The sequence below is a fragment of the Pseudomonas brassicacearum genome, assembly GCF_003732175.1.
GTDB lineage: Bacteria > Pseudomonadota > Gammaproteobacteria > Pseudomonadales > Pseudomonadaceae > Aquipseudomonas > Aquipseudomonas brassicacearum_G.
Genome location: NZ_MOBI01000022.1, coordinates 169339 through 225172 on the forward strand (window position 1 = coordinate 169339; position 55834 = coordinate 225172).

The window sequence follows — 55834 nt, forward strand, 5'->3', positions numbered from 1 at the left end:
AAGGGCTGGGCGTCGATCGCGCCGACGGTGCACGGCTGATTTCGTTATTCGCCTACGAGAATGCCGGATTGGCCGATTGGCTGGACGTCATGGCGAGTGACATTCATGCCACTCATCTGCTGGTGCCCGAGGGCCGGATTCTGGGCGACGTCGAGCGCTGGTTGGGCGTTGAAGGGCTTGGTGTCGGCGCATTGCAGGTGCGAGGGGCGTTGACCGTGCAGGTGTTGCCGTTCGTCCGACAGGATCAATATGACCTGCTGCTGTGGTGTTGTGATTTCAACGCGGTGCGTGGAGAGGACTCGTTCGTCCGTGCGCAATGGGCGGCCCGGCCAATGCTGTGGCATATTTATCAACAGGAAGAAGATGTCCACCTGGACAAACTCGAAGCCTTTCTGACGCTTTACACCGCAGGCCTTTCACCGGCGGCAAAAGCCGCGCTCGTCGGGTTATGGCGAGCCTGGAATACGGGCGCTGGAATGGCTCAGGCATGGGTTGCGACACAGGAACACTGGCCAGAACTGCAAAAGCACGCCCAGGCATGGTGTCTGGAACAGGCTTTGCAGGCCGATCTTGCTTCGGCGCTGGTGCAGTTTTACCTAAATTGGATATGATACGCGGCCTAGATTTTTGTAAATCCCATCCAAATTCGGATATTCGCAATGAAAACTGGTAAAGAACTGAAACCCGGTACGGTGATCCGTCTCGAAAACGACCCTTGGCTGGTTCAGAAAGCTGAATTCACCAAGTCCGGTCGTAACAGCGCGATCATGAAGACCAAGCTGAAAAACCTGCTGACCGGTTACAAGACCGAGATCGTTTACAGCGCTGACGACAAACTGGACGACGTAATCCTCGACCGCAAAGAAGCGACCCTGTCGTTCATCAGCGGCGACACCTACACGTTCATGGACACCACTGACTACACCATGTACGAGCTGAACGCTGAAGACATCGAAGCTGTTCTGCCTTTCGTTGAAGAAGGCATGACCGATGTTTGCGAAGCGATCTTCTTCGAAGAACGTCTGGTTTCCGTAGAGCTGCCGACCACTATCGTGCGTCAGGTTGACTACACCGAAGGTTCCGCTCGCGGTGACACTTCCGGCAAGGTGATGAAGCCTGCCAAACTGAAGAACGGTACCGAGCTGTCGGTTGCCGACTTCATCGAAATCGGCGACATGATCGAGATCGATACCCGCGAAGGCGGTTCTTACAAAGGCCGTGCTAAATAAGCGCAGTTTTTGCAGGAAAGAAAAAGCCCGACCATCGAGTCGGGCTTTTTTGTGCGCGTCTATCGGGTACGAACACTCAGACAGTGACGTGCAGGCGAACGTCTACATTGCCGCGCGTGGCGTTGGAGTACGGGCAGACCTGGTGCGCGGCGTCGACCAGCGATTGCGCGTCGGCCTGTTCCAGGCCTGGCAGGCTGACGTGCAGGTCGATGTCCAGACCGAAACCACCTGGAATCTGGCCAATGCCGACGTGAGCGGTGATCGAGGCATCATCAGGGATTTTGCGCTTGGTCTGGCTGGCGACGAATTTCAGCGCGCCGATGAAGCACGCGGAGTATCCGGCCGCGAACAGTTGCTCAGGGTTGGTCGCTGCGCCGCCGGCACCGCCGAGTTCTTTTGGCGTGGCGAGCTTGACGTCGAGGATGTTGTCGCTAGAAACGGCGCGACCATCACGGCCACCGGTAGCGGTTGCAACTGCGGTATAGAGAGTTTGCATGGTGTGAGCCTCGTTCGGATTTGATTTTTGCGCTAAAGGTTTGCGCGCTAAGTAAGTGCGAAATAAATGTAGCTCGCCAATGTTTTGCGCGCAAGATAAATTTTTAAAAATTTTGCCTCGCAAAAAAACGTGGGAGCGAGCCTGCTCGCGAAAGCGGACTCACATTCAACATTGATGTTGGCTGACAGACCGTATTCGCGAGCAGGCTCGCTCCCACAGGGGATGTTTGATGGTTTGAGGGTTAGAGGCTGTCTTGCAAATGACTGCGCAGGTTCTGCAGATCGGCCTGCAGCTTGCGCATCTGTTCCAGGGTCTGGCCGCTGGCGCCGAGGATGCACGGCGGAATCTCTCGGGCTTTATCTTGCAGGGCGCGACCTTGTTCGGTCAGTTCGACAATCACCACGCGTTCATCTTCGCGGCTGCGGGTACGGCTCAGCAGGCCTTCGGCTTCCAGGCGTTTAAGCAGCGGCGTCAGGGAGCCGGGATCGGTCAGCAGGCGCGTGCTGATTTCGCCGACGGTCAGCCCGCCGCGTTCCCACAGCACCATCATTGCCAGGTACTGCGGATAGGTCAGGCCCAGCGCTTGCAGCAAGGGTTTGTAGACCTTGGTCATCAGCAGTGACGTTGAGTGCAGGGCAAAGCACAGCTGGTTATCCAGCAGCAGGTTGTCGCAGTTGTCCGGGGTGTTGCGTTGGGTGCTCATGTCTAAACCTTGATCATTCATCGTCATGAATTTAGCGGTCGAGTCTTTAATGCGCCAGATAATTTTCGGTTATTGCCGGCCGATGACGCATGCGGCAGGGTTTCGACGTTACTGCGCGTTTCCCTGCGTGTGCCGACTGCGTAGGATGCGAGGCCTGATGTGAAGGGGAGTCGTCAGTGATTGAGTTAGTAATGTATCTGGTGCTCGGCGCTGCGCTGGGCACTGTAGGCGGTGTATTCGGGATTGGTGGTGGTTTGATCGCGATTCCCGCGTTGGGCGTGTTGTTCGGTCTGGACCAGCAAATTGCTCAGGGCACAGCGCTGGTAATGGTGGTGCCCAACGTGATGCTGGCGCTGTGGCGCTATCACCAGCGTAATCGCATCGAACTGCGCCACGCATTGCCATTGGCCTCGATGGGTTTCTGCTTTGCCTGGATCGGCTCGATCTGGGCGGTGGGCATTGACGCACAGCTGATGCGCATCGGTTTCGTGGCGTTCCTGATCGCCTTGTCGGCCTACAACCTGCTGCGCATGTTCATGGCCACTGCGCCGGCTACTTCGCAGATGCGTTACTCGTGGCCTTGGCTGGGGGTGTTGGGCGCTGCATCGGGGACCATGGGCGGGTTGTTCGGCGTGGGCGGTGCGGTGGTGGCGACGCCGGTGCTCACCAGCCTGTTCGGCACCACGCAAGTGGTGGCTCAAGGGTTGTCACTGGCGCTGGCCTTGCCCAGCACCGGCGTCACGTTGGTGACTTACGCGCTCCATCATCAGGTGAACTGGAGCATCGGACTGCCGATGGCGGTCGGCGGGCTGCTCAGCATCAGCTGGGGCGTGAAGATTGCTCACGCCATGCCGGAGCGTTTGTTGCGCGGGTTGTTCTGCGCCTTTCTGGTGCTCTGCGCGGTGATGCTCGCCTTTAAAGTTTGAAGCCTTCGACAATGTGCTCCGCCAGGCATTCGGTGATGGGCGAAGGGTTGTTCAGGTTGCGCACCAGCATGATGCTGGCTTCGGGCAGCAAGGGCAGCCCTTCAGCCTCGCCCAGGATGCGCATGTCCTGGGTGATCAGGCTTTCCAGTTGCGCGGTGACCGCCAGCCCGGCGCTGACCACCGCCATGATCGCCGACAGGCTCGAGCTGTTGTAGGCGATCCGGTACTCGCGGCCGGAAGCGTCCAGCGCATTGCAGGCCCAGATCCTGCAAAAACAATCACTGTTGAACATCGCCAGGGGTAACGGCGTCTGCTCGTTGGGGCTGAAGCACTGCGCCTGCGCCCAGACAAATCGCTCCTTGCGCAGCAACTGGCCGATTTCGCTGCCGGGTTCGCGGGTGACGATCGACAGGTCCAGGTCCTGGCGCAGCAGTAATTGTTTGGACGACTCGCAATGGACCTCGATCTGGATCAGCGGGTAGGCCTGGGCAAAGCGCGAGAGGATGCCCGGCAGGAAGCGCATGACATAGTCATCCGGGGTGCCGATGCGCACCGTGCCGACCATGTGCGGCTCACGCAGGGTGTTGAACACTTCGCTGTGGAGTTTCAGGATCCGCCGGGCATAACCGAGCAGCACCTGACCCTCGGCGGTCAGCTTCACCTGACGGCCGTCGCGCTGAAACAACTGGCGTTGCAGCACGTCCTCTTCCAGCCGTTTCATCTGCATGCTCACCGCCGATTGCGTGCGATTCACCAACTCGCCAGCGCGGGTGAAACCACCTTGGTCGGCAATGGCAACGAAGGTGCGCAGGACTTCCGTATCGATACTCGGGTAGTGGCTCAATTCATCAATCTCCGAGATGTATTGCATAAGAAACATTCGTTGGATTGATCTTAGTTCCGGCGCGAGACTTCAGTCATCTACAACGGAGGGCAAGATGATGAAAGGTCAAAAAGGTTATGTGCTGGTTGGAAAGTTTCACGGGTTTTCTTTGAGCCATTGGCTGGAAAAAATCGTCCGCTGGCATGAACTACACCGTGAGCGCGCTTTGCTGGCCAGCATGAGTGACGAAGCGCTCAAGGATATCGGTATCAGCCGCGCCGATGTCGAGCATGAACTCGTCCGGCCATTCTGGGATGACCCGATGCACAAATGAGTACCGAACCGCTACACAAGAAGCTTCACACTGAGGTAGTTTGCGAGCAGACAAGGAGATGCACATGCCCGCAGAACTGTCCTTATCCCTCAAACAGGCTCGGCGTCTGGCGCTGACCGCCCAGGGTTTCACCGGGCGCCAGCCGCCAGCGGCGATCAAGCCCGTTCAGCTCAACCGCCTGATAGAACGCTTGGGCATTCTGCAAATCGATTCGGTCAACGCACTGGTGCGCTCGCACTATCTGCCACTGTTCTCGCGTCTTGGCAATTACTCCTCCGACTTGCTTGATCAGGCCGCCTGGGGCCAGGGCCGGCGGCGTACATTGTTCGAGTATTGGGGGCATGAAGCGTCGTTGTTGCCGCTGTCGATGTATCCCTTGATGCGTTGGCGCATGCAGCGCGCGGCGCAAGGCGAGGGGATCTATCAGCAACTGGCGCGTTTCGGTCGCGAACAGCAAGAGACCATTCGCCGCGTCCTGGCTTCGGTCCAGGAGCTGGGTGCCCTCGGCGCCGGCAGTTTGTCGACGCGTCAGGAACGGGCCGGTCCATGGTGGGATTGGAGCGCTGAAAAGCATGCGCTGGAATGGTTGTTCGCTGCCGGCGAAGTGACGGTGGCGGGGCGTCGCGGCTTCGAGCGTCTTTACGATTTGCCGGAGCGGGTGATTCCCGAATCGATTCTCAAGCAACCGCTGCTCGGCGAAACCGAGGCGCAACGCGGATTGCTGTTGCATGCAGCCAAAGCGTTGGGTGTCGGCACGGAAAAGGATCTGCGCGACTATTTTCGCTTGAGCCTGACTGAGTGCCGCAACGGCCTGGCCGAGCTGGTTGAAAATGGCCAGTTGCTGGTGTGTGAAGTGCAGGGCTGGAAACAACCGGCGTACTGCCTGCCGGAGCCAAAAGTGTCGCGCAAGGTCGAGGCCAGTGCGTTGCTTTCACCCTTTGATTCGTTGATCTGGGAGCGTAGTCGAACCGAGCGGTTGTTCGATTTCCGGTATCGGCTGGAAATCTACACGCCGCCAGGCAAACGGGTTTACGGCTATTACGTGCTGCCGTTTTTGCACAACGAGCGGATTGCCGCGCGGGTTGATCTTCGAGCGGAGCGGGCGTTGGGTCGGTTGGCGGTACATGCGGTGCACGAAGAGGAACAAGGTTTGGATGAGCGGGGGATGCAGGCGTTGGCGGCGAATCTTCGGCAGATGGCCGATTGGTTGGGGTTGGAAAAGATTCAGCTCAATTGCCCGCGGGCCAGTGCGGCGCGGTTGCGGGTGGCGTTGGCGCAGTCGACCTGAATGATCGTGATGATCGTTCCCACGCTCCCGCGTGGGAATGCAGCCCGTGACGCTCTGCGTCACTGGACGCGGAGCGTCCCTAGAGGCATTCCCACGCAGAGCGTGGGAACGATCACTCTCGTCCTCTAACGACGAACCTGCTTCAGGGTCTCGGCAATCAAAAACGCCAGCTCCAGCGACTGGTCGGCATTCATCCGAGGGTCGCAGTGGGTGTGGTAACGGTCCGACAAACCATCTTCGGTAATCGGCCGTGCACCGCCGATGCATTCGGTGACATTCTGCCCGGTCATCTCGATATGAATGCCGCCGGCATAGGTGCCTTCAGCTTCGTGAACCTGGAAGAACTGCTTCACCTCGCCGAGGATCTGCGCAAAATCCCGGGTCTTGTAGCCGCTGCTGGCCTTGATGGTGTTGCCGTGCATCGGGTCGCAACTCCAGAGCACTTGCTTGCCTTCGCGTTCCACCGCACGAATCAGTTGTGGCAGATGGTCGCCGACCTTGTTCGCGCCCATCCGCGCGATCAGGTTCAGGCGGCCCGGATCGTTGTCGGGGTTGAGCACATCGATCAGGCGAATCAGTTCTTCGGTGTTCATGGACGGGCCGACCTTGACCCCGATCGGGTTGTTCACCCCGCGCAGAAACTCGACATGAGCACCGTCGAGCTGACGCGTACGATCGCCGATCCACAGCATGTGCGCCGAGCAATCGTAGTAATCGTTGGTCAGGCTGTCACGGCGCACGAAGGCTTCTTCGTAGTTCAACAGGAGCGCCTCGTGGGCGGTGAAGAAACTGGTTTCGCGCAATTGCGGCGAGCTGTCCATGCCGCAGGCGCGCATGAACGCCAGGGTTTCATCGATACGGTCGGCCAGGTGGCTGTACTTTTCGGCCAGCGCCGAGTTGGCGATGAAGTCCAGGTTCCATTTATGCACTTGATGCAAGTCGGCAAAACCGCCCTGGGCAAAGGCCCGCAGCAGGTTCAGGGTCGCGGTGGACTGGTGATAGGACTGCAACAGGCGATCCGGGTCCGGTACGCGGCTTTTTTCGTCGAAACCGATACCGTTGACGATGTCTCCGCGGTAGGCCGGCAGGGTCACGCCGTTGATGGTTTCGTCATTGGCCGAACGCGGCTTGGCGAATTGCCCGGCCATGCGCCCGACTTTTACCACCGGACAGCCGGCGGCGAAGGTCATGACGATCGCCATTTGCAGCAGGACTTTGAAGGTGTCGCGGATTTTTGCTGCCGAGAACTCGGCGAAGCTTTCCGCGCAATCGCCACCTTGCAGCAGAAACGCCCGGCCCTGGGTCACCTCGGCAAACTGACGGCGCAACTCCCGGGCCTCACCGGCAAACACCAATGGCGGATAACTGGCCAGGCTTTGCTCGACTGCGCGTAAATGTGCAGCGTCAGGGTAATGGGGTTGTTGCTGGATCGGCAGGGCGCGCCAGCTGTCAGGGCTCCAGGGTTGGCTCATCATGGACTCTAGTGTTTTACGGTCGGACGTTCATGTTATCAGCAATTAGTGCGTGACCTGTTCCCGAAGCTTGGCGGACAATCGCGCCTTTGCCGCGCCAAGCGGAACGAATGATTGCGTTGCCGGGGATCAGCCCGGCAACGACCAGGAGACGAAATGACTGAGGAGCGCGTCGAGCATCTGCTCGCCGAGGTGCACGATGAATTCGGCATGATCCGGGTGCTGGAAGTGGCGGATTACCGTTTTCTCGAATTTGGCGACGCCATCGAGCAGAGCTGCGTGTTCACTGCCGACCCGAGCTGGCTCGAGTACGACTACACCCGCGCGATGCTGATTGGTGCGCTGTGCCATGAGCAGCCGGACAGCGCGCTGTTTCTCGGTCTGGGGGCGGGCACCCTGACTCAGGCGTGCCTGAAGTTCCTGCCGCTGGAAGACGTCGAAGCGATCGAGTTGCGCCCGGACGTACCGCGTCTGGCCATCGAGTACCTGGGGCTGGACGACGATCCTCGTCTGTATATCCGCATCGGCGATGCCCTTGAGTTGCTCGAGACGGCTGAGTCGGCGGATCTGATTTTTGTCGACCTTTATACCGATGTCGGTCCGGGTGTCGGTCATTTGGCCTGGGGCTTTCTGGAAAACTGTCAGAAACGCCTGAATCAGGGCGGCTGGCTGGTGATCAATCAATGGGCGACCGATGACGGCAAGCCGCTGGGTGCGGCATTACTGCGAGGTCTCTATCACCGACATTATTGGGAGCTGCCGGTGAAAGAGGGCAACGTGATCCTGATCGTGCCATCCGACCTTGACCAGGAACTGGACATGCAAGGGTTGACCGCCCGCGCCGAAGCGCTGGCGCCGCGATTGGGGTATTCGCTGCAATCGCTGATCAAGGCGATTCGCCCCGCGACCTGAGTCGTCTGTCAGATCGCCATCGCGAGCAGGCTCGCTCCCACAGTGTATTTTCGGTGTTCAAAAAAACCTGTGGGAGCGAGCCTGCTCGCGATAGCTTTCTTGTTGCCAACACACTTTTAAACCCCTTTGAAGACTCCGGGGCGTTTCTCGATCAATGACCGCACACCTTCCTTGGCGTCTTCACTGTTGAGCAACTTCTTCACCTGCAGTGGCAAAGCCAATGCCGCCGCTGTTTCGCCCTCCAGATGAGCCTGGCGCGCGGACTGCAAGGTCGCCTGACCCCCCAGCGGCGCCTGCCGGGCAATGCGTTCTGCCAACTCAAGCGCACGAGGTAAGAGGTCTTCGCTGGCCATCACCTCCTGCACCAGTCCCAGACGCAGCGCTTCGTGGGCATCGAACTCATCGCCGGTCAGCAGCCAGCGCATGGCGTTGCCCCAGCCGGCTATCTGATGCAGGCGCAAGGTTGCACCGCCAAAGGGAAAGATGCCGCGCTGTACTTCCATTTGCGCAAAGCGGATGTTGCTGGCGCAGAGATTGATATCGGCGGCCAACATCAGCTCGATGCCAATGGTCAGGCAATAGCCTTGGGCCGCAACTATCACCGGTTTACTGACCCTGGGGCCAACGAACACCCCCCACGGATCGCAACCGCCGGCCGGGGCTTGCCAGCCTTGGGCCAGCGCAGCGCTGACACTCGCCAGGTCCAGCCCGGCAGTAAAGTGCTCGCCATGACCGAACACCACCGCGACGCGGGCCTCGCTGTCGGCTTCGAACTCGCCATAGGCCAGGCTCAGCGCGTTGAGCAGATCGAGGTCAAACGCATTGCGCTTGGCCACCCGATCCAGCCCGATCAACAGGACATGACCGCGTCGTTCACGGCTGACGCGACTGCAATCTGCTTGATTCATGGGGTCTATCCTCGGGCGGGGAAGGGGGGCTCGGACCAAAGGTCATGGCCTGAAAGATGAACCGTTTAAGTATCACGACCAACAGGGCCGGGCCTTTGAAAAATAGACCGTCGCGCGATTATCCGCAAAGCCTGTGACACAACGGTGTATGCCGGGTTTTTCCGACAAATAAAGCTCCCTTTTTTGGTGAATTCCGGTATAGTGCGCGCCGGTCTTTAGCCAGGCCGCGTTTAGGTAGCGCAATTCCCCGAAGTCAGCTTCGGCTGCACGTCCGCACAGCGGACTCTTCCTTGACGAATCTTTTTCATTCATTCGTTTTCGCAAATCCCCGCCGACAAAGCAGCCAGGGCGACTCTTGAGTCTTACACGGCATGCGCAGCTTTGGAGCATGGGTCTTTGCGGATGCACTTAGAGGCAGACCCATGACCCAGGAAACCGGCGGCTTCGCCGCTTTTAACCTTAATCCGAATATTCTTGCAGCCGTCATCGCGACTGGCTACGAAGAGCCTTCGGCTATTCAGCAGCAATCGATCCCGATCATCATGGCCGGTCACGACATGATTGGTCAGGCGCAAACCGGTACGGGTAAAACCGCTGCGTTCGCCCTGCCGATCCTGCATCGCATCGATCCTGCTAAGCGCGAGCCGCAAGCCCTGATCCTGGCGCCAACCCGTGAGTTGGCGCTGCAAGTAGCAACCGCTTTCGAAACCTACGCCAAGCAAATGCCGGGCGTTACCGTTGTGGCCGTTTACGGCGGCGCGCCGATGGGCCCGCAACTGAAAGCAATCCGTAATGGCGCACAGATCGTTGTCGCCACTCCGGGCCGTCTGTGCGACCACCTGCGTCGTGACGAAAAAGTATTGGCGACCGTGAACCACCTGGTTCTCGACGAAGCTGACGAAATGCTCAAGCTGGGCTTCATGGACGACCTGGAAGTTATCTTCAAGGCCTTGCCGGCAACCCGTCAGACCGTATTGTTCTCGGCTACCCTGCCGCAGTCGATCCGTGCCATCGCCGAGCGCCATCTGCGTGATCCGCAGCATGTGAAGATCCAGACCAAGACTCAGACCGTTACCGCGATCGAACAGGCTCACCTGTTGGTTCACGCTGACCAGAAGACCTCGGCTGTATTGAGCCTGCTGGAAGTTGAAGACTTCGACGCGCTGATCATGTTCGTGCGTACCAAGCAAGCCACCCTGGACCTGGCCAGTGCCCTGGAAGCCAAAGGCTATAAAGCCGCTGCGCTGAACGGTGACATTGCTCAGAACCAGCGTGAGCGCGTGATCGAATCCCTCAAGGATGGCCGTCTGGACATCGTTGTGGCGACCGACGTTGCTGCTCGTGGTCTGGACGTTCCACGTATCACTCACGTTTTCAACGTTGATATGCCGTACGATCCAGAGTCCTACGTTCACCGTATCGGCCGTACTGGCCGTGCCGGTCGCGAAGGTCGTGCACTGCTGCTGGTGACTCCACGTGAGCGCCGCATGCTGCAAGTGATCGAGCGTGTAACCGGTCAAAAGGTTGCTGAAGTTCGCCTGCCAGACGCTCAAGCTGTTCTCGATGCACGCATCAAGAAACTGACCAACAGCCTGTCGCCGCTGGTGGCCGATGCCGAATCGACTCACGGTGATCTGCTGGATCGCCTGACTGCCGACATCGGTTGCACCCCGCGTGCACTGGCCGCTGCTCTGCTGCGCAAGGCTACCAACGCTCAGGCATTGACCCTGGCTGCCATCGAGAAAGAACGTCCATTGGTGCCGAACAACGCACCGCGTGGCGATCGTCCAGAGCGTACCGGTGATCGTCCGGACCGTGGTGACCGCGAGCGTCGTGCTCCGATCCCATTGGCCGAAGGCCGTGCTCGTTGCCGTACCGCGCTGGGTGCGCGTGATGGTATCGCTGCCAAGAACCTGCTGGGCGCCATCCTCAACGAAGGTGGTCTGGCTCGTGAAGCAATCGGTCGTATCCAGGTGCGTGACAGCTTCAGCCTGGTCGAGTTGCCGGAAGATGGTCTGGAGCGTCTGCTGACCAAACTGAAGGATACTCGCGTTGCCGGTAAGCAGCTGAAACTGCGTCGCTATCGCGAAGATTGATCCGCTCTCGGGCTGATTGATCGCACATAAAAAATCCCCGACTGGTTCGGGGATTTTTTTTGCCTGCTGTTTGCGCTTGGCCTGGCGAGCGGCGTCGTCCCCATCGCGAGCACGCTCGCTCCCACAGGTGCTGCAGATCAAATGTGGGAGCGGGCTTGCCCGCGAATGGAGCGACTCGGTGTTTCGGTCAGCCGAAACGATAGATGTCCATTCCCAGCGCACCCATGGTGAAACCCTGGTGAGCGATGCTGAAATCGCCACCGGCGCCGCGGGCGAAGTAAAGCGGTAGCAAGTGTTCGTCGCTGGGATGGCTGCGCACGGCATTCGGGGCTTGCCGACGATAGTCGTGCAGGGCGGCTTCGTCGTTTGCGGCGAGCTTTTCGATCATCCAGTCGCGAAAGGCCTTGGCCCAGGGCTCGACGCTTTCCGGGCCGGCATGCCAGTCCAGCTCGCGCAGGTTGTGGGTGATGCTGCCGGAACCAATCAACAGCACGCCTTGCTCGCGCAGAGTGGACAGCGCGTGACCGACGCGGGTTTGCAGGGCCGGGCCGAGATGGCTTGGCATTGACACTTGCACCACCGGAATGTCGGCCCGGGGATACATCAGAGACAGTGGCACCCAAACACCATGATCGAACGGGCGTTGGTTATCGAGCTGTGCCGGTAAACCCTCCGCGTTGAGTAATCCTGCGACCTGTTCCGCGAGTTCCGGCTGGCCGGGTGCCGGGTATTGCACCGCGAACAGCGCGGCGGGAAATCCGCCGAAGTCGTGCCAGGTTTCCGGTTGCTCAGCGCTGCCGACGCGCAGGTCCTGGCTTTCCCAGTGTGCGGAAACGATCACGATTGCCTTGGGTTTCGGCAGCTCGCTGGCCAGGCGGGCCAGCGCCGGGCCGCTGGCGCCGGGCTCCAGTGCAAGCATGGGTGAACCGTGAGAGATAAACAGGCTGGGGAACATGAATAAGGTCCTGAGCGTTAAGATGGGAGCATCTTCATTCAGATCATTGATCTAAATCTAATATAAGTTTTAGGGCATATAGATCGAATTATCAGGGGGATTTATGCAGCCGGAGTTTTGGCAGAAGCGTTGGGAGCTCAATCAGATCGGTTTCCATCAGTCAGAGGTTAATCCTTATTTGCAGCAATACTGGCCGCAATTGAAGCTGACAAAGGGCTCGCAGGTGCTGGTACCGCTCTGTGGGAAAAGTCTTGATCTCGTGTGGCTGGCAGGGCAGGGACATCGGGTGCTGGGTGTTGAGTTATCGGAAAAAGCCGTTGAGGAGTTTTTTCGTGAGCAGCAACTGACACCGCAGATTACTGAGCAAGGTGCGTTCAAGGTCTACCAGGCGGGTCCCCTGGCGTTGTGGTGCGGAGATTTTTTCGGCCTGACCGCAGGAGATGTGGCTGATTGTGCGGCTGTCTATGATCGGGCAGCGCTGATTGCCTTGCCGCCGCCCATGCGCGAACAGTACGCCGCGCACCTGAGCCGGATTTTACCGTCAGCTTGTGAAGGCTTGTTGATTACGATGGACTACGATCAGGCGCAGATGGACGGGCCGCCCTTTGCCGTGACGGATGAAAACGTGCAGACGTTGCTGGGTGGTCGCTGGCAGCTTGATTTCTGTGAGGTGCGGGACATTCTGGGGGAGAGCTGGAAGTTCCTCCAGGCGGGCGTTACGCGCCTTGAAGAGCGGGTATATAGATTGATCGCTCGCTAAACAGCAACAAGAAAGGGGCGATCAGATCGCCCCTTTCGTATTACCGCAGAACTTCTCAGCCGCGACGACGCAATGCGTCGATCCGCTCTTCCAGTGGCGGGTGGCTCATGAACATGCGAGCGAACCCTTGCTTGATGCCACCGTTGATGCCGAAGGCATTCAGGGTGTCCGGCATGTGCACCGGCAGGCCCTGTTCCGAGCGCAGGCGCTGCAGGGCGCCGATCATGGCGCTGGTGCCGGCCAATTGGGCGCCGGCTGCGTCTGCACGGAATTCGCGTTTGCGCGAGAACCACATGACGATCGCGCTGGCCAGGATACCCAGTACCAGTTCGGCGAAGATGGTCGCGACATAGTAGGCGATGCCTTGGCCCTCTTCGTTTTTGAAGATCACCTTGTCGACGAAATTACCGATGATCCGCGCGAAGAACATCACGAAGGTGTTCACCACGCCCTGAATCAGCGCCAGCGTCACCATGTCGCCATTGGCTACGTGGCCAATTTCGTGGGCCAGAACGGCTTTCACTTCATCGGGCGAGAAACGCTCGAGCAAGCCCTGGCTGACCGCGACCAGCGCGTCGTTCTTGTTCCAGCCGGTGGCGAAGGCGTTGGCCTCGTAGGCCGGGAAAATCCCGACTTCGGGCATCTTGATTCCGGCTTCACGAGACAGCTGCTCGACGGTTTGCAGCAGCCATTGTTCATGGCGAGTGCGCGGCTGGCTGATGATTTGGGTGCTGGTGCTCATCTTCGCCATCCACTTGGAGATGAACAGCGAGAACAGCGAGCCGGCGAAACCAAAGACCGCACAGAAAATCAGCAGCTGATTGAGGTTGAGATCAACCCCGTTGGCCGCCATGAACCCGTTGAAGCCGAAAAGGCTCAGGGTGATGCTGGCAATCAGCACGACCGCCAGGTTAGTGGCCAAAAACAGCAGGATGCGCATCATGGTTGTAGAAATCTCCTCGTGCTAAATATGTAGCGTACTGCGGGGTATATAAGGTGCCGCACCAGGCTATTCAACTGGGTGACTATTTCAAACTGTGTCCTACAGCTGGATTCTAGATGCTTGCAGGGCATTTCTGACGTCACCTGAATAGATATTTGGCTGGATTTTGCTTTCACAAGTCCCGCCTCCATTGGGCGTAGCTGGCAGCCGCGTAAATCCGCCAGCACTCAAGGCACTGTCGCAGTCGAAGAATAGAGATATGTTGCTGAATTAATCGCCGAGGGCCTTTTTGAGGCCCTCGGCGTTATCGCGCTTACTGGCGATAGGACTTGAGGAAGTTGCCGATCCGACCGATAGCCATGTCCAGGTCGTCCACCCGTGGCAGGGTCACGACGCGGAAGTGATCCGGCCACGGCCAGTTGAAGGCTGTGCCCTGGACCACCAGCAGTTTTTCCGAGAGCAGCAAGTCGAGGACGAACTTTTCATCGTTGTGGATCGGGCAGACTTTTGGGTCGATCCGCGGGAACGCGTAGAGCGCGCCCATCGGTTTGACACAGCTGACGCCCGGGATGTCGTTGAGCAGCTCCCAGGTGCGGTTGCGCTGTTCAAGCAGGCGCCCTTGCGGCAGCACCAGATCATTGATGCTCTGATAACCGCCCAATGCAGTCTGGATTGCATGCTGGCTTGGCACGTTGGCGCACAGGCGCATGTTGGCCAGCATGTCGATGCCTTCGATGTAGCTTTGGGCGTGATGCTTGGGACCGGAAATGGCGATCCAGCCGGAGCGGAAACCGGCAACCCGATAGGACTTGGACAGACCGTTGAAGGTCAGGCACAGCAGGTCCGGCGCCAGGGATGCGGTGCAGATGTGCACGGCATCGTCGTACAGGATCTTGTCGTAGATCTCGTCGGAGAACACCACCAGGTTGTGCTGGCGAGCCAGTTCCAGCATGCCCAGCAGGACTTCTTTGGAGTACACCGCACCGGTCGGGTTGTTCGGGTTGATGATGACCAATGCCTTGGTGTTCGGGGTGATCTTGGCCTTGATGTCGGCCAGGTCCGGCCACCAGTTGGCTTGCTCGTCGCACAGGTAGTGCACCGGATTGCCACCCGCCAGGCTGACCGCCGCGGTCCACAGCGGATAGTCGGGAGCCGGGACCAGCACTTCGTCACCGTTGTTGAGCAGGGCTTGCATCGACATCACGATCAGTTCGGAAACGCCGTTGCCCAGATAGATGTCTTCGATGCCGACACCTTCTACCTGTTTCTGCTGGTAATACTGCATGACAGCCTTGCGCGCACTGAACAGGCCTTTGGAGTCGCTGTAGCCCTGGGCGGTCGGCAGATTGCGGATCACGTCCTGGAGGATTTCATCGGGCGCTTCGAAACCAAAAGGCGCCGGGTTGCCAATGTTCAGCTTGAGGATGCGATGGCCTTCCTCTTCCAGGCGTTTGGCGTGCTTGAGCACTGGTCCGCGAATGTCGTAGCAGACGTTGGCGAGCTTGTTCGATTTGCTGACCTGCATGGCGATGTGTTCCCGAAAATGAGCGATCCAGACGCTGTTTGAACTACCGTACTGGGAATCCTGCGTTTTCACACGGGTCCGGTGGCTGGGGTCACCGCACCAAAATGTTTGAATGCGGGTAACTCGGCTGCCAGACTGGCATTTAACGAGGCGCAATCATACGTGCCGCCTGATCCGTGGAAAAGATACAGATCAGGCTTTTTCAGATGCAGAGGTATGACAATGGAAAAGTTGGAAAAAACCCTGGATGAATGGCGTGCGATGCTCGACCCGGAGCAATACAACGTTTGCCGTCTGAAGGGCACCGAGCGGCCGTTCTCGGGTAAGTACAACGGCACCAGGACGGATGGTGTCTATCACTGCATCTGCTGCAACGAGCCGTTGTTCGATTCAAAAGCCAAGTTCGATTCAGGCTGTGGCTGGCCGAGTTTCTATGAGCCTCTCGGCGAGAGTGCCATGGTCGAGATCCGCGATATCAGCCACGGCATGATTCGTACTGAAGTGGTCTGCGCCAAGTGCGACGCGCACCTGGGGCATGTATTCCCGGACGGCCCGCCACCGACCGGCTTGCGTTACTGCATCAACTCGGTGTGCCTGGACCTGGTGCCGCGCGAATAATCCGAGCCTGTAGGAACTGGCGCAGGCTGCGATCTTTTTGCTCAAACCAATTGAGTCCAAAGCGAAAGATCAAAAGATCGCAGCCTGCGGCAGCTCCCGACGAGCGGTGATTATTGATTTATTAAATTGTACGCAATCTAATTGCTCGCTATGTTTAAGCCTTTCCCCATCTTCCACCGGAGCATGTGCGATGACCGACACCCTGCTGAGTATTCCCTGCACCACCATCAACGGTGAGCAAAAGACCCTGGCCGATTACGCCGGCAAAGCGGTATTGGTGGTCAACACCGCCAGTAAATGTGGCTTTACCCCGCAGTACAAAGGACTGGAAGAACTGTGGCGGACCTACAAGGATCGAGGCCTGGTGGTGCTCGGTTTTCCGTGCAACCAGTTCGGCAAACAGGAACCGGGCAATGAAGGGGCGATTTCCGAGTTCTGCGAATTGAACTTCGGTGTGAGTTTTCCACTGTTCAAGAAAATCGACGTCAATGGTAGCGACGCCCACCCGCTGTTTGTTCAGCTGAAAAAACGTGCGCCGGGTGTACTGGGCTCCCAGGGCATCAAGTGGAATTTCACCAAGTTTCTGATCGGCCAGGATGGCAAGCTGGTCAAGCGTTTTGCGCCGGCGACCAAGCCGCAGGACCTGACCCGCGAGATTGAAGCCCTGCTCAAATGAACGATGTGTCAGCTGATTCGCTGCTGCTCGACAGTCAGCTCTGCTTCAAACTGTACGCCGCGTCCCGAGCAGTGATCCGCGGTTATAAGCCGATGCTCGATCAACTGGGCCTGACGTATCCGCAATATCTGGTGATGCTGGTGCTATGGGAGTGGCAGCAGAGTGCACCCGAGCAGCCAACAGTCAAAGCCCTTGGCGAGCGATTGTCGCTGGATTCCGGGACGCTCACGCCGTTGCTCAAGCGTCTTGAGCAGTTACACCTGGTCCAGCGTCAACGCTCGGCGCGCGATGAGCGAGAAGTGCACTTGAGCCTGTCGCCGGCAGGGGTTGCCCTGCGCGAACAAGTCGGGCCGCTCAAGGCACGCCTGTTGTGCGAGAGCGGTGTCGACCTTGAGCGCTTGGGCGAATTGCGTGACGGCCTTGATCAACTGCTGGGGCAGATCAGGGCGCTACCGTAGCCGGCACCCACTGCTCAAGCAGGGCGGCCAGCTCCTCGCGACGGAACGGTTTCGCCAGATAATCGCTCATGCCTGCCGCGCGGCAGCGTTCGCGCTCCTCGGGCATGGCGTTGGCGGTCAGGGCAACGATCGGCAGATCCGGCCAGCGCCCACTCTGACGGATCTGGCGGCTGGCCTCGTAGCCGTCCATCACCGGCATGTTGCAGTCCATCAGCACCATATCAAACTGCTTGAGCTCCAGCTGGTCGAGCGCTTCGGCGCCGTGGGAGGCGACAACCACCTTGCAGCCCAACTTGCTGAGCATGCCTTTGGCCACGAGCTGATTGACCGGGTTGTCTTCCACCAGAAGGATTCTCGCCCGCCGCTGGGGCATGATGCTTGACTCTTGAGTCTCGGTCACGAGAGCGACTTCGTCGGCCTGCAAGGTGCGTCGTAGTGTCTGGTAGAGTGCGTTGCGGGCCAGTGGGCGGGCTTGTTGTTGCAGAGGGGCGAGGGCAGCCGCTTCTTCGCTGGGCATGAAACTGCCATAGGCGGTCACCAGCAGAATCGGTGCGGTCATGCCCGGGCGTAATCCGAACAGACACTCCGGGCAGTCGGTGATCAGCACATCGGGCGATAAGCCGATCATTGAGTCGTCGATGGTGCGCTGCTGGTACTCCAGCCCCCAACCGGGCAACAGATTACCTAACAGTTCGGCCAGACCGCTGCTGGCGGCGGTGATCGCCAATACCTTGCCTTGCAGGGACGCGGGAACGATTGCCGGCGTGTGGGCGGGCAACGGCAGATCAGCGCAGAACTGGCTGCCGAAACCAGGCTCCGAGCTGATGCCGAGTCGGCCCTGCATGGCTTCGCACAGGTTGAAGGTCAGGGCCAGCCCCAGCCCGGTACCACCGAACTGACGAGTGATGCCGGCACCTGCTTGGGTAAACGGCTGGAAGATTTTGACCTGATCATCCTGCGCAATGCCGATACCGGTGTCGCAGACTTCGATTCTGACGCCGTCTTCGTGGGTGCTCAGGCGCACGTCCACCCGTCCAAAACGGGTAAATTTAAGGGCGTTGGAGAGCAGGTTGCTGACAATCTGCCGAACCCGCATCGGGTCGCCAAGTACCAGCGACGGGAACTGCGGATCAATCAGGCACGTCAGTTCGACGCTGGGCGCGGCGTTCTGTGACAGCAGGTTGGCGGTGTCTTCGATCAGTGAGCCGAGGTCGAACGGAATACGCTCCAGCTCAAGCTGGCCAGCGTCGAACTTCGACAGGTCGAGAATATCGTTGAGCAGCTCCACGAGCACTTTGCCGGAGTCGTGTGCAATCGACAGTTGCTGGCGTTGTTCGGCATTCAGCGGGCTGTCCAGCGAGAGGGCGATCATCCCCAGCAAACCATTGAGTGGTGTGCGGATTTCATGGCTCATGTTGGCCAGAAACACAGAGCGCGCCTGGGCCATGTCCAGGGCGGTCTGGCGCGCGATTTCCAGTTCTTCGTTCGATACCGTCAATCGGCTATTGATTGCTTTCAGTTCACCGGTACGCGCCGAGACAATATTTTCCAGTTGCCCGAGGTAGTCGGTCAGGCGGTTTTCGGCATTGCGGCGTTGCTGGATTTCAGTGGTCATGCTTTCGAATTGCTGGTTGGCCACCGTGACCAGAACGCCGATCTCATCGTTTTCGTGCGCTACCGGACACTCCAGCGGTGGCTGTTCCGAACTGCTCGGGTCACGTGCGCTCAGTTCGCGGATCACGCGCACCAGCGGTTTGGTGAGCATCACGTAGAACAGCGCCAGTAAAATCCCGGTCAGTATCAGGCTACGGACAAAACCGTTGATCAGAGTGACTTCGGCCCGACGCAGAAAGCGGCTGCCAAACGTGTAGGTGTCAATGTCCAGTTGCAAGGTGCCGAGGGACTCATCGGGCAGGTGGTCGAGGAACAGGCGGTCCTTGAACTGTCGATTGGCGCCGAACAGAAAGTCGCTGATCACCCGATAGCCGCCGTTTTTCAGGTCCGGGCGTTTGACGCTGGCGAGGATCGTATTGTTGTTATCGCTCAGTTGCGCACTGATGACCGCGGGCGAGCGCAGCAGGCCGAGGGTCAGTTCCTGGGCCAGTTCGGCATCGATGTTGTAGGCGATCCGCGAAGCCGGGTTATGACTGATTTCCAGCAGCGAGTGTATTTCCCGGTTGATGGAGGCGTCTTCGCTGGCATAATCGATGCCTATTTGCACCAGACTGAGCAAGGTTCCCAGAATGAAACCGACCAGCACCGTAAGCCTGGCTTGCTTGTAAGACAGGCGGTTGGTGAACTTGATATCCATGGTGTGCTGAACCACTTTCGTTTCCCTTCTGGGCGAAGCATAGCCGATCATCAGTGGATTTCGGCATGACTGACGGGTGAGCCATTATTGCGATAATCCCGGCATTACGCGCTACGTTTGGTTTTCTTTCCCCCATCATTACTGTGAACGTGCCTGAGGAGAAGTCGTGGATTCCCGATTGAATGCATTTCTTGAGCGCGCCGATGCGGTTCTGGCTCGTATCGAGCCGTTACTGCCCGCGCAACGCACGGCCATCGACTGGACGCAGTGCCTGGCGGCACGCTGGCAGCGCGAGGGTCGCAGTGGATTTCTGTTGCCGCTTGAGGTCAGCCTGGACATGCGTCTGTCCGACCTGATCGGGGTCGACAAGCAGTTGGAACAGTTGGGGCGAAACACCCGGCAGTTTCTCGACGGCATGCCTGCCAACCACGCGCTGCTCTGGGGTTCGCGCGGCACCGGTAAATCGTCGCTGGTGCGGGCCTTGCTGGCCGAGCACGCCAAGGGCGGTTTGCGTCTGATCGAGATCGAGCGCGATCACCTGGCGGACCTGCCACGCGTCGTCGAGCAAATCGCCAAGCTGCCTCAGCGCTTTGTGCTGTTTTGCGATGATCTGTCGTTTGAGGCCGGCGAGGGCGATTACCGGGTGCTCAAAAGCGTGCTCGATGGCTCGCTGGAACAGGCACCGGATAACGTACTGCTGTATGCCACCTCCAACCGTCGTCACCTGGTTCCGGAAAAAGAAAGCGATAACGAAAACTGGAAAATGGTCGACGGCGAGCTTCATCCCAACGAGGCGGTCGAAGACAAGATCGCACTGTCGGATCGATTTGGCCTGTGGCTGTCGTTTTATCCTTTTACCCAGGAGCACTTCCTCAATGTGGTCGAGCATTGGGTGGGAGCGTTGGCGGGCAAGGCCGGCCTTGAGTGGAAGCGTGATGAAGAACTCGAGATTCTTGCGGTTCGCTGGGCTACCGGACGCGGTAATCGCAACGGCCGTTGCGCGTATCAATTTGCCCGGTATTGGGTCGGACTGAAGTTGTTGGAGCACAAGGCATGATCGATTTGCAAAAGAGCGGCGCAGGACTTGAGGGCTATGGCCTGCTCTGCGCGCAGTTGGAGTCGCTGCTGGCGGATGAGCGCGACTTTATCGCCAACGCCGCGCAGTTTTCGGCGTTCTTGTTCAATCAGCTCGATGACCTGAATTGGGCCGGTTTTTACCTCAATCGCAACGAGGAACTGGTGCTCGGACCGTTCCAGGGGCAGATCGCCTGTGTGCGCATTCCGTTCGGTCGTGGCGTTTGCGGCGCAGCGGCCGCAACCCTTCGCACTCAACGGGTTGAAGATGTGCATGCGTTCGCCGGGCATATAGCCTGCGACAGTGCCTCGAACAGTGAACTGGTGGTGCCACTGGTCAAGGACGGTCGGTTGATTGGCGTGCTGGATCTGGACAGTCCTTTGCTGGCGCGTTTCACCGTTGATGATCAGGCCGGTATTGAGCGGTTGGCGGCGATTTTCCTGCGTTTGACCGAGTGCTGATCAAACCCGTAGCCGCTACCGAAGGCGGCTGCTACGGGTTGCTTCAGGGTAGGTTTTACACGTTGGCGTGATGATGGATCTGTCGTTGTAGCGCCTGCTCCAACTCAAGCATGGCGTGTTCTATGCCTTTGCAGCGGGCCTCGAGCTGGTCCGGACAGAAGTTCTCATGACATACGCGCTCAAGCGCTTCGCAACCGTCGATAAGCCTTGAGGCCTGAACAATACGGGCCGCACCTTTGATTTTGTGCGCCATATCGATGAAGGCTTGCGGCCCGCTTGCAGGAGGCAGTGCGAGGAGTTCCTGGCGGTCGAGGCGATTGCTGTTGAACAGTTCGGCGAGCAAGCGCTGAACCAGTTGTGGATCGCCGCCGGTGAGTAACTGCAAGCCGTCCAGGTGAAAGGCTTGATCTTCAATGATCGGCTTGAGTGCTTCCAGTCGTTGGCCCAGCGTAGTCAGGCTGATGGGTTTGAACAGGCAATCGTTCATGCCAGCCTGTCGGCATCGGTGTTTTTCCTCCGGTTGAGCATTGGCGGTGAAGCCAAGCACCGTGCAGGGCGGGCGCAGCTCATCGTGCTCGATCTGGCGGATGGAACGGGAGAGTTCGTAGCCATTCATCAGTGGCATATTGCAGTCTGCTATCACCAGGTCGAAATGGCCCTCTTTCCACGCCTGAATACCTTCCTCACCGTTGTTGGCCGTGACGGATCGATGCCCCAGAAAACCGAGTTGCTGGCACATGAGCAATCGATTCGCGGGGTGGTCGTCGACCACCAGCACGTTCAGGGTGGCCGAGGCGTTCGCGATGACCGGTTGCGGGGTGTCCAGCACCACGGCGTCTGGCAGCGCGGCCATCGGCAATGAAATCCTGACCTGAGTGCCGACCCCGGGCGAACTGGTCAGTTGCACGCAACCGCCCATCATTTCGCACAGGTTGCGACTGATCACCAATCCCAATCCAGCGCCGCTTCTGGCCAAATGCCCGGTGTTATCTGCCTGAGTGAAAGGCTCGAACAAGCGTCGCTGATCGTCCTCGCCGATGCCAATTCCGGTGTCATTGACCCACAACTCCATCTGGAGACGGTCGGACTCCGAGGCTGATTGCAGATTGACCTTGATCCTCACCTGGCCGTGCTCGGTAAACTTGATGGCATTGCTGATCAGGTTCGACAGTATCTGCTTGAAGCGCAGGGGGTCTATCAATACATCGGGCTGTTCAGCGCTGGTGGGGAACTCCAACACCAGACAGAGGTTTTTTTGTCGGGCCAATCCATCGAAGACCCGCACGACCGATTCAATCGTGTCGCCAAGGTTCACCCGCTCTGGCGCCAGGCTCAAATGGCCAGACTCGATTCGGGCAATATCGAGTATGTCGCCAATCAACTCCAGCATGTCGTTGGCCGAACTATGGGCCACTTCGATGGCCGGCCGATCCAGGTGGCCCTGGTCGGCCCGTTTCAATGCCAATTCGAGCATGCCGATCACCGCATTCATCGGTGTGCGAATTTCATGACTCATAGTAGCCAGGAAGGTGCTCTTGGCGCGATTGGCCTTGTCCGCCTGTTCCTTGGCTGACCTGAGCTCATCAAAAAGCTGCCGTCGTTCGCTGATATCGATCCAGCCTCCTATGATCCCCTGGACCTCACCCGTCGAGTCTCGATAGGGAAGAATCCAGTGATAGATCGTCAGCCTTTTCCGGCCAATGTGCAGGGGGCGGTCGAGAATCAACGGGACACCTTCAGCCACCACTCGCTGGTAGTCGGCCAGGTATTCCCTGGCCTCGAACTCGTTGCTCATGGCGCCCTGCATGAGGCTTTTGCCAATCACGTCCTCGCGTTTGGCACAAAAGGCCTCCAGATAGCTGTCGTTACAACTTTGCAGCAGTCCTTCACGGTCCCGTACGTAAATGGGGTGAGGCGTACCGTTGACCAGCGTGCGCATGAATTCGAACTGGTCGTTGAGTGCGCGTTCTGCTCTCTGGCGTTGCTTGATCTGCCTGCGCATGTGGGCATTCCAGGCCAGCGAAATCAGCAACAAAAGACCGCTGCCAATGACCAGCTGATAAAACAGGCGATGGTAGTTGCGCCAGGTGCTATTGGCGGTGCCCGTGTAGCCGCGCCAGCGGCTGTTGATTATTCCCAGTTCGTCCGGCGCAATGCTGAGCAGGGCTTTGTCGAGGATGGAGTGCAGTTCCGTAGCATCGCGCGCGGTCGCCAGTGAAAACGCGGCTTGCTGCGTCCCGACAGTCGCGCTGATTTGCAATGCGTCCTCGAACACTTGCGATGAAATGAAGTAGTTGGCAATCACCAATGAATTGACTGCACCCTCGACCTGACCTTTGGCGAGTAACTCCACCGCGCTGAAACTGTCAGGCGTTTCAACCAGCTGGATCGTCGGGTATGCGCGGTGCAGATAGTCGAGGAGCGGATTGCCTTGAGTGATGGCAAGGCTCTTTCCATTCAATTGCTCAAGACTGATTGGGCTGGAGTTGCTCTTTCGGGTCAGTAGTACAAATGAGTTTTCCAGGTAGGGGCGAGTGAAGCTCAGTTGCGCCTCGCGTTCTGCGCTGGGAATCATCGCGGCAATCAGGTCGGCCTGGTTCCCTTTGACCTGGCTGATCATCTCGCTGTCACTTTGGCTGCGGTGAATCTCGAAGCGTAAACCGGTTCGAAGCCTGATCAGTTCGAGCAAGTCGGCGGTGATTCCCCGAAAGCTCTCATCGGCGTCAAAGAATGTCAGTGGGGCGAAGGCATCATTGACGACCACGCGAACGATGGGGTGCTGCGCAAGCCAGCGTTCCTCGCGGTTGGTCAATTGCAGTTTGTGGTCGGTCAGAAGGATGTCACTGCCCGCGCTCCAGCGCTTGGCAATGTTTTCCCGCTCGCTCGCAGGCACTTCCTTGAGTACCGCGTTGATAACTGCCAGCAGGTCTGGATTGTCCTTGCTGACTGCGAAGCTGAAGCCATAGGCCTCATGTTTGCCAAAGTTGGCCATCCGTACATTTTTCAGATAGCCCTTGTTGATCATGAAATGGGTGGAAATGGTATCGCCAAGGAATACGTCTGCCTGGTCGAAGGCGACGGCATTGATCGCGTTCTGGTAGGACGGGTAAGAGGTGATGATGGCCTTGGGATATTGCGCCTTCACCTCTTCCAGCGGCAGATAGTGATAGACCATGCTCAATCGCATGTCGGCGAGACCTTCGGTCAATGATCGGTTTTCGGCGTTCCGGGTGACCAGAACCGGCTGATCTATGGCGTAGGGGGCAGACAGTACGATGCTGGAACGTCGTCCTTCAAAGCTATTGGCCGTTCCGAGCAGGTCGACGTCGCCATTTTCGAGTGCTTCGATGGCGGTCTCTCGGGAGAGGTAACGACGGACCTTGATCGGCAGGCCCAGGGATTGTGCAAGAACCCCGGCGTAATCAGCCGTGAAACCCTCATAGTCGTGACCGCTGATCGTTAAATCGAAAGGAGGGTAGTCAGGCGCGGAGGTCCCCAGGATCAGTTCGCGCTTGTTTTGCAGCCACAACCGTTGTGATTTATCCAGTTGGACGTCCATGTAACCTGCCGTTGAGCGGCTGAGCAGCGCGTAATTTCCGACTCCGCTGTCTGCTCCTGACACAGAGGTGCTCAGACATAAACCTGCACTCAAATACAATAAATAGTCCTTTAAACACCTGGGCATCCTGTCTCTCACACTAGCGCGTTACGTTTTGCCATCTCGATAAGTTCTACCAGGGATTTGGCCTTGAGTTTTTGCATGAGTCTTTTTTTGTAGGTGCTGACGGTCTTGTTACTGAGGAACATGCCCTTGGCGATTTCCTTATTGGTACGCCCCTGGGCGAACAGTTGCAGGACCATCAGTTCGCGATCGTTGACGGACTTGAACAAGTCCAGTTCAGCGCAGAGCGCTTCATCCCCGCGAACCGGGTTCAAGGCCTGGCTGGGGAAGTAGTTGTAACCGGACAGCACGGCTTTGATGGCACTGAGCAGCTCGCTGAGATCTTCCTGCTTGCAGACATAACCGGAGGCCCCGGACTGCATGCAGCGGATGGCGAACAGTGTTGGGCTCTGGGCCGTCAGCACCAGTGTTTTCAGCGGGGTGCTCATTGCATTGAAGCGGGAGAGAACTTCCAGTCCGTCGAGTTTAGGAATGCTGATATCAAGAATGATCAGGTCGGGCATGCATTCGCGAACCATCTGCATCGCATCGACGCCGTTGTCGGCTTCACCGACTACTTTGTAACCTTCATGTTCCAGCAACATACGAACCGCAAGGCGAATGACGGGGTGATCGTCAACAATAAAAACCGAGTTCATAATCATGTCCCATACGTGCGCAAATAAAGCGAGCACCTTAGCTCAGATAAGTGCGTTGACGCATGAACTGACGAGGCTATAGGTGCAATATAGGACATGTCCTACATTAAAAGAGGCACCGGACTACGCGTGAACTAGGTTTGTGAGGAAGAGCGAGAATGTTAGTCGGGCATGTAGGCGCGTTTATTCAGGGTCGGTATGTGCTTTTACAATACATGCCGAATCACAGTTTTCTGATGCGTAATGGTACTGAGGGTTTTCTGTTTGTCTTGAGGTATCTGAGGGGTTTCATTAATTGTGTTTATTTATGAAGGTCCGGAAGGGTCAACAGGTTTATAAATTCAGATTGTTTCAGTGGTTTTGCCAAATAACCAAGTAATGGCAGTCGTTGTTCATGTGCATTTTTTTTCAAGGTGTCCAGTTCGGTTGAGTCAAGGCTGCTCAGGATGATTGCCTGTCGTATCAGGCCCTGGTGGCTGGCAATACCGATCAAGTCAAGGCCGCAGAGGTCTGGCAGGCATTGATCGCACAGCAGTATTTCGTAGGGGGGCTGCACGTGTCTCAACGTTTGTAATGCATTTTCGGCATTATCTACGGCGGTGACTTGAGTAAAACCGTAACTTTCAAGCAGGTATTGGGTTGCTTTCAGCTGAAAAGGATGGTCCTCCACCAGCATGATGCGCAGATCGTAGTTGAACATATAGCTTTCCATGTGGAGGGTCGAACTGCGGTGGGTGGCGGAAACAACGTTGTCGGTTTAATCAGTACTGTCTAGTTTGCCGTTGCTGGAGTTCTATCGGCTGTAAGGCCCCCAATTCTATTGTTCAGGATAGAGTGATTATTTCGTGTGTATACAGAGCAAACGATCAGTTTGCTCTGTATACGATGTAGGGAGATTCTCCCGGTACTACAAAGTGTGGGGGGATCAGCCGTCACGGAATATTTCGGGGCGACTGATCGATTGATTTTTAGTGGTGACTGGAGCGTCCGGTCATTTCCAGTGCCATTTCGCTGGCATAGCTGTCGGTCATTCCGGCGATGAAGTCGATCATGCGTAAAAACGAGTTATGCAAAGGACCGTGCGGGTCGGGTGCATTATTACCCAGCAGATCGAGTATGCGGCGATTCTTGAATGAAGCCGTACGACCGCCGTGCTGTTCCAGTGCCGCTCCACAAAAGCCATTCAGCAGAATTTCCAGCGTGGTGTAAGCGCCGATTTCATGCAGGGTTTTGCGCTTGTCCTGGAAGATTTTTTTACGCGCCATGTCCTTGGCATTCAGTACGCAACGCTTGGCGGGCCCGTGCATGTGTTCCACCAGATCGCCGTGAAGGGTGCCGGCCAATAGCGCGTCCTGTTGCTCGACGAATGCCTGTGCCGCAGCGTTGGTAAGGTGCTCGATGGCTTTGCCGCGAAGAATCGCCAGTTTGCGGCGACGCGAGTCATCGGGGCCGAGTAGACGGTAGGTTTCCGGCAGATCATCGCCGACCAGGCCGAGTAACAGGGACTCCACCTCGGCGTACTCCAGAAGCTCCATCTCCAGGCCATCTTCAAGGTCGATCAAGGCGTAGCAGATGTCGTCGGCGGCTTCCATCAGGTAGACCAGAGGATGTCGGGCCCAGCGCTGTTCCTCGAGTTGAGGCAGGCCGAGTTTCTGCGCAATCTGCTCCAGCAGGGGCAGTTCGCTCTGATAGCAACCGAACTTGTGTTTTTTGTAACCCAGCGAATCGGCATGGCGCGCGGTCCACGGGTATTTCAGATAAGTGCCCAGCGTTGCGTAAGTCAGCCGTGTACCGCCGTCAAACTGGTGGTATTCCAGCTGGGTCAGAACTCGGAAGCCTTGGGCATTGCCTTCGAAGTTGAGGAAATCGTTGCGTTCGACTTCGCTCATGGCGTCCAGCCAGCCTTTGCCCGCGGCTTGCTGGAACCAGTAGCGGATGGCGTCTTCACCCGAGTGGCCGAAGGGTGGGTTGCCAATGTCGTGGGCCAGGCACGCTGACTGCACCACCATGCCCAGATCGCTAGGCTCGCACCAGTCGGGCAGGGCGCTGCGGATGGTTTCACCGACGCGCATGCCCAATGAGCGCCCCACGCAACTGACTTCCAGTGAGTGGGTCAGGCGCGTGTGGATATGGTCATTGCTGGACACCGGGTGGACCTGGGTCTTGCGCCCAAGACGACGGAAGGCGCCGGAGAAAATGACCCGGTCGTGGTCTTTATGGAAGGGGCTGCGACCGAGCTCTTCCGGGCTGTGTAGCGGTTTTCCGAGGCGTTCACGATTAAGCAGGGTATGCCAATCCAAGGCAGGTTCTCCGTCAGGTGACTGATTGGGGTCTGTTGGTCTACGGGTCTTTGCGCGAGGAGCCTTGCAGCACCAGCTTGATCAGCGGCAACAGGCTGGTGCCGAGCTGGACTAACCGAGTGATTCTGCTGATTCCACCGCCCTTGGTGCCCTTGGCGGTGAGGAAGCCCAGCAAGGTTACGGCAGCGATGCCCCAGAGTGGCGCGTGCTTGATGCCCAGCCCCTCCTGAAAACTTTGCGTCATCCCACGTACGCGTTGCAAGGGCTCCAACAACTGCCGGGACTCGTGGCGAATTTCCTGGCGATGCATTTCCATGCGCAAGCGTATCAATGCCTTGCGCATCTCTTGTCGGGAACTGTTTTTGGGGATTTCAGGCAGGTTCATGGCAGCAGGCGCTCCCTGTCGTTCGCCAGCTCTTGAAGGGTGGCGTTGAAAGGTGATGTTTCATCGAAGATCGCCGCTTTCAAGCACATGCCACAAAAGAGTGCCGCGAGGGCATAGAAAACGCACAGGCCGATGATCCCCGCCAGGCGATAAGTGTCCCACAGCAGAATCAACACCAGCGCCGAAAGCCCGATCAACAGCAGTAAAGCGAAAACCAGTGCCAGCCCTGCGAACAGCAACAGGCTTACGGTACGGGCTTTTTGCTCCTGCAATTCGATGCCGAACAACTCGACATGGCTGTGCAGCAACCCGAGAAAAGCGGCACCCAAGCGTCGCGATGAAGACCCCGTACCTGTTTCGGACGAGCCGGATTCACCGATAGCCATATCAGCGCCGCGTCGTCAGCAGGCCAATCAGAAAGCCTACGCCGGCCGCGATGCCAACCGCTTGCCAAGGGTTGGCCTGAACATAGTCTTCGGTGGCGGTGACGGCTTCCTGGCCGCGTTGGCGCAAGGAGTCTTCGGTCAGTTTCAGGGTTTCGCGAGCCCGCTGCAGGCTTTCGTGAATCTGGCTACGTAACTCATCGGCTTGATCACCGGCCAGTGTCGCAGTGTGTTCCAGCAACCGTTCGGTGTCGCTGACCAATGTCTGAAAATCTTCCATCAGGATTTCTTGAGCAGTCTTTTCCGTTTTTCTGGCCATGATGATCTCCATTATTGACGTGTTAAATGTTCGAGTATGAGCCTTGTTCGAAGGTTCAGTGCAAATGCCTGGTACAGCTTTTGCTACGTCGTGGTGCGTCAAGCAGTGCTGTTGTGCTGAAACTGGGCGTGCTTCGCGAAAACCTTAACCTAAATAATAGAAACTCGCGCAAACACCCGAGCAACGATCGACCTCAATGAGTTTTTTGCGCCAAAACGGTTCGTCGGAATAAGGATGGACGCCAAGTCTGGTGTCAACTTGGTGCGTAAATTGTCTCGGTGAACCGCTTTGGTGCTTTTGCGACTTTAAGGTCTGCCAACTCCATGGAAAATTTGCAAAGTGCTGTGGACAGCCTGGTCCATAGCTCCAATACGCTGTTCATTCTGATCGGCGCTGTCATGGTTCTGGCCATGCACGCTGGTTTCGCATTTCTGGAAGTCGGCACGGTTCGGCAAAAAAACCAAGTCAACGCGTTATCGAAGATCCTCAGTGACTTTGCCATTTCAACGCTGGCTTACTTCTTTATAGGCTACTGGATTTCCTACGGTGTCACTTTCATGCAACCGGCCGCGGTAATCAGTGCTGATCACGGCTATGGGTTGGTGAAGTTTTTCTTCCTGTTGACCTTTGCTGCCGCCATTCCGGCAATCATTTCCGGGGGGATTGCCGAGCGCGCCCGATTCGTTCCGCAGTTGTGCGCAACGGCGCTGATTGTGGCATTCATCTATCCGTTTTTTGAAGGCGTGGTCTGGAACGGAAACTTTGGTCTGCAGGCCTGGTTGTTGGCACGCTTTGGTGCCAGCTTCCATGATTTCGCAGGTTCCGTGGTAGTGCATGCCATGGGTGGTTGGCTGGCGTTGGCGGCGGTATTGTTGCTCGGTCCGCGAAATGGCCGGTATCGCGACGGACGTCTGGTGGCGTTTGCGCCGTCGAGCATTCCGTTCCTGGCATTGGGTTCGTGGATTCTCATCGTCGGCTGGTTTGGCTTTAACGTGATGAGCGCACAAACCCTGCAAGGCGTCAGTGGTCTGGTGGCCGTCAACTCGTTGATGGCGATGGTCGGCGGCACGGTAGCAGCATTGATTGTCGGTCGTAACGACCCGGGGTTCCTGCACAACGGTCCACTGGCCGGGCTGGTGGCAATCTGCGCTGGCTCCGACCTGATGCATCCAGTGGGTGCACTGGTGACCGGAGCCATTGCCGGTGCCTTGTTTGTCTGGTGTTTCATCGCGGCGCAAAGCCAATGGAAGATCGACGATGTGCTCGGCGTCTGGCCGCTGCATGGTCTTTGTGGCGTTTGGGGTGGAGTTGCCTGCGGGATTTTCGGTCAGAGCGCCTTGGGCGGGCTCGGTGGGGTGAGCCTGATCAGCCAGTTGATCGGCACTGCACTCGGGGTGGCTGTGGCATTGATCGGAGGCTTTGCGGTGTATGGCACGATCAAGCTGTTGCATGGGCTGCGCCTGAGCCAGGAAGAGGAGTATTACGGGGCGGATCTGTCGATCCACAAGATCGGTGCAGTCAGCCAGGATTGATTGTCTTCAGCTAATTGGCCGGGCTCGCGCAGGATATTTTCCAGTTCTGCGCGAGCAACGCGGCCACGCCTCATTACCCCGCCAACAGCCGTGCTTCACAGGCCTCGATGGCAGACAAGGTGCCTGACATCAACACCCGATCGCCCGCCAGCAAGCAGGTGGCGCCCTCAACTGCCAAATCAGCGCCATTGCGCTGAATGGCTTGAACGTCCACCCCCAATGCTTCAAGTGCCAGCTCATTCAAGGGCCGGCCGCATGCATGGGCATCCATTGTCAGATTGACGGCATACATCAATACTTTCGGCTGCCCACGACTGTCTAACAGGTTGCTTTGCGCTCCGTGATAGAAACCGTGCAGCAGGCGATAGCGCCCATGTCGCACTTCGTCGACACGCTCCTGGACCTGCGGATGGGGCAAACCCAGCATGAGCAACGCGTGGGAAGCAAGCATCAGACTCGATTCCAGCAGTTCCGGGACAACCTCATTGGCTCCTGCCGCCTTCAGTTCGGCCAATTTACTGTCGTCACGGGTTCGAACCAGTATCGGGACCTGAGCGTTTAGCTGCCGTGCTGCCTTGAGTACGGTCATGGCTATATCGGTTTTGTCCACAGCGATCACCAGCAGTCGTGCGCGTTCAAGACCTACGGCACCCAGCAGTTCCATGCGACGGGAATCGCCATAGTGCACGCAGCTTTCACCCGCCGCGGCTTGATGAACACGAACCGGGTCATCGTCCAGCGCAACGAAAGGCTGACCTTCGCGACGCAGAAAACGCCCTATCGACTGACCCACCCGACCGTAGCCGCAAATCACTACATGTCCGTGCAGCTCGGCGTTCAATGCAGCGACCTGATCGAGTTGCGCTTCCTTATCGGGTTTGCGATGCAAGCGTGCGGCAATGCCCGGTGCTGCGCGCAGCAACAGTGGTGTCAGCAGCATCGAGCAAAACGTCGCGGCCAGTAACAGACCGCTGAGTTCGGCCGGTATCAGTTTGTTCTGTTGCATCTGTGCCATCAGCGCAAAGCAGAATTCACCGCCTTGCGCCAATGCCAGGCCGCTGCGCCAGGCAGTTTCGCCGTTGCTGCCGCGCCATTTGACCAGCGCTGCGACAATGCTGCCCTTGATCAGCAGTAACCCCAATGTCAGGCCGAGAATCAACAGGCCATGGTTGGCGAACAGCTGCAGATCGATCAGCATGCCGATACTGACGAAAAACAGCCCGAGCAGAATGTCGCGGAACGGGCGAATATCGGCTTCGATCTGATGCCGGTAATGGCTTTCGCCCAGCAACATGCCGGCAAGGAAGGCACCGAGGGCGGGGGAGAGCCCGAGCAGATGAGTCAGCCAGGCAGTCAGCAAGACGATGACCAGGGCCAGCAGGACGAACAGCTCGGCGGAGCGCGAGGTGGCGACTTCGTGGAACAGTCGTGGCAGTAACCAGCGACTGGTCAGCAACAGACCGACAAACAACAGCAGGGTTTTGCCCAGTGTTATCGGCAGCGCCCAGTACCCGCTTTGATCACTGCTACCGGCGAACACCGGGACCAGCGTCAGCAACAGCACCGCAACTACATCCTGAAACAACAGCACGCCAATCGCATTCTGGCCGTGACGGCTGAAGATCTCGCCGAGGCTGCTCAGCTCTTTGCTGACAATTGCCGTGGACGATAGCGCCAGACCGGTGCCGAGCAACATGGCCGGGGCGGCGGGCATGCCGAGTAACATCAGCAAGCCGCCCAGCAGCACCCCCGAGCACAGCACTTGCAGGCTGCCGAGACCAAATACCACGCGCCGCAGCGCAAGCATTTTCGACAGGGAAAACTCCAGCCCCAGGGAGAACAGCAGAAACACCACGCCCAACTCGGCAAGGTCAGGTAGATCCTGGTTGTCATTCACCCAGCCGAATGCGCCGGGCCCAACCAGCAGTCCCACGCACAGGTAGCCCAGCACGGGAGGCAGCTGAAGACGCCGAAACAGCGCAATCACCACCAATGACGAGGCGAGGATGATCAACAAATTGGCAAACACAACACTCTCCGTTTCGGTGCCGGGACGTACCCAGCGTAGAGGCAAAAAAAGCCGTGAGTATTGCGCAGTTGGAGCCGAGGCCGAATGATTTGCATCAGGGTTATACCAGGCAGCTAAAATTGGCTGTCGTCACGGGGGGCGTTGCTCGACGACTTTTCATCCCGGGCCTAGAATAGTCACCCAATCCTCGTTGGTCTGTTTGTCATGACTCCTGAATGCCAGTTGTTCAGCACCCTTGGTTGCCATCTCTGTGAACTCGCAGAAGCAGAACTGATGCCGCTGGTCGAGCATGGGTTGCTGGTGGAACTGGTCGACATTGCCGACAGTGAAGCGTTGTTTGAAGCCTATGGTTTACGCATTCCGGTGCTGCGCCGTGTTGATACAGGGGCTGAGCTGGGTTGGCCCTTCGACGCCGAACAGGTCGTGGCATTCCTGCGCTAAACCCCTTCTCGTTTTCAGCGACAGCCGTTCCGCCTGTCGCGCTCCTCAGGTAATGCGTTGGCGTAACCCCGATTATTCGTTTACTGTATGTGCATACAGTTATTCGCGTTAGAGGGAAGTGCATGGTCAATGTCGAACAATTGAAAGCCAGCGTGAATCGCATGTCGGCTGATGTGGTCCATGAGGCGGTGCTGGAGTTACGCCTGGATGGCCTGGTTACGGAAGGGAAAACACCATTCAACAAATTGCACTTCAATACGTGCTTCGCTGAAATCGAAGCCTTGTTTCAGCGTGCGGGTTACCACCGTCAACTGGATGTCGTGGGTTATCAAGGGTTGTTGTATGCGCTTTATGATCCCGGCCGTTGGGAGGCTGTCGATGTATTGCGCTGGCTGAAGGAGTTTACCGAAGCGGCGGCGCAGCGAGTGTCGCTGACCGCGTGATAATCATGAGGGAGACCCGCACGGAATCTGTCCTAGGATCGCCCGGGTCCTTGTTGGATAATGCCCACCTGCAATAGGGCCAGAGCTTTCGTATGTCCACCTCATCTTTTTCCGCGGCACAGAATCAGGCCTGCACGCTGTACCTGCCGCCAGGCGCCTGGTTGACCGTTCTCGATTGTCTGTGCGAACACTTCAGCGCCATTGGTCGCGAACAATGGCTGGACAGGATTGCCCGTGGCCGTGTCCTGGATGGCCACGGTCATGCGATTGCCGTCGATCTGCCTTACAAGGAAGGGCTGCGGATTCACTATTTCCGGGAAGTCCCCGACGAAAAGACAATCCCGGTGCTCGAGACGATTCTGTATGCCGACGAGCATCTGGTGGTCGCGGACAAACCACACTTTCTGCCGGTTACCCCGGCAGGCGAGTACGTCGAGCAGACGCTGCTGCGGCGCTTGATCCGTCGGCTGGATAACCCGCACCTGGTCCCGTTGCACCGCATAGATCGACACACGGCTGGGCTGGTGCTGTTTTCGGCCAATCCCCAGAGTCGCTCGGCTTATCAGTCATTGTTTCCGACTCGAAAGATCGAAAAGCGCTACGAGGCAATTGCCCGCGCCTTGCCTGAGTTGTCGTTTCCACGGGTGCACAAAAGCCGTTTGATTGATGGCGACCCCTTCTTTCGTATGCAAGAAGGTCCGGGGGCGAGCAATACCGAGACAGCGATTGAAGTCGTAGAAAAAAATGCCGATCTCTGGCGTTATGCGTTGTATCCGGTGACTGGCAAAAAGCACCAGTTAAGGGTCCACATGACGGCGTTGGGGGCGAGTATCTGCAATGACCCGTTTTATCCCGACGCATTGAAAGACGTTGAGGATGATTACGCCAATCCGTTGAAGTTGCTGGCCAAAGGGTTGCGCTTTATCGATCCGGTGACCGGGCTGGAACGAAGTTTTGAAAGCGAGATCACCCTGCAGTGGTGAGTGCCCTACGGTGGTGATTGCGCAGCTCAAGCGCGATACTCAGTGAGTGACTTGGTCTGAGCAAGGCCTGCTTTTGCCAGAAACGATAAAGCCCGCACACTGACGGGCTTTATATGTACCAGGCTGTCGCCGTGAGGCTTACAGGTCTTTAACGGTACGAATCTGATCTTTGTTGATGCGGGTTTGCTTGCCATCCAGTTGCTCGAATTCGTAAAAGCCCGACTTGGAATCGAATTGGGGGGTGTCGACCGACTGGATCTCGCGACCGTCATTCAAGGTGATTACCGCGGGCGATGAGCAACCAGCGAGGGTAGCGAGGCCCAGTGCGAGCATGAGAGTGGCGAGAGTCCGATGAGTCATGTGATTTCTCCGAATATGAATTCTTTTGATTGCTGAAGTTCAGACGTATGCCTGGTGTGCAAGTTCCTTGGTTGGCCTCATTCTGGCACGCTACCGTGCAGGCTTAACAGCTCCGGTGTATTCAGGTTGGCCAGGCGTCGATCGTTTTCGGGGCATTGCAGTGCAATGGCACCCAGGTTGCGCATGATGCGTCCGGGGCTGCGTTCACCCTCGTTCCAGGCGGTTTCAAACTCGCCTGCCAGCGCTACAGGGATAATGCACAGCAACGGTTCCCAATGCTCGCCCTGGCGTAGCATCAAGGGTTTGTCCGGCTGTTGGCAGGCGGCTTCTCGCATGGCCGTGAGCAGTTCGGCGTCAATGCGCGGCACGTCGCAGGGCAGTACCATCAGATGGGGATGTCGCGCGACCGCCAACCCGGCGCGAATACCAGCCAATGGTCCCGGAAAGTCGCTATTGTCGTCATGCACCAACTGGTCGGCATACAGCGCGTATTTTTCCAGATTGCGGTTGCAGGAAATGATCAGGTCATCGCTCAAGCCTCGAGTCAGGTGATGCAGATGAGCAATCAGAGGCAGGCCTTGCCACACCAGTAGCCCCTTGTCCTGACCGCCCATGCGCTGGCCACGTCCTCCCGCCAGAAGCAGGATGGAGCAGGGCGGCAACTGGAAGTTCGAGGTCATGCTGCATCTCCATCGGTGCGGTGAAAAAATGAGGCGCTGTGATATAACACCGGGCTGTTTCTCCTACAACTGGACGAGCCTATGAAAGCCAAGGCTGATGTACCTTTCGCCCCGCTGAACATTGCGGTGCTGACTGTCAGTGATACCCGCACGCTGGAAACCGATACCTCGGGACAGGTCTTCGTTGACCGCCTCAGTGCTGCCGGGCATAACCTGGCCGCCCGTATTCTGCTTAAAGATGACCTCTACAAAATTCGTGCGCAAGTCGCGACCTGGATCGCTGACGACGTCGTGCAAGTGGTGCTGATTACAGGCGGTACGGGTTTTACCGGTCGTGACAGTACACCGGAAGCTGTCAGTTGCCTGCTGGATAAGCAGGTCGACGGATTTGGCGAGCTGTTTCGGCAGATCTCGGTTGCGGACATCGGCACCTCGACGGTGCAATCGCGTGCATTGGCAGGGTTGGCCAATGGCACGCTGGTCTGCTGTCTGCCGGGTTCTACCAATGCGGTGCGAACCGGTTGGGACGGGATTCTCGCGGAGCAACTGGATTCGCGGCATCGTCCGTGTAACTTCGTCGCTCACTTGAAACAGGCGGCACCCTGTGAATCCCGTGGGTAAGCCGGGCAAGACCGGCAGCTTGATGCCCGTCGAAGTGGCGCTGGCACGCTTGCTGGAAATGGCTGAGGCGTCGCCAATCCTCGAGCGTGAACGATTGCCGTTGGCCGCGATTCAGGGCCGCGTTCTTGCCGAGGACCTGGTATCGACCCTTGATCTGCCGCCATGGCCCAACAGCGCCATGGATGGTTATGCCCTGCGCCTGGCCGATTGGACTGGCGAGCCACTGGTGGTCAGCCAGAAGATTTTTGCCGGGCAAGCCCCGGAGCCATTGGCACCCGGTACATGTGCACGGATCTTCACCGGTGCCCCGGTGCCAGTGGGTGCAGACTGCGTTGAAATGCAGGAAAACGCCGAGGTCCAGGCGGACCAACGGGTACGTTTTACCGAGCCGATGCGCGCAGGGCAAAACATTCGCCCACAAGGTCAGGAAACCACAGTAGGTGAACAGATATTGACCGCCGGTACGCGCCTGGGGCCCATCGAGCAAGGTTTGGCAGCGTCACTGGGGTGTGCAGAACTTGAAGTCGTGCGCAAGGTACGGGTTGCGGTGCTGTCCACCGGAGACGAGTTGGTCGAGCCTGGGCAAGCCCTCGGCCCGGGTCAGATCTATAACAGCAATCGGGTATTGCTGTGCAGTTGGTTGCAGCGTTTAGGCTGCGAAGTGATCGATGCGGGGATTCTGCCGGATGATTTACAGGCCACTCGCAATCGGCTCGCCGAACTGGGGGATGTCGACCTGATCCTTTCTACGGGCGGTGTATCGGTAGGCGAGGCGGATTTTCTGGGTATTGCGCTGCGCGAAGAGGGCGAACTGGCATTGTGGAAATTGGCCATCAAGCCGGGGAAACCTCTGACGTTCGGGCATTTTCGAGGCGTGCCGGTTATTGGGTTGCCTGGCAATCCTGCGTCGACACTGGTGACCTTCGCCTTGTTGGCACGCCCTTATCTGTTACGTCGCCAAGGCGTGAGAGAGGTTCGGCCTTTGCAGTTTCAGGTTCCGGCAGGATTTGTCTGGTCCAAGGCCGGCAATCGCCGGGAATACCTGCGCGGTCGTCTGGAGCAAGGGCGGGCAATTATCTACAAGAATCAGAGCTCGGGTGTTTTGCGCAGTGCCGCCTGGGCCGAAGGGCTGGTTGAAGTGCTGGAAGATCGCACGTTGGTCGAGGGTGATTGGGTGAACTTCATCCCTCTGAGTGAAGTGCTGGGCTAGGTCTTTGCGCACTACAGCCTCGCCAGCACCAGGCCCGGTATGGATCACGTCGGGCCTGGTGTTTCGTGGTGCAGGTTATGCGTTAAGTAGCGTCACGAGTTGATCGAAGCGGCTGTTGGCAATCCAGCCGAGCAGGCTGATGATCACCGCCGCAGCGCCTGCCGAGTAGACAAGCCTGTACTTGATGGATTTGACGTCGTTTCGGACCTCTTCCATATCTCTGCGGATGTACTTGAGGTGGGTCTCCAGCTCTACAACGCGCGGTTCCATGTCGTTCCCTCCAGGTGTGTTGATGGTGCAATTGCATTCAGTCGGGTGAGCGGTGTGGCCGGTGTTTGGAGGCGCACCGCGGTTCGCTGGAAATCGGAAGTCATGGCTTTGCATTAAGTGCATGGCTCCCTGCTTGATAGACCCTGGTCATATTGCGTGCACATCCTTGTGGGTTTTTTGCCGTTGCCTGATAACTGCAGTCACAAGGTGTACCAATACCAAATGACCGTCAATTGGGCATATTCATCATGACTTGTAAGAAAAAAGTCGGCATGTAGGACGCTTCTGAAAACACGTCAATGGCCGGAGTTGCGCTAACGCCTGAGCTTGCCTTGAGAGGGCGCGAGCTGAATTAATTCAAATCTTTGCGGCTATATCGGCTGCTTGTGGGGTCAACATTCCCCAGAGGTCTTCGATCAACGGGAGTGATGACGATGAATGAACGCAAGGCACTGTTGATTTTGCATAGCAAGCAGGCACTCAACGCAGAGGTCCGGTCAGCGGTCGAGAGCAAGCGTCAGCAAGGCTGGGAGTTAGCTGTGCGACTGACCTGGGAGGCTGGCGATGCACAACGCCTGGTCGATGAAGCGCTGGCTGCCGGTTATACACAGTTGATTGCCGGTGGCGGCGACGGTACGTTGCGCGACATCGCCGAGGCGCTGGCTTTGAATCCTAACGATGCCAGTCTGGTGCTTCTGCCCTTGGGCACGGCCAATGATTTTGCCCGTGCCGCCGGGGTGTCATTGGTCCCGGGAGAGGCGTTGGATCTGTTGGAGGTGCCTGCACGGGCCATCGACCTGGGCGAAGTGGGAGGGCAGTTATTTCTCAATATGGCCACCGGCGGATTCGGCAGTCAGGTGACAGCGAATACCTCCGAAGACCTGAAGAATATTCTCGGCAGCGCGGCTTGTTTGACGCGGTTCAACGAATTGCATGCCGCCTATGGTGAATTGCAAGGCCCCGGCTTTCACTGGCATGGCGACCTTCTGGCGCTGGGGATCGGCAATGGTCGGCAAGCGGGGGGCGGCCATGTACTGTGCCCGCAGGCGTTGGCCGATGATGGCTTGTTGGATATCAGCATTCTGCCGGCACCGCAGGAGGTGGTCGCAACCCTGCGCGATCTTTTGGCTGATGGTTGGGGCATCGACAATATGTTCGTGCGTGTGCGCTTGCCGTGGGTCGAGATCAAGGTTTCGGAGGGGCTGTACATCAACCTGGATGGCGAGCCCCTGCAAGGCGACAGCTTGCGCTTTTCGACGCGTCCTGGCGCGTTGCGCGTACATCTGCCCGAGGGATCGGCGCTACTGGGGCGTTGAATCTGGTCTAGTCGTCGAGACTGATGATTTGCTCGCGCACGGCAAACAGTACCAGGCCCGCGACATCGAAGATCTGCAAGCGCTTCATGATCTGAGAGCGGTGGGTTTCCACCGTTTTGATGCTCAGGCCCAACCCATTGGCAATCTCGCGAGTGGATTTGCCACGCACGATCAAGCGCAGAATCTCTAGCTGACGAGCCGTCAGATTATGGGTGTCGACGGGGTCTGGCTGGCTTTTCTGGGCACGCACCAGCGCCTGGTTGATCACGGTGTGAGCGATGGCCGGGCTCAGGTAGCGTTCGTTGTTGCGCAAGGCTTCGAGCGCGTGTTCCAGCTCCGTGGCGGTGGTGTCCTTGAGCAGATAACCGTGAGCGCCTGACTCCAGGGCTTGCATGATCAGCGTCGGGTCGGTGTGCATCGACAGGATAAGTACTTTGCTTTGTGGGCGTACGGCCTTGAGTCTTTGCAGAGCCTCGAGCCCGCCGGTTTCCTTCATGGATATATCCAGCAGGATGATGTCGGGGCTTAGCTTCTCGACCATTTCGAGCAGTTGTGCACCATCATTGGCTTCACCAATGACGGCGTAACCGGGAATATCCAGAACCAGCGCACGCACGCCGGCTCTGATCAGCGAGTGGTCATCCACCAGAAGCAAGTTACAAGTCAATGTTGAACCTTATTCGTACTGGCTCGTTCGAGCGCGCGGGGCGCCCAGGGGAAAAGTGCTTCGATCTGCGTACCCTTGCCGGGCTCGCTGATGACGCTCAGGGTGCCGCCCAGTTGTTCGACCCGCTCCGACATGCCGGCCATTCCGCGTTGCCCTTCACGGCCGGGATGGGTGGCTGGAGAAAAGCCCAGTCCGTCATCGCTGATAAACAGCGCCAGTCCTTGGGGCAGACGTTGCAGGCGAATCAGCAGGTTTTTGGCTTGGGCATGGCGCAGCATATTGGTGACGGCTTCCTGAGAAATCCGAAACGCCGCCACCGCCATTTCTTCTGGAATACCGGTCAGGCGCTGATGGCATTCAAGGCTCCAGTTCACGGCAGTATTGGCCAGCGTTTTGAGCAGATGTGCACGCAAACTGGCTTCAAGGCCAAGACTGGTGAGTTGTCTTGGATTGAGAATGGCCGAGACATCACGAACTTTGGTCAGGGTTTCTTCCAGCGTGTCGCAGAGCAGGGTGCAATGGCTTTGCAGTTCTTCGGGCTGACGTCGCTTGAGCCATTCACTTTGCAGCTTTGCCGCCGTCAGCAATTGGCCGATATCGTCGTGGAGTTCACGGCTGAGCCGATGGCGTTCGTTTTCCTGTACTTCCAGCAAACGGTCGGCCAGTTCCTGAGGCTGGAACCTGATCGATTTTCGCGAACTGCAATACTGCACCCAGACGCTGGTGGCTGCCGCGAGATTCAATATCAGCAGTGCGACTGGAAATTGGCTGGACAGGCAGTAAACCAGCAGGCTGCCCACCGCCGAGCACAGGCACAGCAGCAGTGTGAACCGGCGAACGCTTTTTCGGGAGGGTGGCCTAGAGGCGACTGACTTGTGGCTGGCGTACATAGCGGATGGAGCCAATGAATGTTCGCTGCGGGCAGACCGGTCACGATGGCTGACGGGTCTCTGTGTGGAAAACGCTGGTAATTGAATAGTGGGCTTCAAGTTAGCGCAATCTGATTGTCAAAATCGAGTGTTGCACTGTACAAGGGGATAGGCTCCGCCTGAAGTCAGAGTGCCATAGCGTAGAAGCAACTAATTGGGCCGCATAATACCACTTAACATACCGTTGGTCGCGTTTGCTATATATGTCCAAAGGGTCAGGAATTTTGCCGTTGCTGGACATCTGCTCCACGTTGGCGGTCATGGGTTGGTGACTGAGCGTCCAGCATGACTCATTACGTTACTAATCAGTTTGCAGCGCTCTGGACGGGTAGCTCAGGAGGTCGGAAGTCGGCAACTAATGCTTGGGTTATTTATTTGATTCTGACGTTAAAAGATATGAAGTATTCAATTGCGACGCGAAAGCGTTGTTGCTGGAAGTGTTAACAATTATCGAACGATGCCATGCATTATCTGATGCAACTCAGGCGTGTCTTGCCGAAAGCGGAACGCATGCGAATGGTTTGGGGGGGAATGCCAGGCGCGTCGGGGCACGGCCAATTTCCATCGCGAAGGCTTCGATCAACGATATCTGTTCGGCGTCATCGAGGCTGAGTTGGCCGGTAGTCAGGTCGACCAGCTCAAGTTGCCAGGCCATCAATGTGAAGCACTCTTTCAAGGCACACAGTGCCTGGTCGTTCAGGTCGATTTGATTGCGTGCACCGTTGAGCAAGGCGTGAATGCACATCGAGAACTCGGATACCGCCCGCAGTGCCAATGCATCCGCCCGGTTGGCCAGGGTGAACAGTGTGTTCAGCATGCAATCGATGGCGTCCTGATCATTGTTGATCAGTTGCAGGTGGCTCAGGCATTCCTCGGATTTGGCCAGCAAGGTTTCTGCCTCGATCAAGAATTCGGGCAGTCGCTGATTCCAGTTTTTACGATCGTTCAGCATGCTTTTCTCCACGACATCAAGTCAGGTGATGCAATCAGCCGTATGGCGAACGGGCGTAAGGTACTGCCGGACCACGACCGGAATCTGTAGGGCAGTTCTGATTTTTTGCTGTTGACGATGAACGGTCTGTTTGCGTTCGATGCGAATGCCCCGATGGAGCGAGCCTGATTGACAGCGTAACGAGGTGACGAACCCATTAGCCGTGAGGCATGAGGGGCGTAACCCGGCGGGCTGAAAAAAGAGCTCGGCAACGGTACTTCGATCACAGACAAAAGCCTGACTCCATTCATGCAGTGAGAATGGCGTCACATTAATGGCTATTGGATATCGCGAATATCAGGCTGATCCCGATTGCGGCTAGGGGATTCCCTTATGTCACGGAACTTGACACGCAAAGACGGGTCGCGCGCAGGGTTGTGCAGTGGATGAAATAGCTGCTTCAGTAGAGCATGATGTTAATGTGACATCAATTCCTTTGCGTGGCATTTTGTTTGCGGGTCAAGATTGTGTGAGATCCGCCGATAACGTTCTTTAGTGAATTCATCAGAAAAGCCCAGGAGTCATCAATGGCCGGCATTCTCGACACAGTAGATCAACGCACGCAGCTGGTGGGTGAGAATCGCCTGGAAATTCTCATGTTTCGCCTGGCCGGTCGGCAGTTATTTGCAATCAACGTCTTCAAGGTGCAGGAAGTCCTGCAATTGCCAAAGCTGACCTTGATGCCGCAGCGTCACCCGTTTGTCTGTGGTGTGGTCAATCTGCGTGGCCAGACGTTGCCGGTGATCGACCTGTCCCAGGCGATCGGCATGCGACCGCTGGTGCCGGGGCCCAACAGCACCATCATCGTGACCGAGTACAACCGCTCGGTGCAGGCCTTCCTGGTCGGTGGCGTCGATCGAATCGTCAACATGAACTGGGAAGCCATACTGCCGCCGCCAACCAGTGCCGGGCGCCAGCATTACCTGACGGCCATCAGCAAGGTCGATGACCAACTGGTGGAGATCATCGACGTCGAAAAAGTACTCGCCGAGATCGTGCCTTACAACGCCAAGGTTTCGCGTGACAAGCTCGAAGACCCGGTGCTGGAGCGCGCCCGCGGTCGTGAAGTGCTACTGGTGGACGACTCCAATGTTGCCCTGTCCCAGTTGCGCGATACCCTGGGTCAGCTTGGGGTGAAAATGCACATCGCCAGCGACGGTCTGAAGGCACTGAACATGCTCAAGGCCTGGGCCGATACGGGTGTGGTCATGACCGACAAATTGCTGATGATCTTCACCGACGCGGAAATGCCCGAGATGGACGGCTACCGCCTGACCACCGAGATTCGCAACGATCCACGCTTGCGCGGACTGTACGTCGTCCTGCATACCTCGCTGTCCGGCAGCTTCAACGACTCGATGGTGAAGAAGGTCGGTTGTGACAACTTCCTCTCGAAATTCCAGCCAGACAAACTGGTCGACGTGGTGCGCCAGCGCCTGATGCTCGACGCAGTCCCGGCCTGACGTTACGTCACGGGCAGGCAGGGTGTCTGCCCGTGATGTGCTTCTTTGATTCATCAGCCGGCTCGTATATCGTGGCGCTTTTGCCCACCAGGGAGCTGGCCATGTTGCGTCTGAGCGCGCTTTACCGTTATCCACTCAAGTCCGGCAAGGGCGAAATCCTGCAACAGGCCAGCCTGGACAAACTGGGGCTGGTGGGGGATCGGCGCTGGATGCTGGTGGACGAGGCCAGCGGACGTTTCCTGACGCAACGCGCGGAATCGCGTATGAGCCAATTGTCGGCGTCGTGGAATACCTCCGGTGTCCTGACGCTCAGTGCGCCCGGTCACTCGTCGATCGATATTGCCCTGCCTGCCAGCGACGCTGAACAGCGTGGCGTGACCATCTGGCGCGATACTTTGCGGGTTCCCGATGCGGGGGATGCTGCCGGTGCCTGGGTCAGTGAGTTCATTGGCAAGCCTACCCGGCTGGTTCAGGTGCCCGAGGCGCTGGCCCGTACCACTCAGGCCGGCTATGGCAAGGATGACGATAAAGTCGCCTTTGCCGACGGTTTTCCGCTGTTGTTGATTGGTCAGGCTTCGCTTGAGGACTTGTCGCAACGGGTCGGCCGTCCACTGGAGATGTTGCGTTTTCGACCGAATCTGGTGATCGAGGGTAGCGAGGCATTTGCCGAGGATGGCTGGAAGCGTATTCGCATTGGCGATGTCGAGTTTCGTGTGGTCAAGTCGTGTGCACGCTGCATCCTCACCACTATCGACCCGCAGACCGGTGAGCGCAGCGACGACCGCGAACCCTTGGCGACGCTGCAGAAATTCCGTGCGCAAGAGGATGGCGCGATGTTTGGCCAGAACCTGGTCAACGACGGCAATGGCCGGCTCGAAGTCGGCATGCCGGTAGAGATTCTCGAATGACGCTGTAATGCTGGAATGAAAAATGCCCGTGTCTTTCAACACGGGCATTTTTTATCGCGGTGAAACGCTTAGCCGCGGTATTCGCACAGATAAGCGGTGTCGACGGCGACTTTCAGCTGGAACTTGCTGTTGGCCGGTACGTTGAACTGGCTGCCTGCGGCGAAGGTTTCCCAGTCACTGCTGTCAGGCAGTTTGACGGTCAGGGCCCCGGAAACCACGTGCATGATTTCACGCTGGCTGGTGCCGAATTCGTATTCGCCCGGTGCCATGACGCCGATGGTGGCCGGACCTTCAGCGGTGCCGAAGGCAATCGACTTGACGGTGCCGTCGAAGTACTCGTTGACTTTAAACATGGGCGATTCCTCGAAATGGGCTAAAAAGGCCGGCCAGTATGCACAAGGCTTTTTCGTCCGTCACCTGTTGCCCTCAAGGATCAGGCCGGAAGAATCAGCGGTAACAAGCGCGCAGTATTACGTGCATCTTCCAGCGCCCGGTGCTGTTGACCGGTAAATTGCATTCCCGCCAATTGCAGAGCGCCATTGAGCCCCAGCGGCCGATCCAGTCGGCGGGCCTTGGCAAAGCGCTGCTTCAGATTCATGTGTGGGACTCGGCTGAGGGCACTATCGAGTTGCAGGCGTTGCCATTCCTGAAGCAATTGTTGTCGGTCGTAATCGCCCCAGCTGGCCCAACCTTCAAGGCGCGTGTGATGCTGGCCGAGCCAGCGCTCGAACAGCGGCCAGACCTCGGTCAGTGGCTGGGCAGCGTCAATATTGGCTTGGGTGATGTGGGTCAGTTCGCGACAGAAAGGGGTCAGCAGCGGTCGTCGCAGGGGCCGAACGAAGCGCTGGAAGTAGTCCAGTTCGCGGCCTGCGCGATTGACCAGGGTGGCGCCGATTTCGATGATTTCCATCTCGGTTACTGGCCAGCCACCGTCATCGGTGGTCGCTTCGAGATCAATTACCAGCCAATGAGGCATCGCAGGTTTCCTGGTGTCCGCGTCCTGATGAGGCTGAGCGTAGCCAAATGCGATGGATCCGCCTAGCGGCTTATTCAACCTCCAGCAAAATCTGACGATTTTTTACCTGATCGCCGGGGCTGACCTGCAGCCGTTTGATCACACCGTCAATGCCGGCCTTGAGCGGGTGTTCCATTTTCATTGCCTCCAGCACCAGCAACAATTGCCCCTTGGTCACCGATGAGCCTTCGCTGACCAGTACGTCGACAATCGCACCATCCATCGGGGCTTTCAGCGTGCCGGTGCTGGTGCCGACCTGGCTGCTGACGGGGGCCAATGTCTGGTCTTGCAGCAGCAAGCTGCCGGGGCGAGTGAACAACCACAGTTGTCCGGCGGCCAGTTGATAGGCGTAGCGGCGGCGAATGCCGTTGATTTCCAGGTTGGCCGAGCGGGCGTTGATATCGAGCAGTTTCAGTTGCAGTGTTTCCCCGGCTACCTGAATGCCCAGTTGCCTGTCGGGCAGGGCCGTCACTTCGGTTGACCAGCGATCGCCATTAAGGCCGATCTGTTGCAACAGCGGCGCGTTGGCGTTGTTGCGCCAACCGGCGAGTCCTGGCGGATGCGCGCCAGCGGACTGCTGATAGAACAGCGCCGTGGCGATAGCCAGCTCTTCGGCCGTGGGCGCGTGCGGGTGAAGGCTTGGGTGATCGGCGAAGTGTTGCGCGATGAACCCGGTATTGAAGTTCCCGGCGATGAACTGTGGATGCTCCAGCAAACCGGCGAGCAGACGCTGATTGGTCTGCAAACCCAGTAAGGCACTGTCCTGGACTGCCCGCAGTAACTTGCGCCGAGCCTCTTCGCGGGTGGCACCGTAGGCGATGATTTTGCCGAGCAGCGGGTCGTAAAACGGGCTGACCTGCTGACCCTCAAGCAGACCGTGGTCAATTCGCACCCCGTCCGCGAGGGCCGGTTCCCAGCGCATAATGCGCCCGGTCTGGGGCAAGAAATCCTGCGCCGGATCTTCGGCGTAAAGACGTACCTCCATCGCGTGGCCCTTGAGCTCGACCTGTTCCTGGCGCAACGGCAGCGGCAACCCGGTGGCGACATCCAGTTGCCAGGCCACCAGGTCCAGGCCGGTAATCATCTCGGTCACCGGGTGCTCGACCTGCAGGCGCGTGTTCATCTCCAGGAAATAGAACTGCCCCTGTGCATCGAGCAAGAACTCCACGGTGCCGGCGCCGACGTAATTCACCGCGCGCCCGGCCTTCAGCGCAGCGTCACCCATGGCCTGGCGCAGTTCGGCAGTCATCACTGGGCAGGGCGCTTCTTCGATGACTTTTTGATGGCGACGCTGGATCGAGCAGTCGCGCTCGCCGAGGTAGATCAGGTTGCCGTGCTGGTCGCCGAACAGCTGGATCTCGACGTGGCGCGGATTGATCAGCGCTTGTTCGAGAATCAACTCGTCGCTGCCAAACGCGTGCAGGGCTTCGGAGCGTGCGGTGCGGATCTGCGCAAGCAATTCATCCGCAGTGTGCACCAGGCGCATGCCGCGCCCACCGCCGCCGGCGCTGGCCTTGATCATCAGCGGATAGCCGATGCGTTCCGCTTCGCGGCTGAGGGTGGTGTCATCCTGCTCCGCCCCTTGGTAACCGCCGATGCACGGCACGCCAGCGGCGAGCATGGCGATTTTCGACAGGCGTTTGCTGCCCATCAATTCGATGGCGGCAGGACTTGGGCCGATAAAGGTGATGCCGGCCTGGGCGCATGCCGTGGCGAATTCAGCGTTTTCCGAGAGGAAGCCGTAGCCGGGATGGATCGCGTCCGCGCCACTGCGCAATGCAGCGTCGATGATCGCCGCGCTGTTCAGGTAAGACTGCGCAACGGCAGCGGGGCCGATGTTGACTGCTTCATCTGCCATGCGCACATGCAGAGCGTCGGCGTCGGCATCGCTGAACACCGCCACCGTGCGATAACCCAGCGCTTGAGCGGTGCGCTGGATGCGACAGGCGATTTCACCGCGGTTGGCGATGAGGATTTTGCGCAGGGTGGGCATGGGGCTGTTCCTTTTGTTGTGTGTTGCCTGTCGGGCCGTCATCGCGAGCAGGCTCGCTCCCACATTGGAAATGCGTCCCCGTGTGGGAGCGAGCCTGCTCACGATGCTTTTAAGGCGCCCAACCCGGTTTGCGTTTTTGCACAAAGGCCATCGTCCCTTCGACACCTTCCGCCCCGGTCACGGCTTCACTGAACCACTCGGCCGCCTGGTCGAGCAACGGCCCCAGCGGCTGTTCGGTGCTGGCCAGCAACAAGGCCTTGGTTGCGGCATTGGCGCCAGGCGCGCAGCACAGCACATGCGCGAGCACCGCATCCAGACGTTCGGCCAGGGCTTGCGCATCGTGTTCGACAAAATGCACCAGCCCCAGACGCCGCGCTTCATGCCCGTCAAAACGTGCGGCAGTCAGCGCCAGGCGTCGTGCCTGTGTGAGGCCGATACGCTGGACCACAAACGGTGCGATTTGCGCCGGCAGCAGTCCGAGGCTGGTTTCCGGCAAGCCGAACTGGGCATTGTGATCGGTCAGTGCAATGTCGCTGACACAAACCAGACCGAAACCGCCGCCGAGCACAGCCCCCTGCAACACGGTGATCAGCACTTGCGGCGCGTGCTGGGCTTCTTCTAGCAGGGCGCCAAACGCGCGGTTCAACTCCCGGTAGGCCTGCTGGCCTTGAACGCGGGCGTTGGCCATGTCTTTCAAATCACCACCGGCAGAAAAATGCCCGCCGGCACCGCCGAGCACCAACGCGCGGATGTCCCGGTCATCGCGCACCGCCGCGAGTACTGCGCGCAATTCGGTGACCATCTGCAAGCTCATGGCGTTGCGGCAGTCTGGCCGGTTCAAGATGATGTGCAGAACGCCGTTGTGCAGTTCCAGCAACAGGGTCTGGCAAACGGGCAGGGTGTTCATTTTTTCTTCCCGGGCAGGATGCCCATCAATTTACAGATGATCCCCAGCATGATTTCGTCGGCGCCGCCGCCGATCGACACCAGCCGCACATCGCGGTAAGCGCGGGCCACCGGGTTGTCCCACATATAGCCCATCCCGCCCCAGTATTGCAGGCAACTGTCGCTGACTTCCCGGCCCAATCGCCCGGCCTTGAGTTTGGCCATGGACGCCAGGCGCGTGACGTCCTGGCCTTTGACGTACTGCTCGGTGGCTTGATAGACCAGCGCCCGCAGGCATTCGATTTCGGTCGAAAGTTCAGCAAGGCGAAAGTGAATCACCTGGTTGTCGATCAGTGCCGTGCCGAAGGTCTTGCGCTCCTTGCAGTACTCGATGGTGCTGTCGACGCAGTATTCCAGGCCCTTGATCATGTTCGCCGCACCGAATAGACGTTCTTCCTGAAACTGCAGCATTTGCATCATGAAGCCTGCGCCTTCGTGGCCGATGCGGTTGCGTTGCGGCACGCGCACATTGTCGAAAAATACCTGGGCGGTTTCCGAGCTGCGCATGCCGAGTTTGTCCAGGGGCGAGCTGAGGCTGATGCCGGGGCTATTCATCGGCACCATGATCAACGACTTGTTGATATGCGCTTTGTCGTCCGAGGTGTTGGCCAGCAGGCAGATGAAGTCGGCGCTTGGGGAATTGGTGATCCACATTTTGCTGCCATTGATCACGTAGTCGTCACCCTCCTTGCGCGCGGTGGTTTTCAGCCCGGCGACATCAGAGCCGGCACCGACTTCCGAGACGCCGATGCAGCCGACCTGTTCACCGGTGATCGCCGGACGGAGGAATTCTTCACGCAGCTCATCGGAGCCGAAACGGGCGAGGGCCGGGGTGCACATGTCGGTCTGCACGCCAATCGACATCGGAATCCCGCCGCAATGGATGGTCCCGAACTCTTCAGCGGCGACAATCGAATAGCTGTAGTCCAGACCCATGCCGCCGAATTTTTCCGGTTTGGAAATCCCCAGCAGACCGAGCGCACCGGCCTTGCGGAAAATCTCGTGGATCGGAAAGCGTCCGGCCTTTTCCCACTCATCGACGTACGGGTTGATTTCGCGGTCGACAAAAAGACGGACAGTACGGCGCAGTTCTTCGTGTTCCTGGGTGAAGATCATTTTTATTGTTCTCCTGGCTAACCCGATCGTTCCCACGCTCTGCGTGGTAACGCCTCTTTGGACGCTCTGCGTCCGCTTTTGGGACGCGGAGCGTCCCGGGCTGCATTCCCACGCAGAGCGTGGGAACGATCAAAATCTGGCTACCCCAAAACTGTTCGGTTGCAGCTGACGAACTTCGGCTTCGTGACATATATCCAGCAGATAACCGAGCAAGGTGCGCGTATCGCGTGGATCAATCAGCCCGTCGTCCCACAGGTTGGCGCTGCCGTAGAGTGCGGTGGACTGGCTGTCGAGTTTTTGCGCGGTGACCTGTTCGAGCGTGTCGAGCATCTTCGGGTCCGGGACCAAACCGTCCTTGGCCTGCCTGGCTTCGGTGACAATGCGCAGTACCTTGCCGGCCTGGGCACCACCCATCACGGCGGTGCGGCTGTTGGGCCAGGCGAAGATGAAACGCGGGTCGAGCCCGCGGCCGCACATTGCATAGTTGCCGGCCCCGTAAGAGCCGCCGACCACAATGGTCAGCTTCGGCACCCGCGCGTTGGCGACTGCCTGAATCATCTTCGCGCCGTGTTTGATTACCCCTTGCTGTTCCGACTCGGTGCCGACCATGAAACCGGTGGTGTTATGGAAAAACAGCAGTGGTGTCTGGCTCTGGTCGCAGAGCTGGATGAACTGCGCGGCCTTGCTGGCACCTTGCGGGGTGATCGGACCGTTGTTGCCGATGAAACCGCAGGGGCGCCCCTGGATCTTCAAATGGCCGCACATTGTTTGCCGATCGAACTCGCCCTTGAACTCGAGAAAGCGCGAGCCATCGGCAATGCGCGCAATGATCTCGCGCACGTCGTAGGGCTTTTTCGGATCGTCGGGAATCAGCCCCAGCAGTTCGTCGATGGGGTAGAGCGGCTCGTCCCAGTGTTCGGCACTGCGCTGTGGTAACTGCATATTCCATGGCAACAGGCTGACGATTTCGCGTACCAGGCGCACACCGTCTGCATCGTTTTCGGCCAGGTACTCGGCAGTGCCGGCGATTTGCGCGTGCATCTCGGCGCCGCCGAGTGCTTCATCGGTGGCGACTTCGCCGGTAGCGGCCTTGAGCAGCGGGGGGCCGGCGAGAAACAGCTTGGCCTTGCCGCGTACCACTACGACGTAATCCGAGAGCCCTGGCTGATAAGCGCCACCGGCGGTGGCCGAACCGTGCACCACGGTGATTTGCGGCAAGCCCATGGCCGACATCCGCGCCTGATTGGCGAAACTGCGCGCACCCTCGACAAAAATCTCTGCGGCGTAATTGAGATTGGCGCCGCCGCTCTCGGCGAGGGTGATCACCGGCAGTTTGTTTTCCATGGCGATCTGTTGCAGGCGCAGGGACTTCTTCAGGCCACTGGGGGAAATGGTTCCGCCCTTGATCGCACTATTGTTGGCGACCACCAGCACCCGCACGCCGGACACGTAACCAATCCCGGCGATCAACCCGCCTCCGGCTTGGCTGCCATCCTTGTCGTCATGCAGTTTGTAGTCTGCCAGACTCGCCAGTTCGAGAAACGGTGCCCCGGGGTCCAACAGCAAGTTCAGTCGTTCGCGAGGCAGGAGTTGCCCGCGTTTGTCGAATTTCGGTTTCGCTTCGGCAGCCTTGCTCAGCAGGTTGCGTTCCAACTGACGGATCTGCTCGATGCTGCTCAACATCGCCTCGCGGTTCTGCGCAAACTGCGGGCTGTGGATGTCGAGTTGCGATTCAATCTGCGGCATGGCTCAGTCCTCGCCCTTGAGTACGTCGGGTAAGCCCGCGCGGTGAAAGCCATTGAAGGATTCACTGTGCTGCGCCTTGTGCAGCGGCCAGGCGCGACTGCCGAGGCTCGCCGCACCGTCGATCCGCAGTGTGCTGCCACTGATAAAGGCCGCCGCCGGGCTCAGCAGGAAAACGATCGCTGCGCTGACTTCCGATTCGGTGCCGATCCGCTTGAGCGGCACGTGTTCGCGCAGGGTCGGGATTAGCGCCTTGAACGCACCTTCGTAGGTGTCCATGCCGCTGGAGGCAATCCAGCCGGGCGCCACTGCGTTGACCCGGACCCCGGCGTAACCCCATTCGACCGCGGCGGTCTTGGTGAAATTGTCCATGCCCGAACGTGCGGCACCCGAATGGCCCATGCCGGGCATGCCGCCCCACATGTCGGCGAGCATGTTGACGATGCTTCCGCCGTGCTTGCTCATCGACTGATTGAACACCTCGCGGGCCATCAGGAACCCGCCCACCAAATTGGTTCGCAGCACGGTTTCGAAACCTTTCTGATTGATCGAGGCCAAGGGTGCCGGGTATTGGCCGCCAGCATTGTTGACCAAACCGTGAACCGGCCCGTGGTCCTTGATCAGTTGGGCGACCAGTTGCGTGACCGCTTCTTCATCGCGAATGTCGCAGGCCTGCCAACTCGCCTTACCGCCGTCCTCGATAATTTCCGCCGCGACCTTCTTTAGTTTTGCGGACTTACGTCCGACCAACAGCACGTGCGCGCCGAGGGCTGCCAGTTCGTGGGCGGTGCAACGGCCGATGCCACTGCCGCCACCGGTGACAATAATCGTCTGGCCGGCAAACAGATCGGGTTTGAATATCGAATCAAAGGCCACGGCAACCGTCCTCTACTTGACTTGGTCAGCGATGCCTTGCGGCACCGGGATCCGGATTTCCAATAGCTGCTGGGCGAATGCCTTGCCTTGCGGGTCGATACGCAGGCTGGCCACGCCACCGCCGCCGAGGGCGTTTTCCAGGAGAAAGTTCAGGCTGTGGGTGCCGGGCAGATACCAGCGCTCGACACGCCCGTGGATCGGGTCAAGTACGTGACTCATCCAGTCGACGATCACTGCCGGCGTCAGCGCTTCGGCGATCCATGGCAGGTATTCGGGGGCGCGGGCCATGACGCCGATGTTGCTGTGATTGCCCTTGTCGCCGGAGCGCGCCACCGCGAGTTTCACCAGCGCCACACTGGCGTCGGCTCGCCCATGGTGTTTGGGCGGATCAAAGGGCAGCGGCAGGTCGGCAACGTCGAGGTGATCGAGGGCGGGCAGGGCGCAGGGATGACGCTGGCCTTGCAGGTCGACTTCCAGCACGCAGGTATTTTTGTCGATCAGGAACGAGAACAGACGGATCAACGGGTACACAGTTGGCCGACCGCCGACGATTCCGGTCAACCCCGGCGCCATACCGGTAGCGGCTTGAGCGATCTCGCGGGAAAACAGGATCAGCGCTTGTTTGTCCGGGTGCCGCACCGCCAGTTTGATCACCACTTCGCGGCTGTCCTGGCGCTGGCCATGCGGACCATAAGTCGATTCGCTGCCGAGCAGCTCAATGTTCACTTCGCTATAAGGTGCCCAGCCGCGTTGGCTGAACATTTCCGAGGTCTTGGCAATGATCGCCTGGCTCACCCGGCGTGCCTTGGCCACCGCGTCGATCCCGGCGATCAGGCAACTGGCGGTGCAGCGAAAGCCGTCCGGCCAGGTTGCGCAAACCTTGTATTGACGGGGTGGCGGCAAGCCTTTGGCGCCGTGAACGTGCACGGCGTTGTTGCCGTGTTGCTGGAGTTTGACCATGCTGAAATCGCAGACCACATCGGGCAGCAGATAGGCGCGAGGGTTGCCGATTTCATACAGCAGTTGCTCGCCGACGCTCAGCGGCGTGATCAAACCGCCGGTACCTTCAGGTTTACTGACGATGAACTGGCCGTCGGCGCTGACTTCGACGATGGGGAAACCGATGTGTTCGTAGTCGGGCACCTCTTGCCAGTCGGTGAAATTGCCGCCAGTGCACTGCGCGCCGCATTCGATGAGGTGCCCGGCCAGCGCGGCCTGGGCCAGTTTGTCGTAGTCCTGCCACGACCAGCCGAACTCATGCACCAATGCCGCGCTGACCACGGCGCTGTCGACCACCCGGCCGGTGATAACGATGTCCGCACCCAGGCGTAGCGCCTCGACGATGCCGGGGGCGCCGAGGTAGGCGTTGGTCGACACGCACATTGGCGGCAGTGGGGCGCCGCTGAACATTTCCTTTACGCCGCAGCCAGTCAGTTGCTTGAACTGCGGTTGCAGGTCATCACCCAGCAGCACAGCGATCTTCAATGGCACACCGGCTTTATCGCACGCCGCTTGCAGCGCCGCTGCGCAGGCCAGCGGATTGATTCCACCGGCGTTACTGATCACGCGGATGTTTTTTTCCAGAAGTTTCTTGAGGAGCGGGCTGAGGACCTCGACGAAGTCGGTCGCGTAACCGGCCTGGGGGTCTTTCATCCGTGCGCTGGCCAGTAACGACAGGGTGATTTCTGCCAGATAGTCGAACACCAGATAGTCCAGCTGGGCGCCTTCAACCAACTGCGCGGCGGCGGTCGAGGTGTCACCCCAGAAGGCACTGGCGCAGCCGATACGAACGGTTTTGTTCATTGCAAGCCTCCGACAGAAGTGACTCGAGACTACCAAGCAAGCGCTTGGTTTGTAAATGCTGGTTACATCTTCTTCCCAAGCGCTTGCTTGGTCGTCCCGGTCAGCTTAAATTGCCCGCGCAACCCAATGTTTTAGTGGTCTGATCGCACATTCGATTGAGCGACTGTAGGAGAGAACGGGTGGACGAGCAAAAAGCCCTGCTGGTAATGCGCGAGTTGGTCGACAACGGGCAACTGACCGATCCCGACAGCGCTCGCGGCAAACTGCTGCAAATGGCCGCTCACCTGTTTCGCAACAAGGGCTACGAGCGCACCACGGTGCGTGACCTGGCCAGTGCGGTCGGGATTCAGTCGGGAAGCATTTTTCATCACTTCAAAAGCAAGGATGAAATCCTGCGGGCGGTGATGGAAGAAACCATTCGCTACAACACCGCATTGATGCGCGCCTCCCTGGCGCAAGCGACCAATGTGCGCGAGCGGGTGCTGGCGCTGATCCGCTGTGAGTTGCAGTCGATCATGGGTGGCAGCGGCGAAGCGATGGCGGTGCTGGTCTACGAATGGCGTTCGCTTTCGCAAGAAGGTCAGGCTCAGGTTCTGGCGCTGCGGGATATCTATGAGCAGATCTGGTTGCAAGTGCTGGGTGAGGCGAAAGACGCCGGTTTCATTCGCGGCGACGTGTTTATCACCCGACGTTTTCTAACCGGCGCGCTGTCCTGGACCACCACCTGGTTTCGCGCGGATGGCAGCATGAGCCTCGATCAATTGGCCGACGAAGCCTTGATTCTGGTGCTGGAAGAAAAGTGACCGTTTCGCTAAAACTTATTAAATAGCCATCACCAAGTTGTCTAAGTGGATAAAACCGCCTAGCTTGGTTGTAATCGATATATTTTTAGAGGTGGGCTCGTTTTGATGTCTTCGCCAGTTCGGAAGGCTTTACGGATTTCGCTGATGGCGCTGGGTGCGCTATTCGTACTCCCGGCTTCGGCCGCACAAGTGGTGCAGGTCGGCGCTGCGCATTTTCCGCCGTACACCGTTCGACCGGAGAATGGCGACGATACCGGGTTGCTACCGCAGTTGGTCGAGGCGCTGAACCACTCGCAAACCGACTATGAGTTCAAACTCGTGCCGACCTCCTTGCAGCGTCGATTCGGTGATTTCCAGGATGGCCGGACTGACATGGCGATCTTCGAAAACCCGGAGTGGGGTTGGAAGGATATCCCGCACAGCACCGTCGACATGGGGCTGGAAGATGCTGAAATCTTTGTCGCACAGAGCAAGCCGGATCGTCAGCAGGGTTACTTCGCCGATTTGAAAGGCAAGCGTCTGGCGCTGTACAGCGGTTATCACTATGAATTCGCCAATTTCAATAACGATCCGCAATTTCTCAAGGACAGTTACAACGCGACGCTCACGACTTCCCACGACAGCAATATTTTAATGGTTCTGCGCAATCGCGCCGACATTGCACTGGTCACACGTTCGTACCTCTACGATTATCTGCTGCGCAATGAAAAGGTCAGGCCGCAGTTGTTGGTATCCCAGCGCATCGATCAGGTTTATCACCATTACGCGCTGTTACGTCCGCAAGCGCCGATCAGCGCGGAAACCTTCGGCAAGTTGCTGCAGGGGTTGCGGGATAACGGGCAGATGCTGAAGATTTTCGATCCGTACAAGATTGCCATCGTGCCGGTACCCAAAAGCTGAAGCCAGGCCAGCAGCCGATTTCATTCCACGCCTAAATTTCCTCCCCCGGCTCACGTCACATCGTTGAACTGTCGACGATTACCGTGAGCCCGACCCATGTCCAATCTGAATGATCTGACTGCCCTGACGCTGCCGTTGGGGCATCGTCTTGTTGCTGATGAAACCGAGAGCCGACTGAGCCTCTCCCTGGAAGGGCAGCCGCTGATCCAGCTGAGCCTTAGCCGTGGCCCCGTGTTGCATATTCAGCTGCTGGAGCTTTATCACCGTCCCGCTGGCGAAGCGTTCTGGGCCGCATGTTACTGGCTGTTTGCGCGTGACTCGGCCTGTCAGCGCCTGACCTGGCATCTTGATGAACCGCTGACGCAAGCCTTGCTCAGTGGCTTGCTGGTCAGTACCGATATCGCCGGTGAGTACCATTGCGAGCGCAGCCTGTTCTGGCAATTGCCGCAGCCCTGGCTGGGCGAACCGCCCGCTGGCAGCTATCCACAGCAGATGCTCATCAGCGATGGCAAGCGTCACCCGCGGCGTCCGGTCAAGCCACGGGGCGAGGTCTACCGGCGCTTTGATGCCCGATTGGGGGCGTGGATTTCCTTGCGCACGGTGGAAATCGACAGCGATCTGCCGCGTTTCAACTGCTGGCAGAACAGCCCGCGAGTGGCGAGTTTCTGGCAGGAAACCGGCAGCCTCGAACAGCACCGCGAGTACTTGAGCAAGCTTGAAGCTGATCCGCACACCCTGACGCTGATCGGTTGTTTTGACGACCAGCCCTTTGCCTATTTCGAAGCGTATTGGGCCAAGGAAGACCGCATCGCACCGTTCTACGAAGCCGGCGATTACGACCGTGGCATTCACATGCTGGTGGGCGAAGAACATCACCGTGGTCCGCACAAGGTTGCCAGCTGGCTATCGGCGCTGGTGCATTACCTGTTTCTGGACGATCCGCGGACTCAGCGGGTGGTGGCCGAACCGCGTGCCGACAACGCGAAGATGATCGGCTATCTGCACAATCAGTGCTTTCACTGCGAGAAGGAATTCGATTTTCCGCACAAGCGCGCAGCGCTGATGATCTTGGGGCGTGAGCGGTTTTTTGATCGGTGTTCGTTGGCGTGACGATTAAAACT

Annotated in this window: 56 protein-coding genes (1 of these 56 cut by a window edge); 25 read left to right on the forward strand and 31 right to left on the reverse strand. The window is 58.2% G+C overall.

The window, feature by feature from the left end; all coding sequences use genetic code 11:
• A protein-coding gene (gene earP / locus BK658_RS21435) for an elongation factor P maturation arginine rhamnosyltransferase EarP (RefSeq protein ID WP_123584053.1) crosses the window boundary here: on the forward strand, window positions 1-611 show its 3' portion. The gene continues 523 nt to the left of window position 1, outside the view; 611 of the gene's 1134 nt are visible here — the last part of the coding sequence; its start codon lies beyond the left edge, outside the window; the stop codon is at window positions 609-611.
• Between the two features lie 48 nt (window positions 612-659).
• A complete protein-coding gene (locus BK658_RS21440) occupies window positions 660-1229 on the forward strand; it encodes an elongation factor P (RefSeq protein WP_007943632.1) in 570 nt (189 codons plus the stop codon).
• 76 nt (window positions 1230-1305) lie between these two features.
• On the opposite strand, the gene BK658_RS21445 is transcribed toward BK658_RS21440, so the two are convergent.
• Both BK658_RS21445 and BK658_RS21450 read right to left on the reverse strand, forming a co-directional pair.
• Window positions 1306-1725 (reverse strand): organic hydroperoxide resistance protein, encoded by a 420-nt coding sequence (locus BK658_RS21445; RefSeq protein ID WP_123584054.1) that lies wholly within the window; start codon window positions 1723-1725, stop codon window positions 1306-1308.
• Window positions 1726-1966: 241 nt separating this feature from the next.
• The gene (locus BK658_RS21450; RefSeq protein WP_123584055.1) at window positions 1967-2428 is read right to left on the reverse strand and encodes a MarR family winged helix-turn-helix transcriptional regulator; all 462 of its coding nucleotides are present in this window, start codon (window positions 2426-2428) and stop codon (window positions 1967-1969) included.
• A 176-nt stretch (window positions 2429-2604) separates the two neighbouring features.
• Here BK658_RS21450 and BK658_RS21455 point away from each other — a divergent pair, with 176 nt between their 5' ends.
• The gene (locus BK658_RS21455) at window positions 2605-3354 is read left to right on the forward strand and encodes a sulfite exporter TauE/SafE family protein (protein WP_123584056.1); all 750 of its coding nucleotides are present in this window, start codon (window positions 2605-2607) and stop codon (window positions 3352-3354) included.
• On the opposite strand, the gene BK658_RS21460 is transcribed toward BK658_RS21455, so the two are convergent.
• Window positions 3344-4198, reverse strand: coding sequence for a LysR substrate-binding domain-containing protein (locus BK658_RS21460; RefSeq protein WP_031319598.1), 855 nt, complete (start codon window positions 4196-4198; stop codon window positions 3344-3346). The genes BK658_RS21455 and BK658_RS21460 overlap by 11 nt on opposite strands.
• 97 nt (window positions 4199-4295) lie before the next feature.
• On the opposite strand from BK658_RS21460, the gene BK658_RS21465 reads away from it, so the two are divergent.
• Window positions 4296-4511, forward strand: a complete 216-nt coding sequence (locus tag BK658_RS21465; RefSeq protein ID WP_123584127.1) for a DUF1127 domain-containing protein — start codon at window positions 4296-4298, stop codon at window positions 4509-4511.
• Between the two features lie 64 nt (window positions 4512-4575).
• Window positions 4576-5799, forward strand: coding sequence for a winged helix-turn-helix domain-containing protein (locus BK658_RS21470; RefSeq protein WP_123584057.1), 1224 nt, complete (start codon window positions 4576-4578; stop codon window positions 5797-5799).
• Window positions 5800-5924: 125 nt separating this feature from the next.
• On the opposite strand, the gene BK658_RS21475 is transcribed toward BK658_RS21470, so the two are convergent.
• Entirely contained in the window at window positions 5925-7271 is a 1347-nt protein-coding gene (locus BK658_RS21475; protein ID WP_123584058.1) for a class II 3-deoxy-7-phosphoheptulonate synthase, read from the reverse strand.
• 156 nt (window positions 7272-7427) lie between these two features.
• On the opposite strand from BK658_RS21475, the gene BK658_RS21480 reads away from it, so the two are divergent.
• Entirely contained in the window at window positions 7428-8183 is a 756-nt protein-coding gene (locus tag BK658_RS21480) for a spermidine synthase (protein ID WP_123584059.1), read from the forward strand.
• A gap of 116 nt (window positions 8184-8299) precedes the next feature.
• Here the strand turns inward: BK658_RS21480 and BK658_RS21485 are convergent, their stop codons facing one another.
• Window positions 8300-9091, reverse strand: a complete 792-nt coding sequence (locus tag BK658_RS21485) for a crotonase/enoyl-CoA hydratase family protein (protein ID WP_123584060.1) — start codon at window positions 9089-9091, stop codon at window positions 8300-8302.
• Window positions 9092-9513: 422 nt separating this feature from the next.
• Between BK658_RS21485 and BK658_RS21490 the strand changes: the two genes are divergently transcribed.
• Complete coding sequence (locus tag BK658_RS21490) at window positions 9514-11187, forward strand: DEAD/DEAH box helicase (protein WP_054596358.1); 1674 nt, start codon at window positions 9514-9516, stop codon at window positions 11185-11187.
• A gap of 187 nt (window positions 11188-11374) precedes the next feature.
• On the opposite strand, the gene BK658_RS21495 is transcribed toward BK658_RS21490, so the two are convergent.
• Window positions 11375-12142, reverse strand: a complete 768-nt coding sequence (locus BK658_RS21495; RefSeq protein WP_123584061.1) for a DODA-type extradiol aromatic ring-opening family dioxygenase — start codon at window positions 12140-12142, stop codon at window positions 11375-11377.
• A gap of 103 nt (window positions 12143-12245) precedes the next feature.
• Between BK658_RS21495 and BK658_RS21500 the strand changes: the two genes are divergently transcribed.
• Entirely contained in the window at window positions 12246-12902 is a 657-nt protein-coding gene (locus tag BK658_RS21500) for a thiopurine S-methyltransferase (RefSeq protein WP_123584062.1), read from the forward strand.
• A 55-nt stretch (window positions 12903-12957) separates the two neighbouring features.
• On the opposite strand, the gene htpX is transcribed toward BK658_RS21500, so the two are convergent.
• Window positions 12958-13845 carry a protease HtpX gene (htpX, locus tag BK658_RS21505; RefSeq protein ID WP_054596361.1) on the reverse strand — a complete coding sequence of 296 codons (888 nt, stop codon included), beginning with the start codon at window positions 13843-13845 and terminating at the stop codon, window positions 12958-12960.
• Window positions 13846-14158: 313 nt separating this feature from the next.
• Window positions 14159-15370 (reverse strand): pyridoxal phosphate-dependent aminotransferase, encoded by a 1212-nt coding sequence (locus BK658_RS21510; RefSeq protein ID WP_054596362.1) that lies wholly within the window; start codon window positions 15368-15370, stop codon window positions 14159-14161.
• 222 nt (window positions 15371-15592) lie between these two features.
• On the opposite strand from BK658_RS21510, the gene msrB reads away from it, so the two are divergent.
• The 3 genes from msrB (at window position 15593) to BK658_RS21525 (ending at window position 17122) form a co-directional block, all read left to right on the forward strand.
• On the forward strand, window positions 15593-15988 hold the full coding sequence (msrB, locus tag BK658_RS21515; RefSeq protein WP_123584063.1) for a peptide-methionine (R)-S-oxide reductase MsrB: 396 nt from the start codon (window positions 15593-15595) through the stop codon (window positions 15986-15988).
• Between the two features lie 190 nt (window positions 15989-16178).
• Window positions 16179-16664: a glutathione peroxidase gene (locus BK658_RS21520; protein WP_103315668.1), complete on the forward strand. Its 486-nt coding sequence runs from the start codon at window positions 16179-16181 to the stop codon at window positions 16662-16664.
• Window positions 16661-17122, forward strand: coding sequence for a MarR family winged helix-turn-helix transcriptional regulator (locus BK658_RS21525; RefSeq protein WP_123584064.1), 462 nt, complete (start codon window positions 16661-16663; stop codon window positions 17120-17122). Before BK658_RS21520 ends, BK658_RS21525 begins: the two co-directional genes overlap by 4 nt.
• Here the strand turns inward: BK658_RS21525 and BK658_RS21530 are convergent.
• Window positions 17106-19433, reverse strand: coding sequence for a hybrid sensor histidine kinase/response regulator (locus BK658_RS21530; RefSeq protein WP_123584128.1), 2328 nt, complete (start codon window positions 19431-19433; stop codon window positions 17106-17108). The two genes, BK658_RS21525 and BK658_RS21530, sit on opposite strands and share 17 nt — an antisense overlap.
• Before the next feature lie 166 nt (window positions 19434-19599).
• Between BK658_RS21530 and BK658_RS21535 the strand changes: the two genes are divergently transcribed.
• Complete coding sequence (locus BK658_RS21535) at window positions 19600-20490, forward strand: ATP-binding protein (RefSeq protein WP_123584065.1); 891 nt, start codon at window positions 19600-19602, stop codon at window positions 20488-20490.
• Entirely contained in the window at window positions 20487-20969 is a 483-nt protein-coding gene (locus tag BK658_RS21540; protein WP_123584066.1) for a GAF domain-containing protein, read from the forward strand. Before BK658_RS21535 ends, BK658_RS21540 begins: the two co-directional genes overlap by 4 nt.
• Window positions 20970-21024: 55 nt before the next feature.
• Here the strand turns inward: BK658_RS21540 and BK658_RS21545 are convergent, their stop codons facing one another.
• The 7 genes from BK658_RS21545 to BK658_RS21575 form a co-directional block, all read right to left on the reverse strand.
• The gene (locus BK658_RS21545; RefSeq protein WP_123584067.1) at window positions 21025-24654 is read right to left on the reverse strand and encodes a transporter substrate-binding domain-containing protein; all 3630 of its coding nucleotides are present in this window, start codon (window positions 24652-24654) and stop codon (window positions 21025-21027) included.
• Between the two features lie 8 nt (window positions 24655-24662).
• Window positions 24663-25289, reverse strand: coding sequence for a response regulator transcription factor (locus tag BK658_RS21550; RefSeq protein ID WP_019692902.1), 627 nt, complete (start codon window positions 25287-25289; stop codon window positions 24663-24665).
• A 301-nt stretch (window positions 25290-25590) separates the two neighbouring features.
• The gene (locus BK658_RS21555) at window positions 25591-25989 is read right to left on the reverse strand and encodes a response regulator (protein ID WP_123584068.1); all 399 of its coding nucleotides are present in this window, start codon (window positions 25987-25989) and stop codon (window positions 25591-25593) included.
• 268 nt (window positions 25990-26257) lie between these two features.
• On the reverse strand, window positions 26258-27589 hold the full coding sequence (locus BK658_RS21560; RefSeq protein WP_123584069.1) for a deoxyguanosinetriphosphate triphosphohydrolase: 1332 nt from the start codon (window positions 27587-27589) through the stop codon (window positions 26258-26260).
• Between the two features lie 40 nt (window positions 27590-27629).
• Window positions 27630-27974, reverse strand: coding sequence for a hypothetical protein (locus BK658_RS21565; RefSeq protein ID WP_123584070.1), 345 nt, complete (start codon window positions 27972-27974; stop codon window positions 27630-27632).
• The gene (locus BK658_RS21570) at window positions 27971-28360 is read right to left on the reverse strand and encodes a phage holin family protein (RefSeq protein WP_123584071.1); all 390 of its coding nucleotides are present in this window, start codon (window positions 28358-28360) and stop codon (window positions 27971-27973) included. Before BK658_RS21570 ends, BK658_RS21565 begins: the two co-directional genes overlap by 4 nt.
• A 1-nt stretch (window position 28361) precedes the next feature.
• A complete protein-coding gene (locus BK658_RS21575) occupies window positions 28362-28676 on the reverse strand; it encodes an ElaB/YgaM/YqjD family protein (protein ID WP_123584072.1) in 315 nt (104 codons plus the stop codon).
• A gap of 323 nt (window positions 28677-28999) precedes the next feature.
• Here BK658_RS21575 and BK658_RS21580 point away from each other — a divergent pair, with 323 nt between their 5' ends.
• Window positions 29000-30208, forward strand: a complete 1209-nt coding sequence (locus BK658_RS21580) for an ammonium transporter (protein WP_123584073.1) — start codon at window positions 29000-29002, stop codon at window positions 30206-30208.
• 73 nt (window positions 30209-30281) lie between these two features.
• Here the strand turns inward: BK658_RS21580 and BK658_RS21585 are convergent, their stop codons facing one another.
• The gene (locus tag BK658_RS21585; RefSeq protein ID WP_123584074.1) at window positions 30282-32237 is read right to left on the reverse strand and encodes a monovalent cation:proton antiporter family protein; all 1956 of its coding nucleotides are present in this window, start codon (window positions 32235-32237) and stop codon (window positions 30282-30284) included.
• A 204-nt stretch (window positions 32238-32441) separates the two neighbouring features.
• Between BK658_RS21585 and BK658_RS21590 the strand changes: the two genes are divergently transcribed.
• The 3 genes from BK658_RS21590 to BK658_RS21600 all read left to right on the forward strand — a co-directional run bounded on the left by BK658_RS21590 (window position 32442) and on the right by BK658_RS21600 (window position 34104).
• Window positions 32442-32678 (forward strand): glutaredoxin family protein, encoded by a 237-nt coding sequence (locus BK658_RS21590; protein ID WP_054596376.1) that lies wholly within the window; start codon window positions 32442-32444, stop codon window positions 32676-32678.
• Window positions 32679-32800: 122 nt separating this feature from the next.
• Complete coding sequence (locus BK658_RS21595; RefSeq protein WP_123584075.1) at window positions 32801-33121, forward strand: transcriptional regulator; 321 nt, start codon at window positions 32801-32803, stop codon at window positions 33119-33121.
• Window positions 33122-33213: 92 nt separating this feature from the next.
• On the forward strand, window positions 33214-34104 hold the full coding sequence (locus BK658_RS21600) for a pseudouridine synthase (protein ID WP_123584076.1): 891 nt from the start codon (window positions 33214-33216) through the stop codon (window positions 34102-34104).
• A gap of 138 nt (window positions 34105-34242) precedes the next feature.
• Here the strand turns inward: BK658_RS21600 and BK658_RS21605 are convergent, their stop codons facing one another.
• The gene (locus tag BK658_RS21605) at window positions 34243-34464 is read right to left on the reverse strand and encodes a YgdI/YgdR family lipoprotein (RefSeq protein WP_019692891.1); all 222 of its coding nucleotides are present in this window, start codon (window positions 34462-34464) and stop codon (window positions 34243-34245) included.
• Between the two features lie 77 nt (window positions 34465-34541).
• On the reverse strand, window positions 34542-35144 hold the full coding sequence (gene mobA, locus BK658_RS21610; RefSeq protein WP_123584077.1) for a molybdenum cofactor guanylyltransferase MobA: 603 nt from the start codon (window positions 35142-35144) through the stop codon (window positions 34542-34544).
• 81 nt (window positions 35145-35225) lie between these two features.
• Between mobA and moaB the strand changes: the two genes are divergently transcribed.
• Window positions 35226-35765 carry a molybdenum cofactor biosynthesis protein B gene (gene moaB / locus BK658_RS21615; RefSeq protein ID WP_054596381.1) on the forward strand — a complete coding sequence of 180 codons (540 nt, stop codon included), beginning with the start codon at window positions 35226-35228 and terminating at the stop codon, window positions 35763-35765.
• A 22-nt stretch (window positions 35766-35787) separates the two neighbouring features.
• Complete coding sequence (locus BK658_RS21620) at window positions 35788-36975, forward strand: molybdopterin molybdotransferase MoeA (RefSeq protein WP_185019879.1); 1188 nt, start codon at window positions 35788-35790, stop codon at window positions 36973-36975.
• 75 nt (window positions 36976-37050) lie between these two features.
• Here BK658_RS21620 and BK658_RS30405 read toward each other — a convergent pair whose 3' ends face one another.
• Window positions 37051-37359, reverse strand: a complete 309-nt coding sequence (locus BK658_RS30405; protein ID WP_259740125.1) for a hypothetical protein — start codon at window positions 37357-37359, stop codon at window positions 37051-37053.
• 320 nt (window positions 37360-37679) lie between these two features.
• Between BK658_RS30405 and yegS the strand changes: the two genes are divergently transcribed.
• Window positions 37680-38561, forward strand: a complete 882-nt coding sequence (yegS, locus tag BK658_RS21630; protein WP_123584080.1) for a lipid kinase YegS — start codon at window positions 37680-37682, stop codon at window positions 38559-38561.
• A gap of 7 nt (window positions 38562-38568) precedes the next feature.
• Here the strand turns inward: yegS and BK658_RS21635 are convergent, their stop codons facing one another.
• The 3 genes from BK658_RS21635 to BK658_RS21645 form a co-directional block, all read right to left on the reverse strand.
• Window positions 38569-39228, reverse strand: coding sequence for a response regulator (locus tag BK658_RS21635; RefSeq protein ID WP_123584081.1), 660 nt, complete (start codon window positions 39226-39228; stop codon window positions 38569-38571).
• Window positions 39225-40118 (reverse strand): sensor histidine kinase, encoded by an 894-nt coding sequence (locus tag BK658_RS21640; RefSeq protein ID WP_123584082.1) that lies wholly within the window; start codon window positions 40116-40118, stop codon window positions 39225-39227. Before BK658_RS21640 ends, BK658_RS21635 begins: the two co-directional genes overlap by 4 nt.
• Window positions 40119-40638: 520 nt before the next feature.
• Window positions 40639-41109, reverse strand: coding sequence for a hypothetical protein (locus BK658_RS21645; RefSeq protein ID WP_123584083.1), 471 nt, complete (start codon window positions 41107-41109; stop codon window positions 40639-40641).
• A gap of 566 nt (window positions 41110-41675) precedes the next feature.
• On the opposite strand from BK658_RS21645, the gene BK658_RS21650 reads away from it, so the two are divergent.
• Window positions 41676-42611 carry a chemotaxis protein CheV gene (locus BK658_RS21650; protein ID WP_054596387.1) on the forward strand — a complete coding sequence of 312 codons (936 nt, stop codon included), beginning with the start codon at window positions 41676-41678 and terminating at the stop codon, window positions 42609-42611.
• 101 nt (window positions 42612-42712) lie between these two features.
• A complete protein-coding gene (locus BK658_RS21655; protein WP_123584084.1) occupies window positions 42713-43519 on the forward strand; it encodes an MOSC domain-containing protein in 807 nt (268 codons plus the stop codon).
• A 68-nt stretch (window positions 43520-43587) separates the two neighbouring features.
• On the opposite strand, the gene ppnP is transcribed toward BK658_RS21655, so the two are convergent.
• The 8 genes from ppnP to BK658_RS21700 form a co-directional block, all read right to left on the reverse strand.
• Complete coding sequence (ppnP, locus tag BK658_RS21660; RefSeq protein WP_007940055.1) at window positions 43588-43872, reverse strand: pyrimidine/purine nucleoside phosphorylase; 285 nt, start codon at window positions 43870-43872, stop codon at window positions 43588-43590.
• Between the two features lie 80 nt (window positions 43873-43952).
• Window positions 43953-44495, reverse strand: a complete 543-nt coding sequence (locus BK658_RS21665; RefSeq protein WP_123584085.1) for a 3'-5' exonuclease — start codon at window positions 44493-44495, stop codon at window positions 43953-43955.
• Window positions 44496-44565: 70 nt separating this feature from the next.
• Window positions 44566-46527, reverse strand: coding sequence for an acetyl/propionyl/methylcrotonyl-CoA carboxylase subunit alpha (locus tag BK658_RS21670; RefSeq protein ID WP_123584086.1), 1962 nt, complete (start codon window positions 46525-46527; stop codon window positions 44566-44568).
• A gap of 109 nt (window positions 46528-46636) precedes the next feature.
• Complete coding sequence (locus BK658_RS21675; RefSeq protein WP_123584087.1) at window positions 46637-47434, reverse strand: enoyl-CoA hydratase/isomerase family protein; 798 nt, start codon at window positions 47432-47434, stop codon at window positions 46637-46639.
• Window positions 47431-48588, reverse strand: coding sequence for a citronellyl-CoA dehydrogenase (gene atuD, locus BK658_RS21680; RefSeq protein ID WP_123584088.1), 1158 nt, complete (start codon window positions 48586-48588; stop codon window positions 47431-47433). Before atuD ends, BK658_RS21675 begins: the two co-directional genes overlap by 4 nt.
• Before the next feature lie 129 nt (window positions 48589-48717).
• Window positions 48718-50334, reverse strand: coding sequence for a geranyl-CoA carboxylase subunit beta (atuC, locus tag BK658_RS21690; protein ID WP_123584089.1), 1617 nt, complete (start codon window positions 50332-50334; stop codon window positions 48718-48720).
• 3 nt (window positions 50335-50337) lie between these two features.
• Window positions 50338-51207, reverse strand: a complete 870-nt coding sequence (locus BK658_RS21695) for an SDR family oxidoreductase (RefSeq protein ID WP_123584090.1) — start codon at window positions 51205-51207, stop codon at window positions 50338-50340.
• Window positions 51208-51219: 12 nt separating this feature from the next.
• Window positions 51220-53010: an acyclic terpene utilization AtuA family protein gene (locus tag BK658_RS21700; protein ID WP_123584091.1), complete on the reverse strand. Its 1791-nt coding sequence runs from the start codon at window positions 53008-53010 to the stop codon at window positions 51220-51222.
• A 179-nt stretch (window positions 53011-53189) separates the two neighbouring features.
• Here BK658_RS21700 and BK658_RS21705 point away from each other — a divergent pair, with 179 nt between their 5' ends.
• The 3 genes from BK658_RS21705 (at window position 53190) to BK658_RS21715 (ending at window position 55823) form a co-directional block, all read left to right on the forward strand.
• Complete coding sequence (locus BK658_RS21705) at window positions 53190-53813, forward strand: TetR/AcrR family transcriptional regulator (RefSeq protein WP_123584092.1); 624 nt, start codon at window positions 53190-53192, stop codon at window positions 53811-53813.
• Window positions 53814-53918: 105 nt separating this feature from the next.
• Window positions 53919-54713 carry a substrate-binding periplasmic protein gene (locus BK658_RS21710; protein ID WP_185019874.1) on the forward strand — a complete coding sequence of 265 codons (795 nt, stop codon included), beginning with the start codon at window positions 53919-53921 and terminating at the stop codon, window positions 54711-54713.
• A 96-nt stretch (window positions 54714-54809) separates the two neighbouring features.
• Window positions 54810-55823: a GNAT family N-acetyltransferase gene (locus BK658_RS21715; protein WP_123584094.1), complete on the forward strand. Its 1014-nt coding sequence runs from the start codon at window positions 54810-54812 to the stop codon at window positions 55821-55823.
• The last annotated feature ends 11 nt before the right edge of the window (window positions 55824-55834 follow it).

Excerpts from the sequence above, each read along its gene's own strand:
- BK658_RS21595 (WP_123584075.1), top strand. The coding sequence starts at position 32,801 with ATGGTCAATGTCGAACAATTGAAAGCCAGCGTGAATCGCATGTCGGCT.
- BK658_RS21445 (WP_123584054.1), bottom strand. The coding sequence starts at position 1,725 with ATGCAAACTCTCTATACCGCAGTTGCAACCGCTACCGGTGGCCGTGAT.
- BK658_RS21665 (WP_123584085.1), bottom strand. The coding sequence starts at position 44,495 with ATGCCTCATTGGCTGGTAATTGATCTCGAAGCGACCACCGATGACGGT.
- mobA (WP_123584077.1), bottom strand. The coding sequence starts at position 35,144 with ATGACCTCGAACTTCCAGTTGCCGCCCTGCTCCATCCTGCTTCTGGCG.
- BK658_RS21520 (WP_103315668.1), top strand. The coding sequence starts at position 16,179 with ATGACCGACACCCTGCTGAGTATTCCCTGCACCACCATCAACGGTGAG.
- BK658_RS21470 (WP_123584057.1), top strand. The coding sequence starts at position 4,576 with ATGCCCGCAGAACTGTCCTTATCCCTCAAACAGGCTCGGCGTCTGGCG.
- msrB (WP_123584063.1), top strand. The coding sequence starts at position 15,593 with ATGGAAAAGTTGGAAAAAACCCTGGATGAATGGCGTGCGATGCTCGAC.
- BK658_RS21575 (WP_123584072.1), bottom strand. The coding sequence starts at position 28,676 with ATGGCCAGAAAAACGGAAAAGACTGCTCAAGAAATCCTGATGGAAGAT.
- BK658_RS21525 (WP_123584064.1), top strand. The coding sequence starts at position 16,661 with ATGAACGATGTGTCAGCTGATTCGCTGCTGCTCGACAGTCAGCTCTGC.
- moaB (WP_054596381.1), top strand. The coding sequence starts at position 35,226 with ATGAAAGCCAAGGCTGATGTACCTTTCGCCCCGCTGAACATTGCGGTG.
- ppnP (WP_007940055.1), bottom strand. The coding sequence starts at position 43,872 with ATGTTTAAAGTCAACGAGTACTTCGACGGCACCGTCAAGTCGATTGCC.
- BK658_RS21450 (WP_123584055.1), bottom strand. The coding sequence starts at position 2,428 with ATGAGCACCCAACGCAACACCCCGGACAACTGCGACAACCTGCTGCTG.
- htpX (WP_054596361.1), bottom strand. The coding sequence starts at position 13,845 with ATGATGCGCATCCTGCTGTTTTTGGCCACTAACCTGGCGGTCGTGCTG.
- BK658_RS21550 (WP_019692902.1), bottom strand. The coding sequence starts at position 25,289 with ATGAACTCGGTTTTTATTGTTGACGATCACCCCGTCATTCGCCTTGCG.
- BK658_RS21565 (WP_123584070.1), bottom strand. The coding sequence starts at position 27,974 with ATGAACCTGCCTGAAATCCCCAAAAACAGTTCCCGACAAGAGATGCGC.
- BK658_RS21700 (WP_123584091.1), bottom strand. The coding sequence starts at position 53,010 with ATGAACAAAACCGTTCGTATCGGCTGCGCCAGTGCCTTCTGGGGTGAC.
- atuD (WP_123584088.1), bottom strand. The coding sequence starts at position 48,588 with ATGATCTTCACCCAGGAACACGAAGAACTGCGCCGTACTGTCCGTCTT.
- BK658_RS21480 (WP_123584059.1), top strand. The coding sequence starts at position 7,428 with ATGACTGAGGAGCGCGTCGAGCATCTGCTCGCCGAGGTGCACGATGAA.
- BK658_RS21675 (WP_123584087.1), bottom strand. The coding sequence starts at position 47,434 with ATGAACACCCTGCCCGTTTGCCAGACCCTGTTGCTGGAACTGCACAAC.
- BK658_RS21580 (WP_123584073.1), top strand. The coding sequence starts at position 29,000 with ATGGAAAATTTGCAAAGTGCTGTGGACAGCCTGGTCCATAGCTCCAAT.
- BK658_RS21715 (WP_123584094.1), top strand. The coding sequence starts at position 54,810 with ATGTCCAATCTGAATGATCTGACTGCCCTGACGCTGCCGTTGGGGCAT.
- BK658_RS21590 (WP_054596376.1), top strand. The coding sequence starts at position 32,442 with ATGACTCCTGAATGCCAGTTGTTCAGCACCCTTGGTTGCCATCTCTGT.
- BK658_RS21620 (WP_185019879.1), top strand. The coding sequence starts at position 35,788 with ATGCCCGTCGAAGTGGCGCTGGCACGCTTGCTGGAAATGGCTGAGGCG.
- BK658_RS21500 (WP_123584062.1), top strand. The coding sequence starts at position 12,246 with ATGCAGCCGGAGTTTTGGCAGAAGCGTTGGGAGCTCAATCAGATCGGT.
- BK658_RS21475 (WP_123584058.1), bottom strand. The coding sequence starts at position 7,271 with ATGAGCCAACCCTGGAGCCCTGACAGCTGGCGCGCCCTGCCGATCCAG.
- BK658_RS21640 (WP_123584082.1), bottom strand. The coding sequence starts at position 40,118 with ATGTACGCCAGCCACAAGTCAGTCGCCTCTAGGCCACCCTCCCGAAAA.
- BK658_RS21605 (WP_019692891.1), bottom strand. The coding sequence starts at position 34,464 with ATGACTCATCGGACTCTCGCCACTCTCATGCTCGCACTGGGCCTCGCT.
- BK658_RS21495 (WP_123584061.1), bottom strand. The coding sequence starts at position 12,142 with ATGTTCCCCAGCCTGTTTATCTCTCACGGTTCACCCATGCTTGCACTG.
- BK658_RS21545 (WP_123584067.1), bottom strand. The coding sequence starts at position 24,654 with ATGCCCAGGTGTTTAAAGGACTATTTATTGTATTTGAGTGCAGGTTTA.
- BK658_RS21710 (WP_185019874.1), top strand. The coding sequence starts at position 53,919 with ATGTCTTCGCCAGTTCGGAAGGCTTTACGGATTTCGCTGATGGCGCTG.
- BK658_RS21485 (WP_123584060.1), bottom strand. The coding sequence starts at position 9,091 with ATGAATCAAGCAGATTGCAGTCGCGTCAGCCGTGAACGACGCGGTCAT.
- yegS (WP_123584080.1), top strand. The coding sequence starts at position 37,680 with ATGAATGAACGCAAGGCACTGTTGATTTTGCATAGCAAGCAGGCACTC.
- atuC (WP_123584089.1), bottom strand. The coding sequence starts at position 50,334 with ATGCCGCAGATTGAATCGCAACTCGACATCCACAGCCCGCAGTTTGCG.
- BK658_RS21555 (WP_123584068.1), bottom strand. The coding sequence starts at position 25,989 with ATGTTCAACTACGATCTGCGCATCATGCTGGTGGAGGACCATCCTTTT.
- BK658_RS21540 (WP_123584066.1), top strand. The coding sequence starts at position 20,487 with ATGATCGATTTGCAAAAGAGCGGCGCAGGACTTGAGGGCTATGGCCTG.
- BK658_RS30405 (WP_259740125.1), bottom strand. The coding sequence starts at position 37,359 with ATGCAAAGCCATGACTTCCGATTTCCAGCGAACCGCGGTGCGCCTCCA.
- BK658_RS21440 (WP_007943632.1), top strand. The coding sequence starts at position 660 with ATGAAAACTGGTAAAGAACTGAAACCCGGTACGGTGATCCGTCTCGAA.
- BK658_RS21570 (WP_123584071.1), bottom strand. The coding sequence starts at position 28,360 with ATGGCTATCGGTGAATCCGGCTCGTCCGAAACAGGTACGGGGTCTTCA.
- BK658_RS21645 (WP_123584083.1), bottom strand. The coding sequence starts at position 41,109 with ATGCTGAACGATCGTAAAAACTGGAATCAGCGACTGCCCGAATTCTTG.
- BK658_RS21490 (WP_054596358.1), top strand. The coding sequence starts at position 9,514 with ATGACCCAGGAAACCGGCGGCTTCGCCGCTTTTAACCTTAATCCGAAT.
- BK658_RS21670 (WP_123584086.1), bottom strand. The coding sequence starts at position 46,527 with ATGCCCACCCTGCGCAAAATCCTCATCGCCAACCGCGGTGAAATCGCC.
- BK658_RS21530 (WP_123584128.1), bottom strand. The coding sequence starts at position 19,433 with ATGGATATCAAGTTCACCAACCGCCTGTCTTACAAGCAAGCCAGGCTT.
- BK658_RS21600 (WP_123584076.1), top strand. The coding sequence starts at position 33,214 with ATGTCCACCTCATCTTTTTCCGCGGCACAGAATCAGGCCTGCACGCTG.
- BK658_RS21465 (WP_123584127.1), top strand. The coding sequence starts at position 4,296 with ATGAAAGGTCAAAAAGGTTATGTGCTGGTTGGAAAGTTTCACGGGTTT.
- BK658_RS21655 (WP_123584084.1), top strand. The coding sequence starts at position 42,713 with ATGTTGCGTCTGAGCGCGCTTTACCGTTATCCACTCAAGTCCGGCAAG.
- BK658_RS21510 (WP_054596362.1), bottom strand. The coding sequence starts at position 15,370 with ATGCAGGTCAGCAAATCGAACAAGCTCGCCAACGTCTGCTACGACATT.
- BK658_RS21650 (WP_054596387.1), top strand. The coding sequence starts at position 41,676 with ATGGCCGGCATTCTCGACACAGTAGATCAACGCACGCAGCTGGTGGGT.